The sequence below is a fragment of the Dyadobacter frigoris genome, assembly GCF_005280585.1.
GTDB classification, from domain to species: domain Bacteria; phylum Bacteroidota; class Bacteroidia; order Cytophagales; family Spirosomataceae; genus Dyadobacter; species Dyadobacter frigoris.
The window spans coordinates 1-57,671 of the sequence record NZ_SZVO01000027.1 but is presented as its reverse complement, the minus strand read 5'-3'; the positions used below and the strand labels follow the sequence as shown (position 1 = coordinate 57,671).

Below are 57,671 nucleotides of genomic sequence, written 5' to 3'. Positions count from 1 at the left end.
AAAAGATTATCCGGCAGTCATGACGAAATCGTCATGACTGCGCCTTTTTACTAACTGCATTCAATTAATGAAAACACATAAAAAAGCTTATCAAACCCTTCTTGCTGCAACTTTACTTTTCCTTAGCGGATGTAAAATGATGCAGCCTGTTCAACATGCTTCTTCGATACGAACGCCGGGAACTTTTGAAAATCAAACCGATTCAACCGGAATTGGTGCGATGCAATGGAAATCATTTTTTAAAGATCCAAATTTGACCGCTTTGATCGACACTGCTTTGCTCAACAATCCTGATTTAAAAATGGCAGTTCAACGGATTGAAATGGCTAAAACAAATATCTTACTAGCAAAAGGCGCTTTATTGCCGGCTGTAAACGCAGAAATTTCTGGTGGCGGCCGCAAATTTGGAGATTATACAATGGATGGTGTTGGAAATTATGAYACYAATTTTTCYGAAAATATCAACAGTGACAGAAGACTCCCCGCGCCTTTCATGCCCGATTATTTCGTGGGATTCAGAAGTACCTGGGAAGTGGATATCTGGGGAAAATTAAGAACGCAGCGAAAAGCTGCTTACACTCGTTTTCTGGCTACCCAAAAAGGAAGAAATTTAGTCGTAACAAGTCTGATCGCACAGGTCTCTCGACTTTATTACGAGCTTTTAGCAATGGATTCGGAGTTGAYGATTATTCAAAAGAATATCACTTTACAGCAATCCGCAGTTGAAAATATCAAAATCCAAAAAGAAGGAGGAAGGGCAAATGAATTGGGAGTAAGACAGTTTACGGCGCAATTACTAAATACGCAAAGCCTGGAAATTCAGATCAACCAACGCATGGTGGAAGCTGAAAACAGTCTGAATCTTTTATTGGGACGTTTTCCCAGGCGGAACTGGAATTATTGGCAAATCATGCAGATCTGCAAGCTGCGAGACTGGCATTTTTACCTTCTTTAAATATTACTGGATTATTAGGATTTAATGCTTTTAAAGGTTCTTTATTGTTCAATCCCGGCTCGATAGCGTATAACGCACTGGGAGGATTAGCAGCTCCTATTTTCAATCGCAAAGGACTTAAAGCAGGCCAAAAACGTTTTGAAGCGGCTAGCATTGAATCGTTATATGCTTATAACAAAGCAATTTTGACTGGTTTCCAGGAAGTGAGTACAAGTTTGAAAAAGATAGAAAACACGAAGAAAATCTCAGATTTCAAGAAGCAGGAAGTTGACGTTTTACAACTGGCAGTTATAACATCAAGAGATCTTTTCACGACTGGTTATGCTACCTACCTTGAAATTATTACTGCTCAGAAAAATGTTTTGGAAGCGGAACTGGCATTGACAGAAGTTCAAAAAGATCAGCATTTAGCTTTGATTGATTTGTACAGGTCGCTTGGTGGTGGTTGGGAATAATCATTAGAATTTAACCGAAATCAACGCATGTAAAAGGCCAAGGAATGAAAACTCATATCCGGGGCCTTTTACCTTACATCTTGCAGCTTTCTTAAAATCCCGATCAGCGCAAAAATTTAAGTGATGCTCCTTTTAACCAGAATGTTCCTGCAGGAGCCTTCTATAACAGTCCAAAACCGTCGATTTGGATACAAAGCCGGCAAATTCTCCTGTTTTTCTGATCACAGGTAAGTTCCACAGGCCAGTCTGATCAAACTTTTTCGCTACTGTAACGACTGAATCATTTTCGCCCACAACCGTCTTTGGTTCCTTCATCAATGATGCGATTAGTAGCGACTCATTTTTGTTCTCGTTGAACAATGTTGGCCTTATATCATTCAAATTTATAACCCCTTTTAAATTCCGGTTTTGATCCAGCACCGCAATCAGGTTTCTCTTTCCATTTCTTATCACTTCAGCCAACTCCTCACCCGACGCCTGATAATCAACAATTTGGGTCTCTTTATCCAGTAAATCCATGGTATGAAGCAGTGAAAGAAGGTTCCGATCATACTCTCTGGTAAAAATCTGTCCATTTTCGGCCAAAGCCTTTAAATCAGGAGAAATAGGTGAAAACCATTTTGCAATCAGAAAAGAAATTGTTGATACAATCATCAAAGGAATAAAAAGGTCATAACCCGAACTTGATTCTGCAATCAGAAAAATTGCCGTTAAGGGCGCATACATGACCCCGCTCATCACACCAGCCATCCCGACGATAATCATGTTGGTCATCGGTACGTCGGCAAGACCGATCTGTGTACAAAGCAGGGCGAGTACAAAACCTAAAGAGCCCCCTGCAAAAAGTGACGGCGCAAAATTGCCGCCGTTTCCGCCACTGTAGATTGTAATTGAAGTGGCAAAAACTTTCAGCATACAAATTACGCCAACAAAAACAATAATAACCCATTGCCTATATTCAAGATATCTAAAAAAGCTACGATCAATAACCTGGAAAATTTCCCCATTGGTAAAGGATTTGATTGTATCGTAACCCTCTCCGAATAGTGGCGGAAAAAGTACGCAAAGCAGCGATAAAACAGCACCGCCAATCATGGCCTTTTTAACCCTTGAGAAATTCAGACGGTGAAATAAAGCCTCCATACGCTGGCTTACGACCAAAAAATACCGGCCATATAAACCGCATAACAAGGCAAGGATTAAATAATACGGAAGATTGTGGTAATTAAATACGCCCCGTGCGTGGAACTGAAAAAGAACTTGTTCGTCCAAAAGGACCCTGGAAACCAAACTGCCGCATACTGCGGCGACAACCAGAGGTATGAAGTCGGTGAAAACCACACCGGTTAGCAGGATTTCAAAAGCAAACATTACACCGGCAATCGGTGCGTTAAATGCGGAAGCAATGCCGGCTGTGGCCCCTGCTGCCAAAAGTAAAGTGCGTTCGCGATAGTCGAGTTTATAGGTCTGAGCAAAATTCGAACCGATAGCCGCGCCGGTTACCGCGATCGGGCTTTCCAGACCAGCAGAGCCACCCAGCCCAACAGTAATGGCACTCTGCACAATCTGTGAATACATTTTGACGGGTAAGACATTACTTGCATTCTGGGCAATTTCGTAAAGTATAAGAGGTATCCCCTTTTTATCCAATCCATGAAAAAATATTTTCACCACGATTACAGTAAGGACAACACCTAAAAAAGGAAAAATCAAATAAAATAGAATCTGGCCTTCAAAATGCACTTTGTGCTGAATCACGTAGTGGATATAATGAACCAGCGATTTTAAGATTACACCGGCAAATCCGGCACTACATCCCACCATCATACCCGAAAGGATAAGAAACTGATTTCTGGTCAGAATACTTTTAAGCCAGAAAATAACAATTTCATAACTTTTGAATTTGTCAATGCTGTACCTTGTAAAATTCCTTCTGAATTTTAAAAAACTGTAATATTTCTTTACTGTACTATTTCTCACTGAATTCTCTTAAAAATCTAATTTAACACTTTTCTTGTCGCATTACGGGGTAAATTCCTATTATTTTGATTCTAAATAGCACTGTTTCCCCGGTAATGAATTGAGCCGAAACCCGGCTTACATTTAACTATCTTCGCCACTGTCAGCATCGTCGTTATTTCTCTCTTTGGCTTTTGAACCATTCAGCCGGTAAGAGAATGTGACAAGAAACTGACGTGCGCGCCACTGAAATTCAGACCTGGAATAATAACCGGCGGTCTGCGTGATGCTACGCCGTTTTCTGCTGTTAAATAAATCCCGGACGCTCGCTGTCACCGTTCCCCTTCCTTTCAGTATGTCCCTTGAAAGCCCAAGGTCAATAGAATACTGGGACAACTCTCTGCCCTGGGTTGTCTTTCTTGGCGCCCGGTAATTGAGCGATGATTGAAAATCGATATTTTTGAATAGTGTAATCCGGGAAGACGCCCTGCCGGTCCAGGTATAGGTATCGCTCCGGAGTTTTCTGTCCTGATAAAAACCTTCATTGGTTGCCCTGAAAAAATTAGCGCTGGCAGTCCACTTCCACCACTCAAACGGATCATAGGAAAGGTTAAATTCTAATCCATAGGAATTACCAGTCGACAAATTAATTGGGGTAATTGTTGTAAAACCCGCCGAATCCACGGCTGTAATATTTTCGACAACGCCTAACCGGTGCCGGTAATAAAGGCTCGAAAGCAATGAACCTTTCTCCATATTCAGCAGGTGACCCGCTTCAAAGGAATGCGTATATTCAGGATTCAACAGCGGATTGCCCGCTCTAAAAACCCTGGGATCGCTAAAATTGGAAAAGGGAAGCAAACTTCTGAAACCCGGGCGACTGAGCCGGTAACTATAACTAAGTTGAATCGTCTGCTTATCCTGCAATTTATAAGAGAGATGGACGCTCGGAAACAAATTAAAATACTTCCGGTGATTCGATACGTTTGTCTTTTTAAGCTCCGATAAGATATCGGAATACTCGCCCCGAAGTCCCGCCTGTACAAAAAATTTGCCAAACTGATCACTTGCCATCAGATAACCGGCACTGATCTTTTCATCGTAACCGAACCTGTTATCGAACTGCGGCAAAATAATCCAGTTTAATTCCTGGTTTTGCTGGTGCACCGAAAAATCGTTGTCCAGTAGTCTGAGCGAACTTTTCAGACCTACCTCAACTTTCCCGGTTTTACTATACGGATGAATATAATCAAGCTGAAAAAGAAAGTTCTTCTCATCCTCAGTATTAAATGAGCGCTGTTTAAGCTGCTGGGTTTCTCCATCCGTGGATTGGTTGAATAGCGAAGCCTCGGTTTCGGCGCTGACAATATACTTCCCGACAAAACTCAGGCTTTGTCCTTTCTTTTTAAAGGTCTTGTTATAATTTAAAGCGGCTTCCAGATTAGCCCGGGGCTCCTTTTCATTTTCGCTTCTCAGCACCGTTCTGCTCAGAGTGTTATTAAGATCAAAATCCCTGTATTCGAGCATCGTATTATTTTTATTTCTGGATTTACGGTAAGAGAGTGTCGCAGTCAGCGTATTGTACTGATTCAGAAAATAATCCATTCCCAGACCAAAGGTATTCGAATAACCACTGCGCGATCGGGTATTATTCTGTTCGTATACAAAACTTGTATCGGCACTGGTATATTGCTGGCGTGATGTACCTCGCCCAGGAGAATCCCTGTACAGATGCCCGTAATTTGCACTCAGGTTTACTTTTTTTGTTCTGTAATTCAAATTAAAAGATCCGGCAAAGTTAGACGGGTAACCTCCCGTGGCCGTGAAAGATCCGTTTACACCATAGCGAATATTTTTTTTCATGACAATATTCAGGATTCCCACCTCTCCTTCTGCATCATAGCGCGAAGACGGATTTGTAATAATTTCGATACTTTCAATCAAATCCCCGGGAATTTGTTTAAGTGCTTCTGCGGGATTCATCCCAACCATGCCCGACTGTTTCCCATCAATCAAAATCCTGACGTTCTGACTTCCACGAAGCGCCACATTTCCATCCACATCAACAGTCACCGAAGGCATATTATTGAGAATATCCGAAGCATTGCTGCCGATGTTGCTCATGTCCTTTCCGACATTAAATACGCGCTTATCCAACTGCAATTCCAACTGACTTTTCTGCCCCGTTACTACAACCTCACTTAAAACCCGCGCATCGGCTGCCATGGTAATCACGCCAAGATTTAAATCCTTGGTTGTAATTTTCACCCCGGAAACAATTTTATCGTCCAAGGCCAGGTAGGTGATTTTAAGAAAATAATTTCCAATTTCACTAGGCATTGAAAATTGACCATTTTCATCGGAGACAATCCCGCCAACTAAAGAAGAATCTTTAACAGAATATAGTGCAACGTTTGCAAATAAAACAGGATTTTTATCAGCATCTTCAAGCTTACCTGAAATACGATACTTTGGGGAAGATGTTTGCTGGGCGGGCGAATAACGAGGTAGCCCTATGCAGAAGCATAGTAAAATCAAAGAGATTTTCATAGCGGAAACAGATTTGTGCCAGTCGCTGCGTGAGATTTGCTACGGAGGCGTTTGCAATGGATAAGTTTGTTAGACTAAAAAGTAAACCTGGGGTTTAATATCTTTTCTGTCTTCACTCTATAAATAACATAAATAACTGTATCACAGCATGGTATAAACAAAAAAAATGCAGTCCCTAAGAGCTGCATTCTTTAAAAATCTGTATGATTTGTATTCAATTACGCATTAATTCCATTCCTCCGCATTTTTTACACCCATTTCCCGGGCACTGTAAACCGGGTCTTTACCCTGCTGCTTTTGGTGTTGATAATCTTTAAGTGCGTCAAGCGCAGGCTTTCTTAATAGCAAAATGGCAATGATATTCAGCCAGGCCATCAGGCCGACACCAATATCACCAACGGTCCAGGCCAATGCCGCAGTTTTTATCGAACCATAAAATGTAGCCGCCATAATCAGGGCGCGAAGTCCCCACAAAAACACTTTACTGTCGCTTTTCTTCATCAAATAACTCAAATTAGTTTCAGCAATGTAGTAATAGGCCATAATAGTTGTGAAAGCAAAGAAAAGAAGCGCGATCGAAACAAAACCACTACCCAGCGAAGGGAAATGGGAATTGATTGCCTGCTGGGTAAATTCAGAACCGATGGCCATTCCTTTAACATTTTCAACCAGAAAACCTCCTGCGGGGTTGACTACATTAAATTTCCCTGTGAAAAGAATCATCAGCGCCGTGGCTGTACAAACAAAAAGCGTATCAACATATACCGAAAAAGCCTGAACTAATCCCTGCTTGGCCGGATGACTCGCCTCAGCCGCCGCTGCCGCATGAGGAGCCGTTCCCTGCCCTGCTTCATTGGAATAAATACCTCTTTTAACACCCCATGATACGGCCATACCAAAAATACCGGCAAAAGCGGGTTCCATATCAAACGCTGAACGAATTATCAGACCAAAAACCGCTGGCACCTGTGTAATGTTTAAAACAATAATAATCAATGCCATCAGAATATAGGCACCCGCCATAAAGGGAACCACAAACTCGGCCACCTTACCAATCCTTTTAACACCGCCGAAAATTATAAGTCCCAACATCGCTGTTATCACCGCACCTGAGATCTCCACAGGAATATCAAACGCAATTTTAGCGCTGCTTGCAATACTGTTACTCTGCACCCCCGGCAAAAATACAGCCGTGCTTAAAATGGTAGCCACCGCGAAAAGAGTAGCATACCATTTAATGCCTAGTCCTTTTTCAATATAAAAAGCAGGGCCGCCCCGGTATTGACCATCTTTCACCTCTTTATAAATTTGACCTAATGTCGCCTCCACATAGGCGGATGCGGCGCCAAGAAATGCAATGGCCCACATCCAGAAAACAGCACCTGGTCCTCCCATGGCAATAGCCGTTGCAACGCCGGCAATATTGCCTGTACCGACCCTTCCTGATATGGCAATAGCAAATGCCTGAAAGGATGAAACTCCTTTTTCAGAAGATTTCCCGCCAAATAGCAGTCCGACCATGTCTTTGATGTAGCGGACCTGAAGAAATCTTGTTACGAAAGAAAAGTAGATTCCTGTGGCCAGACAAAGAATGATAAGCGCATTACTCCAGATAATGTCGTTTAGTAAATTAATGAGTGATTCCATCAGAGGTGGTAGATTCGGGATACTTTGTTAATCTTAAATATTTTGTATTCTTTAAATAAAGAAAGTGAAAATTTGCCAGACTACTCCCAGAACCTTTTAAAACAAATAAAATACCTTCGAAATATAATATTTTCACGAAAATGAAAAAAGGATAAAAACTTACGTTTTTATCCTTTTTGGTAACTCATCAAGTATGATTAATTCGGCTAAATAATCAGCCTGACCCCTCCTAGTTCTGAAACATGGTGTGAAAACCTATCGCTTGGAGAACTGATAAACATAAAATTGATAGGTATATTCCATTCCCTGCTTAGACGCTGAATAATTTGCGGACCAAAAATGCCGTGTATCTGAATATACTCAATTTTAATTTCGGGATAAGCCCTGTCGAGCACATCCAGGTCTCTTAAAAAATCTTCTGAAACCACTCCCCCGTCTTTTAAAACGGTAACAATTTTTAGTTTTTTAGTAATTTCATTTTCCTGAACATAAATCATCACTTTATTCAGAATTGAAATGTCATCGCCCTTGGTAAAGTAGACAAATTCCTGCTCGCTGAGTTTTTTAATTGCCCTAGTCAGATGAAATTTGCTGGCAGCGGCAACCTTTTTCACAGATGTAAAAAAACTATCAACCACCACAAGCATATACTGCATGATCTCGTTCCTGTTCAGCAAAAGCGTAATGATGATGATAGACGGGAGGAAGTATTGCAGAAAAACGATCAGATACTCTGCATGCATAATCACATTCCCGTAAAGTGCTGCCATCACCGCCATAACAGCAAGTGCTACTGAGAAAATAGATGCCCTCTCAGGCCTTGGGAGCCTGCTTCTTTTAATCTTTAAAAGAAAATTACCAAAGCCAAAATAGATCATTACCAAAAGGAATGAAATCGTATAAACACCTGCCAACGGACCAAGCTGACCCTGTGTAATCAGAAGTACCGACAGACAAAGAAGGTAAAACAGGATAAGAATTCTGGGAGAACTTCCGTTTTTGTTTTCCTTTAAAAGAAACTGTGGCAGGATACGGTCCAGGGTCATTCGTTTGATAAGACCATTTACGCCTACATAAGAAGTCAACAAGGCCCCGCTCAAAACCAGCACAGCATCCACCGAAATAAAGGTGGAAAGCCATGGACCGGCTGTGCTGTTACCAAGATGAGATAATAATGCTTCCTGATGCACGGCAACTTCTGTCAGAGGCAACACCATAACAGCAGCCAGGGCCATTAAAGGATTAATAACCGTAACGGCCACCCACATGTTCCGAAGTGTTTTTCGGAACACACCTCTTTTTTGCTCCTCAACAAAATTAGCCGAACTTTCAAAACCTGAGATGCCAAGCATCGCGGTGCTAAAACCTAAAAAAAGCGCTGTGGCAATCCCTCCGTGTGCAGGCGTTTTAAAATTATCGGAAGCTATATCAAAACCATGAATAGAGACAAACCATGCAGCACTTATAATCAAGGCAACCATGGCAAAAATGTGAAGAATAAAGATCACGATCGCGACAATGGATGATTCACTAATACCTGACATCACTAAAAATAAAAATGCTGTAATTAGTCCACCGGTTGCGAGCATAACCGGCAGCGAGGGTAAAATGCCATGCAGATAGTGCATCGCTTCACTGGCAGAAATAACAGCCGTAGTCATGTAAGACAAAATAGTAAGACATGCTGCAATGGAAGCATTACTTTTGCTGGTCGTATTCAAAAGTACGTTGTAAGCTCCGCCATTCAGGGGAAGCGCGCCAACCACTTCGCCATAAATTCTGCGAAAAAGGAAAAGGACTATGGCCACAAAAATCAACGCAAGCCACGCATACTGTCCTGCATAAATGATCGTAAGAGAGGAAACATATAAACAGGATGAAGTAATATCATTACCACAAATAGCTGTTGCGGCCAGTTCATTTAGTTTTTTTTGGTGTTGCATAAACTTAACAATGAAAAACTTTAAACACCAAAATCATGCCCGGTTTAACCCGGCAAGTGTTAGTATGATAAGTAAGGCCAGTTCGGACCAATAATACTGTCACTAACCAGCCGAAACCATAAAAGTCAGAAAATGGTATACTTCATCCTGATTTCTGATGTGATTTCGGGCAGAAGATAAATCATCTCCAATTTTAATGGTATAAGCTGTTTCGGGTAACGCCTCAAACATATCTTCATCCGTCGTATCGTCTCCAATGGCTAAAATAAAATCATACACCCCTCCTTCGACAAAACTTCTTGCCGCTGTACCCTTGTTGTAAGCAGTCTTTTTGACCTCGACAACTTTGTTTCCCTCTATAATTTGCAAGTTCAGTTCCGGCTGAATAAAATTCTTGAGCTGCCAGGCCAGCTCCTGGGCTCTTCGGTCAGCATATTCGGCATCATCAGCAACACGGAAATGCCAGGCCAAGGAGGTTTCCTTTTCTTCAACGAATGCTCCGGGACACCTTTTAGCATACAGATCAAGTATAGGCCTGATACTATCTATCCAGTTTTCCTCATAATTTTCATTTAAAACCCACTCCTCCTGACCTTTGGTTTTGATCAATGCGCCATGCTCGGCAATGATATGAACCGGCAGTCCCTTAAAGCGCTCATCCAGAAAAAGACGGTCTCTTCCGCTGATAATGACGACAGTATTGCGCTCTGCAAGTTCCATAATCAGATTTTTCACCTCGTCGGAAACATTCGCCTGAGAGGGATCCGGAACCAATGGCGAAAGCGTGCCATCATAGTCAAAGAACAAAATTCTGTTTTTGCTGGCCCTGTAAGCTTCACGCATTTGGGCAATGCCCTTATTTGTTAACAAAACTTGTTTTAGTCGTTCGTATTCTTGTTCAAGCATCATCATTTGGGTAAAAAAGTCATTGGTCCATGCAAATACATCATAGTCTCTGATCCGCTCACGCATAGCATCCATTCTCTTGGTCTGCTCCTGAGCCGGCATCTCAAATGCTTCCTGAATGGCCTGGGCAATCCCATTAATATCAAAGGGATTAATAATCAGCGCCTCGCCAAGCTCCTGTGCAGCACCTGCCATTTCGCTCAGAATCAGCACACCCTGAGAATCTTTCCGGCTGGCTACAAATTCTTTGCACACGAGGTTCATTCCGTCGCGAAGGGGCGTAATCAGGGCCACATCACTGGCAGTGTACATCCCCACCAGCTCAGGATAGCTCATCGAGCGGTACTGGTAAATAATAGGTTGCCAGTAAATATCGCCATATGCTGCATTGATCCTGCCAACGGTTTGATCGATCTCCATCTTCATAAACTGATATTGTTCGATCGTATCACGGGAGGGAACCACAACCATCACGAAAGAAACCTTTCCGTGCCACTGTGGATAGTCTTGCAGAAATTTTGTGAAGCCATGCAAACGATGTCTGATCCCTTTCGAATAATCCAGCCGGTCCACCGAAAAAATTATTTTCTCCATCAGTGAGGCTCTGCTTTGATCACGGACTTCGGCGACCTCAGGATCATCATAGGAACCATTGAATTTTTCATAATCAATGCTGATCGGAAAAGAATCTATTTTAACGATCCTGTTTCCCATATGTACATAATGCAACTTATTACCGTAACCCGATACCAGACGGGCAGCTTTTAGAAAGTTCTCAACGTAGTCATTGGTATGAAATCCTACTACATCCGCACCGAGAATTCCGTCAACGATCGCTTTCCGCCATATCACAGGCAGCATCCGGAACAGTTCATAGGAAGGAAAAGGAATGTGAAAGAAGAATCCGATTTTATTGTCAGGATATTTCTGCCGGATCATTTCCGGCAATAGCATCAGCTGATAATCCTGCACCCATATGGTGTCTCCTGGCTGAATCACCTGATCAACTTTGTCAAAGAAAAGCTTATTTGCTGTTTTGTAAGCCTCAAAATAATGATCTTCAAACCGGGCCAGGTAGGGAAAATAATGGCATAACGGCCATATTAAATTATTGCAGAATCCTTCATAATAATCTTCATTAACTTGTTCGGGGATAAAAACGGGATGCACCTGAAAAGAATCATTTTCGATTGATAGCCCTCCCAGCTCCTCCTCTGTCTGCTCGCTATACCCAATCCATTGAATTTTTTCCTGCTTACTAAAAAAAGAATCCTTTCTCTCAGCTGTCAGCGACAGTACTGCTGAGACGAGTCCGCCAGAGTTTGCCTGAGTTCTATATGCTCATCGTGATGAATAATTTTAAAAGGTACCCTGTAAGCAACTACAATTAATCTGCCTGAACTTTGTATTTCTTTTTGATCTGTCATACGTGTTAAACGATCCCATTTCAGAGTTCATTTTCTTAAAAATAGGCAAATAATCGTGTAAAGACAAAATTTCAATGAGTTAATTACAATCAAAGAGTAGATTTTATTTGGTTTTTAGCAGCGACAGAAATAAAATTCCAAATTTTTATTTCATGTATTTCCCCAAATCTTTCCAATTTATTAAATTGTTATAAGACACTATCGTTCAAATAATTAATCAGTTCAAATTGAAAGAGTGAATAAAATCAATCGGACTCCATATGATCGATTACTTCTCCGTATTTTGAATAGTATAAAGTGTTTAGTAATATATTTGCAAACTCACCTTCCAAATCCCGAACGACCTTCAAGATGGCAAAATCCCCGATTGATCAGATATTAAGCCCGGTAAGCAAATTTATACATCAGGAGTTTACAGGCGGCATCATTCTTTTTATCAATGTGATTGTGGCCATTGTTTGGGTAAATTCTCCCTGGGGAGAATCCTATCATCATTTGTGGGATACTAAACTTTCGATCGGCTTTCACGACTTTGTCTTCAGCAGGCCTTTGCATGTCTGGATCAATGACGGCCTTATGGCGCTATTCTTTTTTGTGATTGGATTGGAACTGAAAAGAGAGTTTATTGCCGGCGAATTATCAACGCTAAAAAAAGCATCGCTTCCTATGATGGCTGCCTTGGGCGGGATGCTGGTACCTGCGGGCATATATTTTCTACTGAATAAAAATCTTGAATCTGAACATGGCTGGGGAATCCCGATGGCGACCGATATCGCTTTTGCGCTTTCGCTGTTGTCGATGGCCGGCAGGCACATTCCAGGTTCGGTAAAGGTATTTCTTTCAGCCCTTGCCGTAGCCGATGATTTAGGCGCCGTACTTGTGATCGCTTTTTTTTACACCGCACATATTGCCTTTACACCTTTAATCTTCGCAGGTGTCCTGCTGGCAATTTTAACGATTGGAAATTTACTGGGCGTTCGCAGTACACTTTTTTATCTGATCATCGGCATCGCTGTCTGGGGCGGATTTATTTTTTCAGGCGTTCATGCTACAATCGCAGGCGTACTGGTTGCCTTCACAATCCCTGCCCGGACTAAAATTGATGAAAATGAATATGTCAGTAAAATCAGAACGTATATCACCAATTTCGAAAATGAAATCCCGCAAAACGGATCACTAACGACCGCTGAGCAGCATCAGACCATCGAAAAAATAAAAAAACTAAGTACCGATGCGGAAACACCGCTGCAAAAAATAGAATATTCACTGCATCCCTGGGTAGCCTTCGTGATCATGCCGTTATTTGCTTTGGCTAATGCAGGCATGGTGATCGGAAGTGACTTCTTTTCTTCTTTGCTTAACCCTGTTAGCATTGGCGTTTCAGCCGGACTGTTAGCCGGAAAATTTATAGGCGTGTTACTTTTCACTTATTTGATGGTACGGTTTAAATTCTCAGAATTACCTTACCAGACAACCTGGAACCATATCATCGGAGTTGCGATGCTCGCAGGAGTCGGTTTTACTATGTCACTTTTTATCACAGGACTGGCTTTCAGCCACGCAGAAATGGTCGACCAGGCAAAATATGGTATTTTACTTGCTTCTGTCATCGCAGGCGTGTCTGGAATTGTTTTTTTGAAGAGTATCAAACAGGAAAGCTAAAACAATATCAGGTTACCTTCAAGGGTACTGCCAATATTTTAAACTGACCTATTTTCAGCGGAAACTACATGGGAATAAATGATTTGCTTAAAAGGTTTGACATTTCATCCGAAAGGGAAGAATATTCCACAATTCATGACAGTGTGGAAAACGGTATTGAATTCAAAGGCACGAACCTGTGGATTCTGATCTTTGCCATATTTATTGCATCGGTCGGGCTTAACGTCAATTCGACTGCCGTTATCATTGGGGCCATGCTCGTCTCTCCTTTGATGGGACCCATTCTGGGCATGGGATATAGCATTGCCACATATGACTTTTCTTTATTTAAAAAAGCGTTTGTCAACTACCTTTTTGCCATCATCGCCGGCCTTTTGACCTCAGCGCTCTATTTTTTTGTTACCCCTATCTATCAGGCGCATTCGGAACTTCTTGCCCGGACTCAGCCCAGTATTTACGATGTAATCATTGCGTTGGTAGGTGGACTTGCGGGTATTGTCGCCATTTCAAGCAAACACAAGGGAAATGTTGTTCCGGGCGTAGCCATTTCTACGGCGCTGATGCCTCCGCTCTGTACTGCTGGTTATGGCCTCTCATCTGGGAACTGGCCGTTTTTTTTCGGCGCTCTCTACCTTCTGACGATTAATACCGTTTTTATCGGTAGTGCCACATTGATTACCGTCCGGCTGCTAAGATATCCGATCCGTAATTATGCGGATGAAAATCAAAAAAGAATGGCCAACCGGTGGGTCTCCTTTATTGTGGTGATCACCACGATTCCAAGCATTTACTATGGCTATCTGCTAGTACAAAAAGAGAATTTTATCCAGAATGCCAACAATTTCATCACAAACGAAAGTTACATTGAGGGTGATTTTCTGCTAAAAAATGAACTGGACCCGGCAAAAAGGCAGATCAAGCTGATTTACGGAGGAAAGATGATTGATAATCCAGACAAACAGCGCCTGGCCAAAAGAAAAAACATATATGGCCTTCATGATGCGACACTGATCATCCAGCAGGGATTTTCTATCAACGACGTATCCAAAGATCTTACCCAGGACGAGCGCTACCAATCAGAAATAAACCGTCTAAAAACGACACTCGGCCTTGCAATTCAAAAACAGGACAGTATTACCAGGACAAAAAAAATGGGAAATCCTCTTTACCAGGAAATGAAACCTCTTTTTCCGGAGATCCGGTACTGTTCTGCGGATAAACAAACGTTTTATACAGATGCAAACCTGGTAAAACATTTTAACGTAGTGGTTTTAGGTACGACCAACCCCAAAAAGACTAACCGGGACTTAACAAGAATCAGCAAATGGCTGAAAGTCAGACTAAAAAGTGATTCATTAAAACTGTATATCGAAAAATCTACTTTTTAACTTTATCTTCTACTCTCCTGGATTTCGGGCTCGATACTTTCATTAAAGGTTGATTCACAGTATTATTTTTCGTAGATTGGGATCTGTTAATAAATTTGCTGCTGTGTAGCTTTCATTATTGTAGCTGCCATGTTACCGATTTTTTTGATCTGCCGGGGCCTTTTTGCTCTACTACCTATTTTTTAAATCAGCACCCGTTTCGCTGATTTAAAAAATTCAGAAAGGGACTAAATTCAACAGTTTTTAAGTTTGTTTCTGTTTGTCTCCAAGGATTTTACTCTGAGTTTTTCATTTGCCCGGCTGCAATTTTCTATTTCAATTATCGGTGATTAGGGCTCTATTTAATCCCAATCATTATGAATGACTTTTTCAACCAACCTCTCTTAGCCAACCCACTTTCTTCCTGGCTGTTTGCCGCAGCCATTATCACTGCTATATTTATCGGCATCCGGCTTACACGGCACTACGTTTTAAGGCGTTTAAAATCCTGGTCTTTAACCACCACAACAACCTGGGACAATTTTTTGGTGGAAATGACTGAAAATTCAGTGGTACCGTTTCTTTACATCGCAAGCGTCTATTTTGCCATTTCCGCTTTACAATTACCCGCTAAAATTGAAAGAGTTGCCGACATTATATTTCTTGTCTCAACTACCTTTTTTTCGCTTCGGATTCTTAGTGCTGCATTCAAAAAATTTGTTTTCTCCTTTATCCATACACAGGAAAACAGCGAGGCAAAAGAAAAACAAGCCAGTGGACTGATATTGATTATCAATGTGGTCATTTGGATATTTGGTATCATCTTTATGATCGACAATCTTGGCTACGATGTCACCTCGCTCATCGCCGGACTTGGAATAGGAGGTATAGCGATTGCATTAGCTGCTCAAACGATCCTAGGTGATCTTTTCAGTTATTTTGTTATCTTTTTTGACAAACCGTTTGAGATCGGTGATTTTATTGTAATCGATGATAAATCAGGAATTATAGAACACATCGGCATTAAAACAACCCGGATACGTACACTTGGAGGTGAACAGCTGGTTTGCTCGAACACAGACCTGACCAATTCAAGGCTTCATAATTACAAACGGCTTAAGCAAAGACGGATTTTGTTTACGCTTGGTGTCACCTACCAGACCCCTCATCAACAGCTTTCGGAAATCCCCGCGCTTTTAAAACAGATTATTGAGTCAAAACCATACGTCAAATTTGATCGTGCTCATTTTTCTGGGTATGGCGATTTCAGTCTTAATTTTGAAATCGTGTATTATATTCTGGATTCAGATTACAGCTTGTACATGGACAAGCAGCAGGCCATTTACCTGGATATTTACAAGGCCTTTGAAGCGAGAGGTATAGAATTTGCATATCCAACTCAGACGCTTATGGTTCAGGCACAGAATAATTCGCTGAAAAGTGTGTCTTCAATTTAAATATTTAACCGGCAGCACCATCTAACTATGCTGTCGGCAACAATAAAAGCTTGAGCGGAATCTCGACAGGATTCGTTAATGATAATGCGTTATTTGTGGTGAAGTAGTGTTTATCAAACAACCTTAAAAAATAAACCCCTATGACAAAACATGAAGCTGAACAATGGATACGGCAGGCCCAGAAATATATAGGAGCTAAAAAGCCAGTTGTTACAAAGAGTCAGTTAGGATTCCCTTCAACGATCGAGCCTTGCAGACTTGACAGTGTAATGCTAAAAGAAGACAATGGAGACTTTTTCCCAATCGCGCGCCTTAGGTCGGTGAATACGGGAATTTTATGTGGACAGGAAGATTTAGAACAAACCCTTGAGTATTTACACCGGGTGGGTAACTAGCTTTGCCGCAGGTCTAATTGTTTAATAGAAACCTGACAGTAATCACATAAATACTTGCTCGATTTCCCCAAAACTTCAGCTGGGACGTAAGGTCCTTCACTAGTAAATAAAAACGAATCCCGTTTATGGAATTATTTGTACTATTCTCCATTCTGATTACTCTTGCTGCACTTTTCTCCTATATCAATGTAACCTTGTTGAAACTTCCCTCCGGCATAAGTCTTATGCTCATGGGTTCTGTGGCCGCTTTGGGTGTTATTGCCTTAGGTCATATTTCGCAAAGCTTTACAGAAATCGTTCAGCAGAAGCTTGAACTGATCGATTTTTCAGAATTTCTCTTAGGTATCCTGTTAAGCTTTTTACTTTTTGCCGGATCCCTTCATGTCAATCTAGATGACCTGAAACAATCGGCAAAAAGCATTACCAGTTTTGCTGTGCTAGGCACGATCCTGTCCACTTTCATAGTAGGTTACTCATTCCATTATCTAATGGATTTATTTGGGCATCCCTTACCCTTGCTTCTTTGCCTGTTGCTTGGAGCGCTAATCTCCCCTACTGACCCGATCGCTGTGATGGGCATTTTAAAAAAGGCCAACCTATCAAAAAAAATAGAAACCAATATTGTAGGAGAATCGCTTTTTAACGATGGGATTGGCGTGGTAATTTTTGCAACGCTGCTTAAAATCGAATCAGTAGGCGTAGCGAATTTCGGGGTATGGGAGATCAGCTTATTGTTTGTGCAGGAAGCAATTGGCGGTATCACGCTAGGCGTCGGGATAGGATTTCTGGGGTATAAGCTAATGAAATCGATCGACCATTTTCAAACCGAAATCTTAATTTCGCTGGCCATGGTGATGGGTGGCTATTCGCTTTGTCATTATCTTCATGTTTCTGGGCCATTAGCTATGGTCGTAGCAGGAATCATGACCGGAAACAGAGGCACTGCACTTGCGATGAGTGATGAAACCCGTGATTATTTGGGTAAATTCTGGGAAGTGACCGATGAGATCCTTAATGCCATTCTTTTTATGCTAATCGGTCTTGAAATTGTCGTAGTTGATTTTGAAACCAGTTATATTATCACTGGCCTTATTACCGCCGTTATTGTCATTACAGCGCGATTGATTGCGCTGTATTGCACGGCTTTTACTTTCGGTTTTGCCCGGAAAATGGGAAACGGAACGCTGAAAATCATGACATGGGGCGGACTCCGAGGAGGAATTTCCATCGCGTTGGCACTTTCATTACCACCAAGCTCTCACAAAAATATAATTGTTTCAGTGACCTTCGTTGTTGTTTTATTTTCGATTCTAGTCCAGGGATTTACAATTGCACCCCTTATCAAGAAATTGAACAGCAAAGGAATCTCTGAGCAATGAAAAAGCTATTTTCCTCCCTTTCCAAAATAGCCTTCATTTGTGCAATTTCCTCTCTCTGTGATTTTATAATACCCTCAGCAAGTTTTTTGACCTCCGGATAATTAAGATTGGCTACCTGACTGGTCATAATGGCCGAGGAATGGTGTGGGATCATCGCTCTCATGTACTCTCTGTCACTGATAAAATTTGGTCTCTTAGACCGGCGAAACTCAAAACAAAAACCAGAATACTTACTGCATAGATCAACGTATTCCATTTTTTACTGTTATACATGCCCGGCATAAAAATCAGCATGATCAGTGCCATGGCTGATATCATTAAAAGGGTCATGTAAACCGGGTTACGCTTAAGTAAATGTGATCCATTTGATCCACATTCAAAAACATCACACTATACATAATAACAAACGACACAAACAGCATCCCAAAGAATATTGATTACTTTCCATGATTTCACAATTTAGTTAATGAAAGTACTCCCTATAAAAAACAATACGAAAAAAAAAATCAATCGCAATCCTTTTCATTTAAATCCTTTGGTTCGTTTCTCGCTGAATATCAGCACCTGGTTTCTGGAAAACAAAGACTGTTTGTTGAAAAGGAATTCCATCAACGATTAACCCCGCGATAATAATTTTGATTGCTCCAGTGACAGCTGTCCCGGATAACAAATGAAAAAGAATAACCGAAACCTACCAAAAGATAAGCAGTTTGACAGTACCGGATCAGCGTTGATATTAAATTAACATCTTCGAGAAGAAGAAGAAGCTTTTACAGTCGCTGTAAAAATGATTAACAGTTAGCATTCCAATTGCACCCTGGACTGATTATTTTACTGCATCAAGTTGAGACAGTTCGTTTCGACAACATAAATTAAAAACAGACTTATAAAATCATTTCCCCAGTCTATTTTGAACGTATGCCTTATCACAAAAAATGTTAGAAAATTGATCGAATAAAAAAAATGTTGACTAACAACTATGAGTATATCGCCGGAACCTATGACTGGATCAGCCGGTTGATTTTTCAAAAATCTATTATTAATTCTCAAAAATCACTCGCAGCTTTCATGATTTCCCCTTCGGATATTCTTATCGTGGGTGGTGGAACTGGTGGAATTCTGGAAGAAATCACCAGGCTACACCCCGATGGGCTCCGCATTACTTACTTGGATATTTCCTCGAAGATGATTGCTCTTGCTAAAAAAAGAGATATTAAAAAAAATGAAATTAATTTTCTCCAGATGCCGGTAGAAAGTTATTTCACCGACCAAAGATTTGACTTCATTATTACCTGCTTTGTTTTTGACAATTTTTCAAATCAGAAATCCAAATCCATTTTCAATCTTCTCGACAATCTGCTTCGAGTTAAGGGATCCTGGTTATTCGCTGACTTTCAGGTACAAAAGGATTGGAATAGATTATGGCAAAACGCTCTACTAAAATGTATGTATTGTTTTTTTTGGATTGTCTGTAGTATCGAAGCAGTCAACCTTCCTGACATGGATGAAAACTTTAGGCAGGCAAATTATACTATCTTTTATCACCGACAACATTTTTTTAGGTTTATCCAGTCAGTGGTTTACCGCAGAGACGAAGCAGCACAATGACCGTAGTGGCAGCACTCAATATTGTCTGGCCCCTTGTAAATGTTATTATCAAACACCCAAAAACCAAAAAAAATAAATACATCGCTAAACATCAGATTTAAATCGAGCTAATTAATCGCTAAGGCCTTGGAAGATTAAGGTCAGCTTTTAACTCCTTGATTTGCTGTGTAGGCTGGTTACAATGGGCGGATATCAGCAGGATGAATTGATAAGCATTGTATACAACAATGGGTAATACAGGGACATGATTCCATAAATCTTCCTTAGTACTTTTAACAAAGGCTATCAATTTTTACGCTTTTCTTTAAAAGATCTAAGTGCTTCATGCGAATTTGCCGGTTCCAGGGCTTAAAATGTTTTCGATTTATGCGAACGGTCTTCTACAGCTTTGATCAATTGGTGATCAGTAAATTTGATTTCTTTACTTTTTTCAGGATTTGCAGGCTTTTTAGTGGCTCTTCTACCATCATCCGGAGGTTATTTCCCGCAACTGCAATATGTTTAACACATTCTTTAATACACCATTTGTCGGCAGCAGGTTTGAACGCTAATTGTGAAACGTTCAAATGTTTTACTACGCCAATTACTGCTAGTTCCGTTTGTGTTCAAAAGTTCATGGCATTGTCACTTTCCTACGCCGTATGCATTATAGATTCAGCTTCTAAGTGAGTGTTTGCCTTCGTTACCAATTGTTGCTGATCTGTGTTTTTTCTCTGTACCTCGCTTATATTAACGCCCAAAGCTCAGGAGTACATAAAAGTAAACAGACCTCCTTCCGGAATGTATTTATTAAATTTGGAGATGATGGAATAGAAAAATTCATCAATAATTAAAATGTGTTGGATTGTTCAAACAAGGCAAGCTATTAGAAGCATATTACGCATAGTTTTAAAGTTTTTATAAAAATGACAAAGATAAAAATACTTATAAATGACTTATTGTCAAATACTTATAAGTCATTAATTTTGAGAGGTTTTAAAGATCAAAAGCAAAAAGAAATCCTGTTAAAATTGAATTTTAACAGGATTTCTTAAGCCTTGCAAAAAAATGTATGGTCTGGACGGGACTTTTAAAAATTATCACCGTTACGAAACGAAGCCTAGTCTCCCGGTATTTCTACAAGTCATTGACTAAAACTCACTTTCCTTTTGCAAGTTTTTCTTTCAATATCAGCATATCGCTGCTCACTTTCATGTTTAGAATTCTAGCATAAATCTGGGTTGTACGAATGTTCGTATGTCCCAGCATTCGAGATACTGTCTCTATCGGTACTCCATTCTGTAACGTAATCGTGGTTGCAAATGTGTAACGAGCGACATGGCAGGTCAACGATTTGCTGATACCACACAGTACTGCAATTTCTTTTAAAAAATCATTCATTTTCTGGTTGCTTGCAACAGGTAAGAGATTCCCCCTTAAGACCCGAACAGGATTTTCCAAGTATTTGTCGACAATCGCTTTGGCCTCAGGCAGCAGCGGAATGTTACATTCCTAATTTGTTTTAACCCCGCCGTATGAATATCCATTGCTGCCCGTCAAATCCTTCAACAATGTCGGAGGGCTTTAGATTGTGGACGTCGCTGTAAGAAAGACCTGTATAACAGCAAAATAGAAATGAATCCCTGACTTGTGTAAGCCTTTCTGAAACAAATTTTTTATCAGCAATCAAATTAATCTCTGTTTGTGTAAGTATGGCTTTATCTGCTTTCTTGTATTTCCCCTTGAAGTTCGAATATGGGTCGACTTGAATCCAGCTATTATTTAAACAAATGTTAATTATCTTTCGAAGCATTTTCATGTGTCTGACTACCGAATTATTACTCATTTTACGAACGGAACGTAGATAAAATTCATAGTCACTGACAAAAGCGAAATCGACTTTTTTGATATCCAAATCTGATGCCCCAAATTTCGCCTTTAAAAAAGCCCTGGTATGGCTTTCGAGCACTCTATATCGATTAAGTGTCCCTGGTGCATACTCTGTTCCTACAAGCGCTTCCATTCGCTGGTTATGCTCTTTGATTACTCCCAACAGAAGTTTGGGATTTTCAACCCGGCCATTGAATTTATCTTTAACTGATTCGGCTGTAATTAGCTCACCGCATCTTACAAGTTCACTATGGGCACCAAATACTTTCTCCTGTAAAGTATTTAGGTATGCATTTGTGGCCCGAACGTCTTCTTTACTGCCAGATAACCTACCGGCTTTACTGTGTTCCATCTTTTTGGATCACATTGCCTTCCCGTGGCAATTTCAATCCGTTTGCCGTTGACGGTCAATCTTAAATAAATCGGCGCTTCACCACCGTCATAATTCTTTTGCTTTCTCACATAGAAAAGCAGACTCAAATTTGCCGTCATAACTTTTAAGTTAAAAGGTTAAACAAAATTAGTCTTGCAAATCCGGTAGCACAAGATGTTCTTCGGCATAACATGCTGCAATACAATTGGTTACGCGTATTCTGGTGAGTTGGAGAATTCAGAGATCTAACTCACCGAATTACTCACCTTTTTTTTGAGAATTATTGAATATTTCGGGGTATTCCGCAAAAAATAAAACTCCTGCAAATACTTGATTTGCAGGAGTTTAGCGAGTTTTGATACTCTTTTCTGTGATCCCGTTGTGATTCGAACACAAGACCTACTACTTAGAAGGCAGTTGCTCTATCCAGCTGAGCTACGGGACCGTTTAAAATAAAAACAGTTGGTGATATGCAGCGAGCAATTTTAAATTACTCAATGATAATTGCCAACTGATCAATGGTTATAATTGTCGGGGAGACAGGATTCGAACCTGCGACCCTCTGGTCCCAAACCAGATGCGCTACCGGGCTGCGCCACTCCCCGAAACCTTAAAACCTTTTTTCGATGGTTGTCAAATTACTTTTCAAACCATCAACTAATTTGCGGCGACCCGCATTAATGAAACAGTGTAGAGGAAGCGGGATTCGAACCCGCGGTACCCTTGCGAGTACGGCAGTTTAGCAAACTACTGGTTTCAGCCACTCACCCATCCCTCCGTCTTTCCGTTCTGGGTTGCAAATATAGCGGGTTGTAAATCAGAAAAACAAATGTTTTCGAAAAAAAAAGTTTGTCACAAGCTTCTATTGTCTATTTTTGGAAAACTTTTAATTAGTCAAATCGTTCATTATGAACTGGAATTACCCCTTTGAAAGTACTGAATATTTTTTTATATTTTTCTTTATTCTTGCCTACATTACCTTCTTTTACCGTACCATTCGTGTGGCGCGGCAGCTTAATACCACGGCCAGAACTTTAATTTTAAAACTATTTTTACGTACCATTTATTTCGCTTTACTGATCGTCAGTTTGCTCGGCCCGTCTTTTGGTGAAGCGGATCAGGCTATCCAATCGAAAGGAAAGGACATTTATATTCTGATTGACCTGTCCAAATCCATGGATGCGACAGACGTCACGCCTACACGCCTGGAAAAAGTAAAATTTGAAATTAACCATTTCGTCCAAAACCAGCATTCAAACCGCATCGGACTGATCGTTTTTTCAAACGAAGCTTTCGTTCAGGTCCCGCTTACTTATGATGCCGCCGCTCTTGAACTTTTCATTCAAAGCTTGCAAACAGAACTTTTACCAACCAGCGGAACAAATATCTGTGGCGCTACGGAACTGGCATATAAAAAACTGGTCGACGGAAACGACCGTCCAGGCCGTTCAAAAATGATTGTCATTTTTACGGATGGTGAAAATAAAAGTGACTGTTACAGGTCACTATACAACAACATCAGGCGATTTGGCGTCGGTGTATACGTCGCTGCCGTGGGTACCAAAAATGGCAGCAGTATCCCGTCAGAGGGCAAACCTTTAAAAGACGAAAAAGACAATCTGGTGATCAGTAAACTTGACGATGACTTTTTACAAACCATGGCAATCAGTACAAAAGGATCTTATTACGAATTGAATAATGAGAAAAACGAAATAAACAGGATGATCAGCGAGATCAATAATGCGGACGGAACACTTGTAGACACAAGAACTGTCACCGTTGTCAGTAATAAATATTACTATTTTCTTGGCGCTGCGCTCTTTTTATTAATTCTTGACATTTTAATTACCATCGGAACTTTCCGACTCTGAGTATCTATTCTTATTTTTGCCTTCAAACCGGAATATTATGAACGCCTTACTATTGTACTTACTGCTTTTGCTATGGGACAACCGGACGTTCGATGCTATTACAAAAACGAATGAACGTAAGATTGGCGCGGAAATGGCTTTTAAGAAAAAGCAGTTTGTGAATGCGTCCAAATTATATCATCAGATTACCTACGGCTCTGTTTTTTCTGATCCGGCGGCAAGGCTTAACATGGCACACTCCTATTATCAGGCCGGACAGCTGAAAGATGCTTTATATCAATATAAATTGCTTGATCATGTAAAAGACAAAACCATTGCCTCGGTTGCAAATTGTCAGGTTGCGCTGATACTGGTTTCTAAAAAAGATACGGCAGCGGCTTTGGAAAAATTAAAAACGGCACTTCGTCTTGAACCCAGAAACACAGTCGCGCGGTCAAACTATATTATTTTAAAAACACATTTTTCAGGAATAGAACAACCTTCGCAGTCGAGCCAGGACAATAGAATGGCGAAAAATGAAGCAAGTAAAAACAAGCCAACTCCATCAAAACCAGAGCCAAAACCGGAAGGGCTTGAACAGGAAGAAGCAGCAAAACGTGAGCAATTATTACGCAGTCTGAAATCCATGAATATGTCAGAAGAACAGGCCCGTCTTATTTTGGATGCCATGAAATCAAACGAATCCCAATATATTTACCAACTCAGACGAAAACAGTACGCAAAAAAGTCTGAGCGAAATGAAACAATAGAATGGTAATTTTTACTATAAAACTCCATGAACAGCATACCAGAAACTAATTTTCAATTCCCAAACCAAACCGGTTTTTACAAAGGAAAAGTACGTGATGTATACTCTTTTGAAGATAAACTGGTAATGGTTGCCACCGACAGAATTTCTGCTTTTGACGTTATTTTGCCAAAAGCAATTCCTTATAAAGGCCAGGTTTTAAATCAGATTGCAGCACACTTTTTGTCGGCAACTTCGGATATTGTGCCAAACTGGTTGCAGGAAGTTCCGGACCCTAATGTAAGTATGGGTATTAAATGCAATGCTTTTCCTGTGGAAATGGTGGTTCGTGGATATCTGGCAGGCCATGCATGGCGGGAATATTCGGCGGGAAAAAGAGAAGTTTGCGGAGTTTCTTTGCCTGACGGACTGAAAGAAAATGACAAATTACCGACACCTATCATCACGCCTACAACAAAAGCACACGAAGGGCACGACGAAGATATTTCAAAAGAAGAAATATTAAGTCACGGACTTGTGTCCGAAGATAATTACGAACATTTGGAACGCTACACTTTAGCGCTTTTCAATCGTGGCACAGAAATGGCTGCCGACCAGGGACTTATTCTTGTTGATACAAAATATGAGTTTGGAGAATTGAATGGCACGATTTATTTAATAGACGAAATCCATACGCCGGATTCCTCACGTTATTTTTATAAAGATACGTATGAAGAAAATCAGAGACTAAACCAGCCTCAGAAACAATTGTCGAAAGAATTTGTAAGAGAATGGCTAATTCAAAATGGTTTCCAGGGAAAAGAAGGACAAACTGTACCAGCGATGGAAGAGGCTTGGATCCAACAGATTTCGGAACGTTATATTGAGCTTTTTGAAAAAGTGTCTGGCAGGAAATTCCAGAAAAACAATTTAGATAATCCATTGCAACGCATAGAAAAAGCCATCCTGCGGGCACTAGCCTAGTTTGGTAAAACTAATTAACCTAACAAATCATCTGGTTTTAACAAAAACTCGTATGAATCACAGCCTACAAAAAAAAGAACAATACGCCTACATCGACCTTGAAGAGACGGCGTTCGCTGATGAAATCCCAGCAGCTTTCGAGGAAAAATCCCGTGAGCTTTTTCGTGAAGGATTCAACAACCTGATCGTCAATATGCAGGTGACAAAATCCATCGATACCAATGGAACATCTGTACTCAAAAAAGTAAACAGGTTATGTATTAACGACTTGGGTATGTTGGTAATCGTTACCAGAGATGATGATTTTATTGACTTGCTTGAATCTTTAAAAATTCCTGATTTAAACATACTTCCAACGCAGGAAGAGGCCATTGATGCAGTTTTCATGAACAATCTTGAAAATGAATTCGGTGCGGGAGATGACGATTATGATGCAGACGATTATGACAATGTAAGTGAATCAAGCGAACCCTGATTACTTAGAATCGTTCTTTTTAAGCTCAAAACCATCATCCCAAGGGTGATGGTTTTTTTATTTTACCCTAAAATTTCGTAGTTTAACAATGCGGAAAAGCTGATATTAATGAAAAGTGTAAAACAAAAATCACAGCATTTTCTTTTGAAAAATTCATAACAATAGTATCACTTCATTGTCAAATTATCAGTATTTTCAGATTTATTGTAATAAAACAACCAATTTCATATAGGTTGGATAAAATTTCGTGGTTTTGATATTACACCAAATATTTTTTATCATTATCTTGCGTGGCTTTACTCTATTCTTAATGCGATAGCGGCAAAGCGTTTAATTTAATTTGCTTATTTATATAAATTCTACACACGAATTTGTAAAAAATCTACACTCTTCGATATATGTCGCAAATGTCAGAACCAATGGTAGAACAACAGGGGCTTTATCGCCCGGAATTTGAACATGATGCATGTGGGATAGGTTTCCGTGCCAACATTAAGGGTCGCAAGTCACATCAGATCGTGGCGGACGCTATTCACATGCTGGAAAGAATGGAGCATCGGGGTGCTACCGGTTTTGATCCAAACACCGGTGATGGCGCCGGTATCCTGATACAGATTCCCCACGAGTATTTTGTAGAAGAATGCTCAAAAATCGGTTTCCAATTACCTCCTGCGGGTGAGTATGGTGTAGGTATGATCTTCTTTCCAAATGACGAAACCGTCAGGGAAGAATGCAGGGATATTGTAAACCGAAAGTTAAAAAGACTGGGCTTAACCCTGATGGGTTACAGAAAAGTGCCGACACTGAACAATACGCTTGGTGAAGGATCTTTGTCTGTGGAGCCTTATGTAGAACAGCTTTTCATCAAACGTCCGGACGATGTTACTGAAGACATCGCTTTCGAACGTAAACTTTATATACTCCGCCAGGTTTCTGCGCGTCTGATCCATGATACTGTAAAAGGTGCAAAAGGTACTTTTTATTATTCATCCTTATCATGCCGCACAATTTCCTACAAAGGACAACTGACGACTGCTCAGTTGAAATATTATTTCCCGGATCTTGAAAATGAGTCCGTGGTTTCGGCGCTTGCTGTTGTTCACTCTCGTTTTGCCACCAATACTTTTCCGAAATGGGAACTTGCGCAGCCTTTCCGTTACATTGCTCACAATGGCGAAATTAATACCGTCAAAGGAAATGTGAACTGGATCCGCGCCGGCGAAAAAGCTTTCCAGTCGGAATATTTCAGCAAAGAGGAAATGGATATGATCCTTCCGATTTGTGACCGGGGACAATCGGATTCAGCGAATCTTGATAATGCTATTGAATTGCTTCACCTTTCCGGCCGCTCGCTTCCTCATGTAATGATGATGCTTGTGCCTGAGGCCTGGGATGGCAATGAGCAGATGGATGCTGAACGTAAAGCGTTTTACGAGTATCACGCCGCGATCATGGAACCCTGGGACGGACCTGCTTCAATTTCGTTTACAGACGGAAAAATGGTAGGTGCAACGCTTGACCGTAATGGTTTGCGCCCGTCACGTTACTGGGTTTTGGATGATGACACCATCATTATGGCTTCTGAAGCCGGAGTTTTGGATGTTGATCAGGCGAAAGTAGTAACCAAAGGCCGTTTACAGCCAGGACGTATGTTCATCGTTGATATGGAACAAGGCCGTATCATTCCTGATGAAGAAATTAAAGCACAGATATGTTCAGCGCAGCCTTATCAGCAGTGGCTGAATGAAAATAAATTGCGCGTTGAAGATCTTGATCAGCCAATTCGTACTTACAGACAATACGAAGATTCTTCGTTGTTGAAACGTCAGATGGCTTTTGGGTTTACTTCGGAAGATTTGCGGATGATCCTTGCTCCTATGGCGCAAAGTGGTATGGAGGCCATCGGATCGATGGGTACAGACGTTCCTTTGGCTGTTCTTTCGGAACAAAGCCAGCATATGTCGAGTTACTTCAAGCAGCTTTTTGCTCAGGTAACAAACCCTCCTATTGACTCGATTCGTGAAAGAGCAATTATGTCGCTGATCTCTTTCGTAGGAAGTACAGAAAATATCCTGACAGAAACGCCTCAGCATTGCCGTCAGATCGAATTGCCGCATCCTGTTTTAACCGTTTCGGAATTTGATAAATTAAGATTTATTGACAAAAATCACTTCCAGGCAAAAACGATCAACATCTATTTCCGCGCAGATGAAGGTGGAAAAGCGCTGGAACGTGCTTTGGCGAGAATTTGCCGGTATGCGGTTGAAGCAATTGAAGATGGTTTTGAGATCATCATTCTTTCTGACCGTGCAATCGATTCGGATCATGCGCCAATTCCTACTTTGCTTGCAACAGCTGCCATACATCACCACTTGATCCGTGAAGGTTTGAGAGGAAGAGTTGGTTTGCTTGTGGAGGCTGGTGATGTTTGGGAAACGCATCATTTTGCTACGCTGATTGGTTATGGTGCAGCCGGTGTTTGTCCTTATATGGCTTTCGAAACGCTTTCTTTCATGAACCGCAAGAACATGATCGATGGTGAGTTTACCGACGATAAATTATATTACAACTACATCAAAGCTGTTAACAAAGAGCTTTTGAAGATTTTCTCTAAAATGGGAATTTCTACACTTCAGTCTTACCAGGGCGCTCAGATTTTCGAATGCGTTGGTATGAATAAAGATGTGGTTGACCGTTTCTTCACAGGTACTATTTCCCGCATCAGCGGGATGGGGATTTCTGAAATTGCGCGTGAAGTTTTGGTTCGCCATAAAGTTGCTTACCACGAAAGTCCAAACATGACTCCGCGTCTGGAGGTTGGTGGATTTTATCAGTGGAAACAACGTGGTGAAGCGCATATTTTCAATCCGCAGACTGTTCACTTGCTGCAACATTCAACAAAAAATAACAGTTACGCTGAGTTTAAGAAATATTCAAAACTCATTGACGACCAAACACATAAAGCATTAACACTTCGTGGATTGTTGCGTTTCAAAAAAGGAACACCAATTCCAATCGAAGAAGTTGAACCGGTTGAAAACATTTTCAAACGTTTCGCAACAGGTGCTATGTCATTTGGTTCGATCTCATGGGAAGCGCATACAACGCTGGCCATTGCCATGAACCGTATTGGTGGAAAATCCAATTCAGGTGAAGGTGGAGAAGATGAACTTCGCTACAAAAAACTGGCTAACGGCGACAGCATGAATTCTCAAATCAAGCAGGTTGCTTCCGGACGTTTCGGGGTTACCAGCCATTATTTGAGTAATGCAGGTGAATTACAGATTAAAACAGCACAAGGTGCAAAACCGGGTGAAGGTGGTCAGCTTCCAGGTCATAAAGTAGATGACTGGATCGGACGTACTCGTCATTCGACTCCGGGTGTAGGACTTATTTCTCCCCCGCCCCATCACGATATTTATTCGATTGAAGATTTGGCACAGCTGATTTTCGATTTGAAAAATGCAAACCGTGCGGCTCGTATCAGCGTAAAACTGGTTTCGGAAGCAGGAGTGGGAACTGTTGCTGCGGGTGTAGCAAAAGCACATGCGGATCACATTCTGATCTCAGGCTATGATGGAGGAACAGGTGCATCGCCTTTGAGTTCGATTCGTCATGCAGGTCTTCCCTGGGAGCTTGGTTTGGCTGAAACGCATCAGACACTTGTAAAAAATAAATTGCGCGGACGGGTTACGGTTCAGGCGGATGGTCAGCTTCGTACAGGTAAAGATCTTGCGATTGCGGCAATGCTTGGAGCGGAAGAATGGGGTGTTGCAACGGCAGCGCTTGTTGCGGCAGGTTGTATCATGATGCGTAAATGTCACTTGAATACTTGTCCGGTTGGCGTTGCAACGCAGAATAAAGAGCTTCGTGCGTTATTCTCAGGAAAACCTGAACATGTGGTGAACATGTTTACGTTCATGGCGCAGGAGCTTCGTGAGATTATGGCTCAGCTTGGCTTCCGCACTGTAAACGAAATGGTTGGACAAGTTCAATACCTTGAACCACGCAATGATTTAAAACACTGGAAATATAAAAACCTTAATTTCGACGCGATCCTGTTTAAGGATGCAGATCTTTCGGTTGCACAATACAAACAGGAAGATCAGGATCACGGAATTAGTGATATTATCGATCTGAAACTGATTGAAGCGGCGAAAGGGGCTCTTGAAAATTCAGAAGAGGTTTACGGAGAATTCCCGATCAATAACCTGAACCGTGCCGTTGGTACCATGTTATCAAATGAAATTTCCAAAGTTCACGGCGGTATCGGACTTCCAAAAGGTAGCATACATTTCCGATTCCGTGGAACAGCGGGACAAAGTTTCGGTGCGTTTAACACAACCGGAATTCGCCTGGAACTTGAAGGTGACGCGAATGATTATTTTGGAAAAGGACTTTGTGGTGCTGAACTGATCGTTTACCCCGATCGTGATTCTAAATTCAAACCAGAAGAAAATATTATCATCGGTAACGTGGCGTTTTACGGAGCAACTTCCGGTGAGGCCTATATTCGTGGTACTGCCGGAGAACGTTTCTGTGTAAGAAATTCCGGTGCGAAGGTTGTTGTGGAAGGACTTGGAGATCACGGACTTGAATACATGACTGGTGGTTTGGCAGTTATTCTGGGTGCAACAGGCAGAAACTTTGCAGCAGGTATGTCTGGCGGTGTTGCTTATGTTCTTGACAAAGCAGGAGATTTCCGTGAGAAAGTTAATTTCGAAATGGTGACTGTTGATGGTATCAACGAAGAAGATCAGCTTATTCTGCGTGATTCTCTGGAAAAACATTTCCAGTATACAACCAGTAACGTTGCATTCCAATTGTTGCAAAACTGGGAAGAGTCAATTGGCCAGTTTGTAAGAGTTCTGCCAAGTGACTTCAAGAAAGCACTTGACGGACGCGGCATTACACTTGCTCAGCAAATTGCAGACAAAAACGTTGTATATCAGGACATTGTTGTTGATGTAGATCACCTGTAAACTTTTAGCCGTTAGCTTTTGGCTGTTAGCTCCGGTCGCCATTGAAAACAGACAGCCCTATTTGAATCACGATTAACAAGGAAATAATAAGAATGGGAAAGCCAACCGGATTTATTGAGTTTGAAAGGGAATTACCAAAGAAAAGAGCCGTTGAAGAACGTCTTCATGATTATAAAGAAATTGAAACAGCACCCATAGAGTCAAAATCCAAGGAGCAGGCAGCCCGTTGTATGGACTGCGGAATTCCTTTTTGCCATAACGGTTGTCCGCTGGGAAATATCATCCCGGAATTCAACGACGCCGTTTATGACGGAAACTGGGGACTGGCTTATGAAATATTAGCATCGACAAATAACTTCCCGGAATTTACGGGAAGAATTTGCCCTGCACCTTGTGAAGCATCCTGTGTTTTGGGTATAAACAAACCTCCGGTTGCTATCGAGTTTATTGAGAAATCAATCGTAGAAAAGGCGTTTGAATTGGGTCTTGTTAAACCAAGATTTCCACAGAAACGTACTGGTAAAAAGGTTGCCGTTGTAGGTTCTGGCCCTGCCGGAATGGCTGCTGCAAATCAGTTAAATCAGGCTGGACACACAGTTTCTTTGCTTGAAAGAGCTGATAAAATTGGTGGACTTCTACGCTACGGGATTCCTGATTTCAAACTTGAAAAACAAGTTATCGACCGTCGCCTTGCTGTGATGCAGGAAGAAGGAATTGAGTTTATCACCAATGTAAATGTTGGTGTGGATATCAAAGCTGACGAACTTTTGAATGAATATGACGCCGTGGTTTTGACAATGGGATCAACGGTTCCAAGAGATTTGAATATTGAAGGCCGTCAGTTGAAAGGCGTTCATTATGCGATGGAATTTTTGAGCCAGCAAAACAAACGTAATGCTGATATTTTCCCGGAAGTAGATCATCAGGGAGCAAAATACAAACACGGCCAACTTTTGGCCACTGGTAAAAATGTAGTTGTAATCGGTGGTGGTGATACAGGATCTGACTGTGTGGGAACTTCAAACCGTCATGGTGCGAAATCTGTAACGCAGATCGAGCTGATGCCTGTTCCTCCAAAAGATCGTGATATCAGCACGCCTTGGCCAAACTGGCCGATGATGCTCCGTACTTCAACTTCACACGAAGAAGGTTGCGAGAGACATTGGTCTATCAATACAAAATCTTTCGTTGGAGACGAAAACGGTAATCTAGCCGGTTTGAAAATTGTTGAACTTGACTGGCAGAAAGATCCTGAAACGGGTCGTATGCAAATGAAAGAAGTGGCAGGAAGCGAACAGGTATTACCTTGTGAACTTGCACTTTTGGCAGCAGGATTTTTACATCCGCAGCAGGAAGGACTTTTGAAAGATCTTGATCTGGAATTTGATGAGCGTGGCAATATCAAAGCGAATGGCTATCAGTCCACAACAAATGAAAAAGTTTTCGCAGCAGGTGACTGCCGTCGTGGACAATCTCTTGTTGTTTGGGCGATCAGCGAAGGCCGTGAAGCAGCCCGCGCTGTGGACGAATTCCTGATGGGCGAATCATTCCTGGAAGCAAAAGCAGTTTCTATGCTGAATCCGATTTTTGCACATGCCTGATTTCAGACTATAATTACAAAATAAGATTTAACAAAATAAGCCATTCATTATGAGTGGCTTATTTTGTTAATCAGCTTTCTCCTATCGGGATAATCAATTTTTACCGGCGATGATCCGTATATTTGGATTACAAATCTGGTTACTGAATTTCTTGTAAACACACATACTAATGTTTTTACACTATTCTCCATTCTGGTTAAAAGCCTTGTATCCGCGTTATACCTGGCACATTCCAACAACAGAAAAAGAGATTTTTCTGACTTTTGATGATGGGCCAATTCCGGATATTACGGAATTTGTGCTGGACACTTTGAAACAATTTGAAGCCAAAGCGACTTTCTTTTGTATTGGTGATAATGTCAAAAAGCATCCGTTGGTTTTCTCAAAAATACTTGATCATGACCATTCGATTGGAAATCATACGTTTAACCATATGAACGGCTGGAAAAGTGACGATGATGAATATCTGGCCAATATCGCTTTGTGTGAAAAACAACTTGATCTGGAAACGAATTTATTTCGTCCGCCTTATGGAAGAATGAAAAAAAGCCAGTGGAGGCAACTTCCCGGAACGAAGGAAATTATTATGTGGGATGTTCTGAGCGGAGATTTTTCTGCGGCAGTAAAACCTGAAATTTGTCTTGCAAAAACAATAAAGTACGCCCGTCCCGGCTCTATTATTTTGTTTCATGACAGTCTCAAAGCTGCAAAAAACATGCAATATACCTTGCCCCGCTTTTTGGAACATTTTTCAGGAAAAGATTATCATTTTAAAGCGCTACCAATGCGCTGAATGCATTCTTAGTAAAAAAGCAGCGCTTGATCATCCTTTAAAAAATTCCGGAACCGGACTTCATGTCTAATTTATTACAACCAGTTAAAGTAAGCATTTCCTGCCATTGGAATTATCTCAATCCGGGATCCAGCCCGAAGCATAAGAATGATATCTCAAATTATATTTTGATTACCGGAATCAGCCTTATATCAATTATGTTTCTCAAACAAAAGGACCTTTAGAAGTCTGTATTTTTGTTTTGGGTCTTATGCCCGGTATTACGATTTTAATGCCAATCGTCTATTTCCTGCCAGAAAAAACACTTTGGAAAGACAGAACCTATTAATAAAATATAAGTAAAACAAGACCATGATAGAAACACATGCCCACATATATGATGAAAAGTATGATGAAGACCGTACTGAAATGTTACAACGCGCCTGGGATTTAGGAATTGAACAAATCTGGATGCCCAATTGTGATCATACCACAATTCCGGGAATGATGCAGCTTGCAAAAACTTTTCCTGATAAGTGTTTGCCCATGATCGGTTTGCACCCTACTTATGTAAAAGAAGGTTTTGAAAAGGAATTGGAAATTGTTGAAGAATGGCTGAATAAATACAAATTTATTGCCATTGGAGAAATCGGGATGGATTTGTTTTGGGATAAAACATTTCGTGCTCAGCAGGAAGAGGCCTTTTTGTTTCAATGCAAACTTGCAAGAAAACATAACCTATGGATTGACATTCATTGTCGTGAAGCATTTTGGGAAACTGTTGCATTAATAGAGAAATTTGCAGATTCTTCTCTAACAGGAATTTTCCACTGCTTTATCGGAACATTGGAAGAAGCTCAAAAAGTGATTGATTTAGGATTTAAACTGGGGATTGGAGGCGTTTCCACGTTCAAAAACGGCGGCTTGGATAAAGTACTGCCATTTGTAGATTTGGAAAATCTGGTCCTGGAAACCGATAGTCCCTATCTGGCACCAACGCCATATAGAGGCAAAAGAAATGAGGTTTCTTATATTGATCTCGTGGCACAGCGTGTTGCGGATTTAAAACAAATTACAAAACAGGAAGTCATAGCCAGAACTACAAAAACTGCTAAATCTCTTTTAACTTTGGCAAGCTGAATCGAACAGAATCATTACTGCAAATAAAAATGCCTTATAATACAATCCACATCAACCCGATTTCCCCTGAGCCTGCACGTGCTTCCGTCCTTGTCATTTATACTGGTGGAACTTTGGGAATGGTTTATGAAACAAAAGGAAAACAATTAGTACCGTTTAATTTTGAGCAGGTAATTGAGAAAGTCCCGGAAATACGAAGACTTGATTTCGAGATTACTTTCCTGACGTTAAATGAGCCGATAGATTCATCTAACATGAATCCGGAAATATGGATTGAACTTGCCAAAATCATATCTGACCATTACGAAAAGTATGACAGTTTTGTAATACTGCACGGAACAGATACAATGGCTTATACCGCTTCCGGATTAAGTTTTTTATTGGACGATTTAAATAAACCAGTTATTCTCACCGGTGCTCAATTACCAATTGGTGTAGCAAGATCAGATGCTCGTGAGAATTTTATAACTGCACTTGAACTTGCGGCTGCTACAAATGAAGATGGTACGCCTATCCTATCTGAAGTTTGTATTTATTTCAACTCGCATCTGCTTCGCGGCAACCGCAGCAAAAAACAGGAAAGCTCGGATTTTAACGCTTTTCATTCCGAAAATTACCCATTGTTGGCCAATGCAGGTGTAAGAATTGACTGGAATTTGCCTTTTATCAAACCATTTGAGAAGAATAAAAAGGTAAAAACTCAATCAAAACTTGATACCAATGTGGCTTTTTTAAAACTGTTTCCCGGAATCAATAAACAGGTTGTAAAATCAATTTTGGGAATTGAAGGAATAAAAGGAATTGTAATGGAAACATATGGAGCTGGAAACGCAACAACCGAGCCTTGGTTTTTGGAAGAAATACAAAAAACAATTGAGCGTGGCGTGATCATTTTCAACGTTTCTCAATGTGACGGCGGACGTGTGGCGCAAGGACATTACCAAACCAGTAAATTCCTGAAACAAGTGGGCGTTGTGAGCGGTTCAGACATTACTGCCGAAGCCGCTATTACCAAAATGATGTATGTTTTTGGTAAGGAAACTGACCATTCAAAATGTGTTGAAATGTTGAAAAATCCGATGCGTGGGGAAATGACTATTTGAAAATTCAAAAAATCCTGAACAATCTATCTTCATACCAAGAAAATAAAATCGTTCAGGATAATACAAATTTTATTAAACAATCCCACCCATCAGCGGATCCGTTTTCGTAATTTGCCCGGTTTCAACATGACCGGCAAAACGTTCCTGATAAGTATCAAAACCTTTAACTTTTACACTGAAATCATACCAATTATAATTTTTGGAAAGATTCAAAACGATCGAAGTCTGTGCACCCGCCGACACTGCTTTGTTCTGATTTTCAGATTTATAACTGTTATCCGATATCGTTAAAACATGCGGTTTTGTATCACTGTTGGTAACGGTAATCAGCACATTTCCGGTTAATCTTGAAGGATTAAGTCTACTGGCCTCAAACGTGCAGGTAAGTCTAAGCAACGGATTATTTTTGTTACCCAGAAATTCCCTGTAAAATCCATTCGGACCGTAAACCCTGAAATGATATTGTCCATTTTCGAAATCAGCCAAACTGAATTCATCTTTTATAATATCCCCCGCAGCCACGCTGTAATCCCATGATCGCAACGAATCATTTTGGTAACTATTCATAGCATAAACCCGGAAAGGAGAACCAGTCGCTTTATTGCCAAAAACCTTATTTCCTGCTTTAAATGAAAGCTCAACACTGTTTTTGTTTTTATCATAAACCGTATGTACATAGTTTTCATAAGGCAAAGCACAAGCCGATCTTACACCTTTTTCCTGTTTTGGAAAATATGGAGATTCATGGTGATTTGTATTGATCTGCTCAATTTCTGATTTTGTTAATTGCTTATAATTATCGGGAGCATTCTTAAATTGAGCCTGATGAATTCCTTCGATGAACGGTTTTCTTATTAGAAATTCAGGTTTGGTAATAACCTCTCCGTTATAGGGCCTGAATACAGAAGTTAAGTCACCGCAAATTGTCCGGCGCCATGCTGTGATATTTTCCTCTTTTACCTTTTTACTAAATTTCTTTTCAAGGAAATTTTCTAAAAATTGCAAAGATGAGGTATGATCAAAAACTTCGGAATTCACAAAACCTCCACGCGACCAGGGCGACGCAATGATCATCGGCACACGATATCCCAATCCGATGGATCCTTCCCGAAGATTATTATCCTGCATCGATGGATTTGTCTGTTGGCTTTTGGTTGCGAAATCCATTTTCGGATCAATTCCTTTGGATACCTTTCCTGTATTTTCCTTGTACGGATTTGGAACGACGTAAGGGGGCATATGGTCAAAATATCCGTCATTTTCGTCATAGGTAACGATGAAAATTGTTTTTTTCCAAACCTCCGGATTTTCCAGCAAAATTTCCATCGCTTCACTCACATACCAGGGGCCAAACCACGGCTGCCCCGGATGATCTGAAAAATGTGCGGGCGGCATCAGCCAGGAAACTGTTGGTAAAGTACCGTTTTTCACGTCATTTCTAAACTGATGAAAAACATCACCTTTGGGTACTTTCAATTCCCTTTCCGTCCCTTTATCATCGTATTTCAGTTCTTCAAGTTCGTGGTAATACACGTCGTTGATGTTGGTTATGAACGCCTTATTATGCAGTTCTTTTGCCTGCTCCGAAAGATTATTATATGTTTCGGTGGTAAATCTGGACTGGGCTGTTTCAATCAAAACCAGAAGTTTTTTTGAAGCTGCAAGTCGCTGAGCCACTTTTTCATCAGAAGGCTGCTTTTCCATTTCTCCAATCTGCTGCAAAAGATTCTCCTTTTTTGTCTGCAAATTGGCAATTCCGCCTTCGTGAAGTCTCACATTATATTGTTTGTAATATTCCAGCACGTTTGTCCCGAAGTTACTAAGCCAGGCACTTTCCTCACCCTTCAAACCATAACCCATCGTAAGCTCATTCTGGTAAACTTTCCATGAAACGCCGTTTTCCTGCAAGCGTTCCGGATAAGTTTTCCAGCTTAACTCCGGATATTCATAATTGCTGTTATTCCACAAATGCGCAACCGCCTCAACTTCATTTTTTTCACGAACTGTACCCGTCATAAAATAATGACGGTTTGGATGCGTACCTGTTATACTTGAACAAAAGTTGTGATCACAAACTGTAAAAGCATCGGCCAGAGAATAGTAAAAAGGAAAGTCAGCACGGTCACAGTAACCCATCGTTAATGGAATTTTCGCATAATCCTTGTTTCTGGCTTTTTTTACATCCAGCCATTTGTCGTATTTTCCATCATTCATAGCGTCCGTCTGATCCGTCCAGTTATGTGGAACGGAACCCATCCAGGCTACTTTTGTATCTTTTACATTAAGTTGAAAAGGTCCGTATGTTTCACCCTCTTTATTGGTTTGAAGCCATACTTTATTTTTATCCGGCAATTGAATAGCACGAGGATCATTAAAACCACGAACGCCCTGCAAGGTGCCAAGCTGGTGATCAAATGAACGGTTTTCCTGCATCAGAAATACAATATGTTCCGCATCATAAAACGTACTTCCCAGCTCCGGATTTATAGCCATCGCTCTTTCAATAACTGCCGGAAGCATATTGGCCATCGCACCCGTACCCGACAAAAGCGCGGCTTTCTTTAAGAAATCTCTTCTTGAATTCATTTCGAATAAAATACTAAATACTTTTAATCAAATGCTTTTAAACATCATTTAAGCATCAAATTTATCTCGGGAAATCTAAGTGTGTGTTAAGTGCAGATTAACTTTTGCCCATCTGACTTATACTAAATGAAAAAAGGTAAATTTTTACAATTTAGGAGCTTCGGGTTTATTAGGTTTATCCCAGTTATTTGCTCCTTTCGTGTTCAGTTTGCGTTTGTATACTTTATCATTTGCTGTCACATACAGAATATCAAAATCCTTCCCTCCAAAAGCCACATTGGAAGCATTTCCATTAGGCGTTGGAAGAATCGCATTAACTCTGCCTGTTTGATCCAGAATCTGGATTCCTGCTCTTGTTGTTACATAAATTCTTCCGTCCCGGTCGCAGGTAAGCCCATCTCCCCAGGCATTTTCATCAGCGTCCCGTACATGGAGCCAACCAAATTTTTGTTTGCTCCCCAAAGTACCGTCTTTGAAAACCTGATAAGCATAAACCCAATGCGACGCTGATTCAGTAACATATAGTAAAGTCTGATCCGGAGAAAGTGCCAGTCCATTGGCAAAAAGTAAACCCTTATCCACTTCAACTTTTTCGCCATTCGGGCGAATGAGAAATATTGAAGACGGCTTTTCTTTCCCATCAGGAACGGTTACGTATATATTCCCATTAACAGCTACTGTTAAATCATTGCCGGCAATATTAGTTGTGACATCCAGCTTTTTTCCATCCGGAGTATATTTAATAATTGATAAAGTTTTTTGAGCAACTTCATAACGGTTTCCATCCTTATCGAATTCCGTTCCGCTGGCATTATGCGAAACTTCATTTATAGTTACCGGTTTGTTATTAGTATCAACTTTATACGTTTTTCCATTTGGAATATCCTGGAAAAATAAATCGCCCGCTCGATTGACTGTCGGGCCTTCCGTAAATCGATACCCCTCTCCTACAAGCTCCCAGTTCTGTTCTGGCAGCAATAATGATGAAAGAAACTGATTTTGGCTTTTTCCAGTCTTGACTGTTTCAGGCCAGTTTTTCCATAAATAACGCATGGCGTCCGGAAAAACCGCGGTCCCCTGTTTACCATTATGTCCGCCTTCACCCCATTGATGATTCACTTCATAACCAGAAAATGTCAAAGCCCGCAGCATCGTCTGATTCGCCATCCACCAGTCGCCAGCATAAATATTGAGGTCATTACTCCCGTCCTGTAAATAAATCCTTAGTGGTTTCGGCTCGTATTTTCGGATCAAAGTGGGATAACGATCGGCACCACGCAGACCTATATAGGTTCCGATCGCGCTGAAAACCCGGGTGAACGCATCCGGCCTTTCCCAGGCTGCGGTGAAAGCACAAACGGCTCCGCTACTCGATCCCCCAATTGCACGATCATTTCCGTTTTTGGATAATTTTATAGCCCGGCCGTCACTTGTTTTTTGCTTTTCTACTTCTGGTAAAATCTCATCCAGAATAAATTTCGCGTAAGCATCGCCCAATCCGTCAAATTCGAAACTCCTGTTAAAACGGTCAAGTGCTTCATTTGAATTTTCTGCTTTCACTTTCCCATGCATTACAAAAATGCCTATTGTAACCGGCATTTCACCTTTAAAAATCAGATTATCAAAAACCGTTGGCGCCTTCCACTGAATTCCATCCTGATTGACGTAAACACAAGCGGGCTTATCTGCTTTATACTGAGCTGGAACATAAACCCAATATTCTCTCCAGGTACCCGGAAATATTTTTGATTTCTCAAAAGTAAATTTCAGAACCTCACCTTTTGGAACATTCGGCTGCTCTTCCGAGGCGGGATCGACAACGTAGTTTTCAGCGGAATTTTGTGCTTGTAAAAAATGAACAAAAAGTAAAAGCAGAATTAATGGAATTCGTTTCATCAATCTAAGGATTAGGGATTTACTATTATAAATAATGATCATAGCAAATCTACTGTATTTGATATTTCTCAAATTTCAGTATTCCCTAACAAAGAACTCAATAGCGCATGAAGCAAAAAAATCTGGTACCTGCTTAACAGATACCAGATTTATATAAAAGTGAGATTTTTGACTAAGCCAGTTCGCAACTGTTTTCGCTAAAAAATTTCACTTCCCCGGTGGTCACATTTCTGCATTTTACCTTACCCGTAAATTTTGTCGTTGCTCCTTTTTTGATATTCTCATGTTCCAGAATCATCCAGGTATCCGGATGATTCTTCACTTTAACTTTTACCCGGTCATTATATTTTTGTACTGCCATTTCAAATCTTAATTTTTCAGAACGGTAAAGATAGCTAATGTTTTACCGATTGTCTTTATTTCTAACCCTCCACAAGACAGCCGGGGAAAATTCCTCCGACGCGTACAAAGTCACCATCCGGATTCTAAATTAATAATGTCATCATTTCCCAGTATTGGTAATTTATTTTGTGAAGTTTACCAAGTATTTGTTCGGATAAGAAAACGGATTCTGGCCATAACAAATAACTTCTTAACACTATTACTATAAACAGTATCCCTGAAAAGGGCAGGAATTCGGAATTGCGGAGGAATAGCTCGTTAGGGCTTCCTGTTTATAGATAATAAATTCAAAATCATGTTTCGTGGCTCCTTCGGAGCTTCCTGAGACTAGCAGGAAACTCCGATGGAGTTAGGAAATATATAATTCCATCGCTTTGCTATAAACAGGATGCCCTGTGAAAAGGGCAGGAATTCGGAATTGCCGAGGAATAGCTCGTTAGAGCTTCCTGTTTATAGATAATAAATTCAAAATCATGTTTCGTGGTTCCTTCGGAGACTAGCAGGAAACTCCGATGGAGTTAGGAAATAATAATTCCATCGCTTTGCTATAAACAGGATGCCCTGAAAAGGGCAGGAATTCGGAATTGCCGAGGAATAGCTCGTTAGAGCTTCCTGTTTATAGATAATAAATTCAAAATCATGTTTCGTGGCTCCTTCGGAGCTTCCTGTTTTAATGCAAACACTTATTGATTAATATTATTTTTTGAAACCAACTATTCCTTACCCCTTAAAAAGTTTTTAGTCAACCTCAAAAATTATCACCATGTTTTCAAATTATTTTCAAATTATTTGGACTAGATATAAATAAGAATATATATTTGCAAACAGATTGTCTTGTAAGACATCCGATTTCTTATGCATATCGATCAGCCAGAAAAAATCTCATTCAGAATTGACGAAGATTCCTTTAAGGAAATCTACAATTTATATTGGGAGAAAGTCTTTTCAGTTTGTTATGCCAATCTGGGAGAAACAGAGCCCGCCAAAGGAATGGTCCAGGAAATATTCAAGTCGCTTTGGGAAAGAAAAGATGAACTTGAAATTAATCAATCCGTAGAGAGATATCTTGTTCGTTCGGCCAAATTCAAGGTCTTCGAATATATCAGAAACAAAAAAATTCGTGAACAGCATCACGAAAATATTGTTAAAAGCCAGGTTGCTTCACTAAATTATACAGAAAATGAAGTTATGGTAAGCAGCCTAAAAGAAAGGATCACTTCGTTAATAGAAACTTTACCATCTCAATGCCGTAAAGTTTTCAAAATGAGCAGGGAACAAGGACTTTCCAATAAAGAAATCGCTGTGGATCTTTTAATTTCGGAAAGAGCTGTGGAGTATCATATTTCCAAAGCAATAACTTCTCTCAAATCCCATCTTTCAGAATATTCCTGCTGATTTTATTAATTGACGGCTTCGTAAAACCGTCAGATATGCTACTTTTACTAAAAAGTACTTCTGTATTCTAAAAAGAGGCTTTCATGAAGGTTAGTAAAGAGCTTATCGAAAAATACCATAAGGGAGAATGTACTCCCGAAGAATCTGCTATGGTGGAAAATTGGTTGCTCGACGACGATACTGAGATAGAAATTATTCTACCAGAAAACCTTCACAAAGAAAATGTAAAAGCCGAAATGTGGCAAAACATTTCTTCTTCATTACCCACTTCAAAAGAAGAAAAGAAATTTAAATTCATTAGCCTTTCAGGATTTAATAGTATTGGTTTAGTGGCTGCCGCCAGTGTTTTGCTTTTAATTGCTCTTTCATTTTTAATACTGAGAATACCCAAAAAGGAATCCATAACCACCTCTGTGAATACTTCCTTATCAGAAAATCAGGAGATTGATTCCAAAGATTACACCATCTCTTTGGGACCCGAAAGTAACGCGCGTATTGATGCAAACACCGGTTTAATTGATTTCTGCGGGACTATATTAATCAGCCCTAAAAAAGACATCGACCTCTCTTTCAAAGATATATGTACAAATACCAAGAGAAATACCGGTAAAATGAATTTTAAAAAAGGAGAAACTTACATCGCACTTAATTACAGAAACAAGAAAGATAACGAGTTGATTGTAATGGATGAAAAACTGCTGATGGGTTTGCCGCCAATTGTAAAAAGGCAGATTATGGATCAGTTTAATATTTGAAATCTTTCCCGGTAATGATGCGTGCCCAAGTCAACCTGACTACTTTAAAAATTCTCTTTGTTATTGGTATTGGCTTTATAACCGGCTGTTCAGAAAAACAGAGTCTGGAACGTAAAAAGTATAGTATTTATACGATGGCCAAAGATTATAAGGAATACATCATCCAGGCGGACGACTTGTCTTCCGGAGAAATCGATCCAATAAAAAATGGCGCCAGAACGTACCCAAAGCAAATCTGGTTTGATCTTATTGTCAGGGACGGATTTTATTACCGGATTGAAAGAAAAACGCATTATTTCTTAAAGTATACGATTGAAAATAATCGGTACGTTCCAGTTGATTCTGTCGAAATTTCACCGTTGATTTATCTGGATAATTATAACTGGGTTCATCCGGATACTGTATTGTTAATATCCTACGACCGGAAAATTTCAAAGCTAAGTTATGCCAGAGTGAATGTCAAAACCATGAAAGCTAACATTGGAGTTATGCCGGTTGCGCTGCCAAAAGCTCCATTTAATTCTATGTCTGTCGGTTTTTCTGAACTCACAAATAAACAATTGCTGATTGGATATAGCTATCATGAAATAACCTCTCAGAATTTCACAACAACAGATACTGCCTATGTTGACATATTAAGTTATCCGGAACTTAAATGGCAAAAAACTTTAAAAGATACCAGATCCACCTATCCGGGAGGGGCCAATACTGCTCAGCCTAATACATTTAAAGATGAAGGTGGAGACTTTTATTTCCTGACCTGCCCGGGAATTGCCTTTGGAAATCATCCTGATAAGCCAACAGCATTGTACAGGATCAGGAAGGATCAGGATTCCATAGATAGCACTTTCTTCTGGAACATTTCTGAATCCATTAAAAATCATGCTTATGGCCTATGGAATATTGGTGACGGAAAAGCCATTCTGCGTAGCGAAAGAAGAGATCTTTTCACAGGAGTTGAAGATCATTATAAAGTCCCGCACATAGAATTTTATGTACTTGATCTGAAACAAAAAACGGCTAAAAAACTTGATCTTCCTCTTGATAAAGGCACTTCACGTCAATGCGTTCTTGTCGAGAATGGTATCGTTTATCTTTCCATCAACTCCGATACGGGAGGAAATTACATCTGGATATATAATCCCAAAACCGAAAGCCTGACAAAAGGTTTAAAACTGAATGGAGCAATCGATTATATACTTCGCATTGAAAAACTTTTTGAAGATTAGCGGCCAAACGTATTAGAAAACTGCACTTCGAAAAAAAAACTTATCTTTTTTTAATTTCCAACTTCGGTAAACATCCGATTATGCTACTACTGCTTGAAAAGGTCAAACTATGAATTAGTCTGATTCTTAATAACCAGTATTTATAGCTAATCCGATGCAGCCAGGTAAGTTTCTACTCTCCATTTTTCTTATTAGTTTACTCTTTTTGGGCGTTGCAGCTCATGCGCAAACGCCGATAATAATTTCCGGTACCGTTCAGGATGAAGACGGTTCGACACTTCCCGGTGTGAGTGTTACTTTGAAGGGAACTTCGACAGGCACGCAAACAGATTCGGAAGGATTTTACAAATTAAATATCTCCAAACCAGGAAATTACACACTGACTATTTCGTCTGTCGGCCATGTTACCCAGTCAAAAGCAGTGACGCTAAAAAGCGGTCAGCACCTTAAATCGGGTTTTACATTAAAAAGTGACACAAAAAATATTGACGAAGTAACCGTTCATGGAAAAACGGAAACCCAGGAAGTCCGGGAACAGGCTTTTACTGTTAACGCCATCGAAACCAAAAGATTTGCCAATACTACTTCCGATTTAAATCAGGTATTAAACAAAACTGCCGGAATTCGTGTCCGTGAAGAGGGCGGAGTTGGTTCGGATTTTAATTTCTCAATTAACGGGCTTTCCGGAAAGGCGGTGAAATTTTTTCTTGACGGCGTTCCGCTGGAATTGATGGGAAGCACCATGTCGCTAAACAACATTCCTGTTAACCTTGCCGAAAGAATGGAAGTTTATAAAGGTGTTGTCCCGGTAAGCCTTGGTTCTGATGCTTTGGGTGGTGCTGTGAATATTATTACCAACCAAAATATTAATAATTATCTGGATGCAAGTTACAGTATTGGCTCATTCAACACCCACCGATTGGCTTTGAACGGACAATATAGTACTGCAAAAGGTCTGATTGTTAAAGCAAGCGCATTCGCGAATTATTCGGATAACAACTATATCATGCGTGGTATGGAAATCTGGGATGAAGCGCAGTATAAATATGTAAACAAAGATTTCAGAAGATTCCATGACCAATATAAATCGGCTATGGGCCAGCTTGAACTGGGAGTAATTAATAAAAAATGGGCTGATGTCTTTTTTCTTGGATTCTCTTATTCCGGCACAGATCAGGATATTCAAACAGGTACACGCCAGGATGTGGTTTATGGTGCTGTTACAAAAAACGGACACGCCTATAATGGATCTCTTCGCTATAAAAAAGACAATCTTTTTATTAAAGGACTTAACGCCAATGTCTTCGCTTCAAGATCCGTTGACAATTATGTCGTAACAGATACTTCGAGTTATAAATATTATTGGGACGGTTCACGAGTAAAAACGAGTCTTGCAGAGATTAGCGGAACGAAAACAATCACTAATATTAACCGTCCAAGAACGTTTGCGCGGGCAAATGTTGGCTATCAATTATCACCGGTACATTCTTTCAATATAAATTATACCTACGATCATCTTAAGAATGAAACTTATGATGAGCTTCTGAGCGATCGTGCGGATATACCGGGAATTTTGTCCAAAAATATCATTGGCGCAGCTTATCAGCAGAATTTGTTGAAGGACCGTTTAACAAATACACTTTTTGGTAAATTTTATGGATTGAGCGTTCAACAGTCAAGATACGTTTCGGCATCGGGCGAATATGCAAAAGCCAACGATTCACAAACGTATCAGGGTTATGGAATTGCTTCGCGGTTCAAAATCCTTCCTGATCTTGGTGTAAAAGCTTCTTTTGAAAAAGCATACCGTTTACAGGAAGTTGGCGAAATGTTCGGCAATGGTTATACGGTTATCGCCAATCTTGACCTTAAACCAGAATCCAGCAAAAACGTAAATATTGGTGCTTTTTATGGCTTTACGATGAACAAGCACAAATTGTTCATTGAAGGTTCCTGGTTTTACCGTAATGCAAACGACTTTATCTATGCAGTCGTTTACAAATCAAATTCCAGCGTAAGCCGATACGAAAATACTTCAAAAGTAAAAGTAAACGGGCTGGAAGGTGATATCAAATACAACTATGGTGACCTTTTGTATTTCAATACAAACATCAGCTACCAGAATGCAATCAACAATACCAAATACTCCGTTGGAACAACCAGCGGCATTCCGGAAGCTACTTATTTGAATAAAATTCCAAATCAGCCATGGCTTTTTGGCAACGCAGATTTGAGCATCGGTAGAAATAATATCCTTGGAAAAGCTTCGAGAATGCAGTTCAATCTGAGCACGCAGTATGTGCACTGGTTTTATCTTACCTGGGAAGCTTACGGCAGCAAAGCCAGCAAAAGTACAATTCCGGACCAATACGTACACAATGCCTCAATCTCAAATTCATGGAACAACGGTCGTTACAATCTCTCTCTGGAATGCCGCAATTTCACCAACAATCTGGCTTTTGACAATTTCCGTTTACAGAAACCAGGTCGCGCATTCTCTGTGAAGATGCGTTATTTCCTAAGATAATCTCATTGCATTTTCACTTTAATATCCAATAACTATCTATTAATATCACTAACCATCATGTTTAAAAAATTTAAGCTTTATCCGTTTTTAATAGCACTCGCGCTGATTCCATTTCTGAACTCGTGCAGCAGCGACGATGATGACGATACACCAACGGCAGTTGAAACCCAGGAAAAATATACTGTGTGGCTGCAAATCGGTAGCTGGCCAAATACAACGCAGTATGTTTTGGCAACAAATTCATTGACAGAAGGGTCAATTGACCTTACCGGCCATGGTGCAGAAGTAACGGGAAAATCTGCTTACGGAATTATTACAAAGGGTGGATTTTACTATTATTACAACACAACCACCGGCCGTTTTTCGAAATTTAAATACGAAAAAGAACTTTACAGTACTGTTTTGGAAGTTCCTTATACGCATTTGGCTGACGTTTCAGGATTTACCTGGATCAACGAAACAACATTATTTGTTGTAGGAACAAACGGTGACCAGAACAAAATGCAGTATTCGGTGATTGATACCGAAACGTTGAAAATGACAAACGGAGTACTGGATGCTCCTGCAATTCCTACCGGATTTAGTTACTACAACCTTGGAAATATTGAATATACAAACGGAAAAGTTTTTGTTCAGTTTGGATATAGCAGCGACTGGCCTAATCCATGGCAAAACAAAGCATACATCGGGGTTGTAGATTACACCACTTTGAAATATGACAAAACGTTATCAAGCACAACATCAGCAGGACCGGGTACAAACAAACTTTGGTTGTCTTCTTCATTTGTTGATGAAAGCGGTAATACCTATTTCGCTACGAATGTTGAAAACAGCAATTTGTCGGTTAAGCAATCTGCTATTTATCGTATCAAAAAAGGAACCACGGAACTGGATGCCAGCTATAACGTAAATCAGGCAACATTAGGATATCAGGGCGTTGGTTTATGGTATATCGGAGACACAAAAGCAATTTATAAATACATTGATCCTGCCATTACAGGTTCAACGCATATTTATGCTTTTGCAGTAATGGATCTTGAAACTGGAAAAATCATCAGAAAACTTTCTGAAATCCCTAATGACGGAGATGCTTACATTCAAAATATCATCGTGGAAGACGGTAAAGTTTACATGATCACAAACGCAGAAACAGGTAAAGACTATGTCTACATCTATGACATCGCCGCTCAAACCGTAAAAACCGGCATGGAAATGATCGGCGGTTACGACTGGGTTCTTCGTCTTGACAAAATGAAATAAGCTTTAAAAAACTGAATTTAAACTGTCCGGAAATTCCGGACAGTTTACAATATCCTGCTCAAATGATAAGATTTAAAAAGATAAACGCCTGGCTTCATTTATGGCTTGGCCTGATTTCCGGAATTATTGTTTTTATCGTCGCACTGACCGGTTGTATACTGGTTTTTGAGCAGGAATTTAAATCTTTGACCCAGGATTGGCTTCAAGTAGAAAGACCGAAAAACGCTGAATACTTGCTTCCATCCGTTATTAAAAGTAAAGTTTCTACCCACTTTCCGGGCAAGGAAATCAGTGGAATCTGGTATTATGGTCATAAAAGAACGGCCAGCATCAGCATGAATTCTGATTCAACTGTTTATGTCAATCCTTACACCGCCGATGTCGTAGCGATTGTGAACGAAGAAGATTTTTTCCACTTCATTCTTGAAGGACATACATCACTTTGGATCGAAGCAAAAATTGGCAAAACCAAAATTGGCCAAATTATCGTTTCTTACGCCACATTGATATTTTTCGTTTTACTTATTTCCGGTTTGATTTTATGGTGGCCAAAAAAATGGAATAAATCAACCCGCGACAAAAGTTTTAAAATTAAATGGAGAGCCAAGTTCAAGCGCGTTAATTATGACCTTCATAATGTGCTTGGATTTTATTCACTACTTGTTGCTTTAATAATCACCATGACAGGATTGGTGATGAGTTTCGCATGGTTTTCCCAAGGCGTATACTGGCTAAGTTCAGGCGGAAAATCTCCGGCCCCTTATGTCAATTCTCTTTCCGACACAACCAAAATAGCGGGTGACGTCATGTTGAAAAATGTAGATCTTGCTTTCAAAAAAGGAATCACAGAAATTGGCACTTACAATAAAGACGCGATAATCGTTTCCTTCCCGGACGAACCTTCCGAACCGATTGAGCTTTGCACGGACATGTACAACGGCTCATGGAGATACGTTTATCTCGACCAATACACATTCAAACAACTACCTTCTACACAGGTCCATATCGATAATCTGAAGCTGGCAGACTGGCTTAGAAGAACGAATTACGCAATACATGTAGGCGCGATAGGAAATAATTCCGACCAAAATTTTGTACTTCCTGGTAAGTCTCATTTGTGCCACGCTCCCCTTAACAGGAGCTTACGTATGGTGGGGAAAAAGCAGGTTTGCCAAACCAAAAAAGGTGAAGAAAATAAAATCTTCTTCACTCCAAACAGAAGTTTGATTTCTACCTAAACTTTAAAATGAATGCTTAATGCCCTCTTCGATCATTTTGACCGGGATGGTATTTCATTGCCTTTCTCAAAAAACAATTTATAAATCTTACCTATTCTTCATTAACAGCCAAGCCTTTTTATGAGCATTGAAGAACAAATCTTACTCTATTTTGATGAAAATAACTTACGGAGGTCCAGCAAGAAAATTCTGGTAGCGAAATATCTGACGGCCTATCAAACCGAAGTTGCCGCCGAAACGCTTTGGATCATGATACGGCAGAAACGAATGAATATCAGCATTGCTTCCGTATACCAGGCGCTCAAGTGGCTGGTTGACCTCGGATATGCCACCAAAATTTTGAAAGGAAGGAAAACTTTGTATCAAATAAAGGAAACAACTCCCCTGTCAAATTAAAAATCGATACATTAACCACTCACCTTCAATCATGCATTTCATCAACAAACCCCTCACCACCCTGATTTTAAGTTGTTGCCTAGTATTATCTTTTTCAAGTTTTTCACAACAAATTTTAATCGGAACTGTAAAAGGAAAATTGCTTGAAACGAGTCAAAAACCAATAGAATTCGCGACCGTAGCTTTGTATAAAGCTGCTGATTCAACAATAGTAAAAGGGACAATTACGGATTCATCAGGTTTATATTTATTTGAAAAAACGGCCGAAGGAAATTATTATATCCAGGCAAGTTTCCTTGGCTATAAAACTTTTACCAGCAAATACTTTTCAATAAACAGATCAAAACATGAAATCAATCTGGAAAATGCCATTCTGGAAGCCGATGACAAAACCTTAAAAGCCGTTATCATTACAGCGAAAAAACCACTTGTTGAACAGCAGATAGACCGCACCGTTCTCAACATAGAAAACAGCATACTTTCCGAGGGTAACACCGCACTCGAATTGCTTGAAAAAGCGCCGGGAATTACCGTAGATGATGATGGAAATATTTCCATGAAAGGAAAACCAGGCGTAAGCGTCATGTTAAATGGCAAACTGACATATCTTTCCCAGAAGGAATTGACGACTTTATTGCGCGGAACTTCTTCCGGCTCGGTTTCAAAAATTGAACTGATTACCAATCCTTCGGCTAAATATGATGCGGCGGGAAATTCGGGAATTATTAATATTGTTTTGAAAAAAAATGAGAAAGTCGGTATTAACGGAAATGTTTATGTGAACGGGGCAAGAAGTCGTGCAAACCGTTATGGCGGAGGCGCCAGCTTAAATTATCGTAGTGGTAAATTCAATATTTACGGAAGTTATGACCATGCTTATCGTGGCGAAATTGAATATCTGAGTTTCACCCGACGGTTTTATGACGGAAATGTTGGTGGAAAACCCGACAGAATTTCTTACCAGAACTCCGAAACCAACGAACCTTTACATACCAATAACTACAAAATCGGAGTAGATATTTTTCCGGATGCCAAAAATACTTTCGGTGTGCTGGTCAATGGTAATTTCGGGAAATATGCCAATGATAATAATACGACCAACCTGTTGGTTTCTTCCACAGGTGAAACATTAAGCAATCCGCTGACCCATAACGACAATCTGGATCGCTGGAAAAGTAACGCCTACAATTTCAACTATACATACAAACTCAATCAAAGCGGCCGCGAGCTTTCTGTGGATCTGGATTATTCGCAAAACGATAATCGATCTAACCAAAATATGGATACCAGGTATCTGAGCGCGGAAAATTCGACTGTCGAAGCGCGGTCTGTACGCCGCGGTTATGTTCCCTCCCTGACCAATGTTTATGTTGGTAAAATTGACTATACGCATCCGTTTGGTGAAAAAGCAAAATTGGAAACAGGGTGGAAAAGCAGTAATGTTTCGGTCGATAACAACCTGAAATATGACACGCTGCGTAATGAGCAATGGATTCCGGATCCTTCCTGGAGCAATCATTTTACTTACAAGGAGACGATCCATGCGGGTTATATCAATTTCAGTAAACAATTTGGCTCTGTTAGCGTTCAGGCCGGTTTAAGAGGTGAAAACACGCAGACAGCCGGTCACCAGGTTACGACTGACTCGTTGGTAAAAAGACAATATTTCCAGCTTTTTCCAAGTCTGTTTGTTTCTAAAACTTTCGGGCCAAATCATAGGGGACAGTTCTCATACAGCCGCAGAATTCAGCGGCCGGATTATGATGACATGAATCCCTTCCGCTTCTTCCGTGACCCGTTTTTATATTATGAAGGTAATCCGTTTTTAAAGCCAGAACTTACGCATTCTGTTGAATTGAGCCACACTTTCAAAGGGAAATTTATTACAGCCATTAATTACAGTTATACTTCCGATGTAATGAACTGGATGATGGGACAGGTCGATTCTTTAAACACGACCTACCAAAGCCCCCAAAATCTGAAAAGTTTTATCAATTATGGTATCAGTTTTACAGCTTCACTGCAACCTGCAAGCTGGTGGATAAGCAACAGTTTTGCTAATTTTTTAAGAAATGACTACAAAGGTGATCAGAAAGGCGGGAAGCTTGATAACGGAATATGGAGCTTCTCCATCAACAGCCAAAATACATTTCAACTTGGAAAAGGCTTTTCAGCCGAGTTGAGTGGATTTTATAATTCAAGATCTGTCTATGGAGTTTTTGTTTCAAAAGGTTTTTATGTCATTTCCGCAGGCGCCCAAAAACAAGTTCTGGATAAAAAGGGAACGATAAAATTGATGGTGAACGACATTTTCCAAACACGGCAGCGACGAAATACGGCAAAATATGAAAATCTGGATATGGATGGACACATTCGTTTTGACAGCCGTATGGCCACTGTTTCATTCTCCTATCGTTTTGGAAAAGATATCACGCCCATTCGTAAACGAAGTCCAGGAAGTGAAGATATCCAAAACCGTGTAAAAGGCGGGAATTAAATCAGGATTCATTTCATAAAATGAAATTTTGATTAAAATCGAATATGCTTGATTAAAAATTCCAGTTGCTTATTAAGATTAAAGTGCTCTATTTCAAGGCAAAATTGTAGCTTTGTAAAAATAACGGACCCTTTAAAAAATTAGCAAATGACAAAAGCAGAAACCGTTTCCAAACTTGTGGAAATGACCGGAATACAAAAAGAGGAAACTGAACAAATCCTGGAAGCTTTTTTCTCAACGGTTAAAGACTCGATGAGTGAAGGCGAAAATATTTATATCCGCGGTTTCGGTAGTTTTATTGTCAAAAAAAGAGCTGCAAAAATCGCCAGAAACATTTCTTTAAAATCCTCAGTGATGGTACCGGCAAGCTTTATTCCTTTTTTCAAGCCTTCTCCGGATTTTACAAATCAGGTAAAAGAAGGACAGCCAAAATAAGTTTGCAGTCACAATGAACATTCAAAATGCCAAAGCCCCGCTAACCGTTGCGGGGCTTTCTTTGTGCCTAAAATTCATTTTCCAAATCGGACTTCATTCGGGTGGAAAATAATATCCTAAACCAAAATACCGTAGGCATGATCTACATTGTAGCCCCAGGTTTCAACCTGGGGGAATCGGGGATATGGAATCGAAATTTTTTCATCCATCACATTTCAAAAATACCTCCGGCACGATAGTTTAAGCATTTAAACGTATTGTGAAACAATTTTCGCAACGCATTTAAAAATATGACAAACTAACCATGCTTATTAAAAAATTAAGTTTTCAGATATTCCATGTCGCGATGCTTTTCAATATTGCATCCTTTACACCTGCTATTGCACAGGATAAAGAAGAAGATAAAATTAAAGCGGCAACATCCGTATTAAATGATTTCAGTCAGATGAAAGAAAACATACCGGCACAGTTGCTGTCTATTTCTCAGGGAATCATCATTGTACCAAAAATGATTAATGCCGGACTAATGGTCGGTGCGAAACATGGCAAAGGCATTGCGATGGTGAAGGGAACAAACGGTCAATGGAGCGATCCTATTTTCATAACCATTACAGGAGGAAGCGTTGGCGCACAAATTGGCGTGCAGGCGACCGATTTAATTCTGGTTTTTAAAAACAGCAAAACACTGACAGAAATTGGAAAAGGCAGTTTCACACTTGGAGGTGATTTATCAGTAGCTGCCGGACCCGTTGGCAGAAGTTCATCGGCGCAAACAGATTACAAACTGGAAGCCGAAGTGTATTCTTATTCCCGTAGTAAAGGTCTCTTTGCGGGAATCACACTTAATGGAGCCGCTTTATCTGTGGATAGCAAAGCGAATAACGAGTTTTACGATGATTCATCGGACGCGAATACCATTTTAACTTCGTCGCATACAAGCTCAAACCTGGTCGCGGATTTGAAAAATAAGCTTGAAAATTTCAAATAAAATCGTTTGTCAAAATGCCATCATCCGTTGTAGCCAAGATGATTTATGATGATGAAACGGAAACATTAAGAATCATTTATGTTTCCGGGATGGTTTACGACTATAAAAAAGTCCCTTTGGAAGTCTATGGAGCTATGAAAGCTTCGGATTCCAAAGGGACTTTTTTGAATCAGCATGTTAAAACAAAATATGAATTTGAGAAAGTTGAGTTAAAGTAGAAATCTTATTTCACCCACAAATTCTTACTTACAATCTGTTTCAAGACCTGCTCCCGATGATTTCTGCTCACAGGAATTCGGTGTGACTGGATAAAAATCTCGTTTCCTTCAATACCTTCTACCCTGTTAACAGAAACGATGTAAGATTTATGAACACGGATAAAAAACCTGCTATCCAGGTTCTGTTCAAGGTTTTTCATGTAGAGTAAAGTAACATACTTTCCTTTGTCAGTATAAATTGTGACATAATTCTGCATTCCTTCAATGAATAAAATGTCAGTGAGGACAATCTTTTCATATTTATTTCCGCATTTGATAAAGAAATAATCAGCGGCTGTTTCAGTAAGATTTTCGTTAATAGTATCTCTGTTAATAAGCTGATGATAATCTTTCGCTTTCGATGCTGCTTTAAAAAAACGCTCAAAAGTGATTGGTTTCAGTAAATAATCGAGAACATCCAACTGAAAACTTTCCAGTGCGAAACTTGGAAAAGCCGTTGTAATCACGACAAGCGGAGGATTTTTCACAATTTTCAAAAAATCAATTCCACTCATTTTCGGCATTTGGATATCCAGAAAAATCAGGTCTACCGAATTTTCATCCAGCATTTTAATAAGTTCAACCGGATTTTCACATGTGCCTGTCAAGTGCAGGAAATCAACTTCCCGTACATAATTGGCAATTCCTTCACGCGCCAGCGGCTCATCATCAATAATTACACAATTCAACATAATAAAGCGGTTTGAGGGTCAGGCAGCAATTTCTTCAAATTTAGGGATCGCAAGTTCAGAAAGTTTTAAAGAAAGTTTTACTTCAAAATCTGAATCGGTGTTTTGGATTTCAAGTTCGTATTGTCCCGGATATATCAGATCTAGTCTACGTTTTACATTTTTCAGCCCAATTCCTCCGTAATGAATTAAATCGTTGGTTAATTGAGGCGACGTACTGTTAAAAACCGAAAAATTCAGCTGCGTGTTATGCAGCTCCAAATTTATTCTGATCCAGTTTGTTTTACCACTATTCTTGGAAACATGTTTAAAAGCATTTTCAACAAAGATCATAAGCACAAAAGGCGCAATCCCAATATGTCCGGTATCGGCCGCATTCATCTGTAAATCAATTTGCACATTATCATTCTGCCGTAACTTTTCAAGTTCAATAAAATTTTTCATGTAATCTATTTCCTTCGTTAACGGAATCTGGATATCGTTGCATTCGTAAAGCTGGTATCTTAAAAGTTCCGAAAATTTGGCCAGAGCGTCAGAAGCCATATCCGGATTTTTATGAATAAGAAAAAAGATGGAATTGATCGTATTAAACAGAAAGTGAGGATTAAACTGATTTTTCAAAAATTTCAATTCCGTTTCCAGTTTTTCCTTTTCCAGTTCACGTTGGCGCCTTTCGGTTTGAATCCAGTTTTTCGTCAGCTTGATACTCATCGCCAGCGTCATGCTTGCCAATGTTGAAGGAAAAGAAGTTGTAGACAAAAAATACAGACAGCCACCGTCGGGACCATACATTTCAGTAAGCGTTTTTCCGGCAAAAAAAGCAGCCAGATAGTAACCCGGAACGATGAGCAACGAGGCGGTCAGAATTGTCAAAAGCAGATAGGTCACATATTCCTTAAATCTGCTTTTTTCCAGAAATTTCGGGATCAGATAATATAAATTAAAACAAATCGCGAGTACCTGGAAAACAACATAAAACAGAAATTTCACAGACATCGCCGTAAAAAGTATGCTTCCGGCAGCTTTAACAGGATTCCCAATGGCAATTACCCACCACAGATACTGATATGCACACCAGAATGGGATGTGGTAAAGTTTATATTTAAAAAACCAGTTCTGACTTGGTGTGCTTTCTATTATCATTTTGTCTGTCGGATTTCGATCGGCGGTTTTTAATATAGAATTCATATAACTTATTCAATATCAATCACAAATTCCAATTTCGAAAGTAATAATTTTCAGTCTCTTTTCTTTATTGATGCCATGAAATGCGGCTACTTATTGACAAAATGCATCGTTGGAAATGTAAACGGTTTTTATACCCGACTTTGTGAAAATTAAAAAAGGAATCATCCCAATATAGTATTTGATCAAAGAGTTACTGACAGTTGTCAATCCAATTTCTTATTCAATTGTGCTCCTGATTCATTTGTGATCGTCATAAAACGATTAACGCCATGAAATCACTGCTTTTATTTCTTATTTTCTTCGGATTGATACAAAATTCATTTGGTCAGGTAACCGGGAAATTTGTAACTGAAAAGGATCAGCCAATTCCTTTTGCGACTGTTCTACTTTTAAATCCCGTTGATTCTTCCTTGGTCAAGGGATCATTAACAAGTGAAACGGGTGAGTTTAAAATTGAAAATATTCCTGCCCGCAGCTACTTACTTCGCTTCACCGGCGTAGGATTTAAAACGTGGACTTCTCAGATTTTCGAAATTTCCAATACCGAAATGACCCTAAATTTTGCAACACTGATGATTCTGGAAGATACCAGACAATTGGGAGAAGTTGTGATTAAGGCTGAAAAACCTTTGTTCGAACAAAAAATTGAAGGCATGGTGGTTAACGTTGAAAATAGTATCCTTACTAAAGGAAGTTCTGCACTTAGTGTTTTAGAGCGTTCCCCCGGCGTAATAATTGATCACCGGAACAACAGCATTTCTTTGAATGGAAAAGATGGTGTCATGGTGATGATCAATGGAAAATTGATGCGCATGGCTTTATCGCAGGTTGTGACTTTGCTGAATGGGACGAGTGCCAATGATATTGAAAAAATAGAATTGCTGACTTCTCCGCCGTCCCGGTATGATGCCGACGGGAATGCCGGGCTGATCAATATTATTATGAAGAAAAATAAAGATCAGGGTATGAGCGGATCTGTTTCTCTGACGGGCGGATATGGCTACCGTGAGAAAGGAGTGGCTGGTTTTAATCTGAGTAAAAACACCGGAAAAATCAGCACCTATGGCTCCTACTCTTTTTCACACGACCGAACTTACAGTTATATGTTTATCCGAAGCACCCAGAATATGCCGGTTCTTGGCGGACAGCTTGATGTAATTGATTATGATACAACGAGATCCACTCATAATAATCATAACGCGACGGCCGGGCTGGACTATAAAATAAATTCCAAAGTTACTTTGGGTGGAAATATTATTTACAATGCGAGCGGCTCATCTTCCATATCGGGAACACATGCAACCTATAACGTTTTACCCGATTCACTGCTGACTTTTAATGGCCAAATAACCGGAACCAATCATTGGAAGAATTTCACCTCTTCACTTTATCTTGAAAAGGAAATGAAAGCAGGTGAAAAAGTTAATTTTGATCTTGATTATCTGCATTTCAAAAATAATAATCCTTCGCAGGTTAACAGTTCCTTCCTAAATGCAAACGGTACGAAGGCCGGTACAAATGACAGTCTATTTTCTCCCAACCAACAGGGGTTTGCAGCAACTGCCATACAGGTTGGTGTTTTGAAATCAGATTATTCTAAACAGATTTCAAAAAAAATCAAGATTGAAACCGGGCTAAAACAAACCTATTCCGAAGGGAAAAGTTTATCCGGAATTGAAAGTCTTATTGATGGAAAATGGGTTAACAGGTCTGAAACCTCGAATCAGATCAATATGAAAGAAAGCATCAGTGCAGGTTATATTTCTTTCAGCGCATTGCCCGAGCCCAGTATAAATCTAAATTTCGGAGCTCGTTTTGAATATTCACACACGCACATGGCCGATCCGAAAAAAGGTGAAAATTCGATTGACCGAAGGCTTGGAAAACTATTTCCCAGCGTTTCATTTTCCAAAAAATTCAATGTAAATAACGAATTACAGCTGTCCTATTCCAAAAGAATCAGTCGTCCTTCTTACACTGATCTGGCCTCGTATGTTTCATATAGCGACCCAACGGCAGTTTATACCGGAATACAGATATGGCGGGCCATGTTTCCACAGTAATAACCAGTTCTACTATTCAGAGGAAAATACTGGACAGTAGATTGTTAGCACGGAAGACTATTATGTCTAAGCTTTGCAGCAAAGGCCAAGTGAAATAGTGAATTTCAATTCATGCCGGAATATGGTTTTGTTGTCCCTTTAAGTTACCGACTGGGAGTTTAGAGCCCGTATAGAAAACTAGACTGTAATGGACAACGAGCAAAGTGTTTGTAACTCTAAATATTATTTCTATGAAAAAGGAATCCCGTAAAAAAGTGAAGGAC

At 40.1% G+C, this 57,671-nt stretch carries 44 protein-coding genes and 3 tRNA genes; 29 read left to right on the top strand and 18 right to left on the bottom strand.

Annotated features, from left to right (window positions below):
* Positions 1–67: 67 nt before the first annotated feature.
* Positions 68–955, top strand: coding sequence for a TolC family protein (locus FDK13_RS33265; protein ID WP_229216328.1), 888 nt, complete (start codon positions 68–70; stop codon positions 953–955).
* The gene (locus tag FDK13_RS36330; protein WP_229216327.1) at positions 901–1,410 is read left to right on the top strand and encodes a TolC family protein; all 510 of its coding nucleotides are present in this window, start codon (positions 901–903) and stop codon (positions 1,408–1,410) included. Before FDK13_RS33265 ends, FDK13_RS36330 begins: the two co-directional genes overlap by 55 nt.
* A gap of 132 nt (positions 1,411–1,542) precedes the next feature.
* Here the strand turns inward: FDK13_RS36330 and FDK13_RS33260 are convergent, their stop codons facing one another.
* The 5 genes from FDK13_RS33260 to FDK13_RS33240 form a co-directional block, all read right to left on the bottom strand.
* A complete protein-coding gene (locus FDK13_RS33260; protein ID WP_137344337.1) occupies positions 1,543–3,390 on the bottom strand; it encodes a chloride channel protein in 1,848 nt (615 codons plus the stop codon).
* A gap of 123 nt (positions 3,391–3,513) precedes the next feature.
* Positions 3,514–5,919, bottom strand: a complete 2,406-nt coding sequence (locus tag FDK13_RS33255) for a TonB-dependent receptor (RefSeq protein ID WP_137344336.1) — start codon at positions 5,917–5,919, stop codon at positions 3,514–3,516.
* A 225-nt stretch (positions 5,920–6,144) separates the two neighbouring features.
* Positions 6,145–7,566: an alanine/glycine:cation symporter family protein gene (locus FDK13_RS33250; RefSeq protein WP_137344335.1), complete on the bottom strand. Its 1,422-nt coding sequence runs from the start codon at positions 7,564–7,566 to the stop codon at positions 6,145–6,147.
* A gap of 206 nt (positions 7,567–7,772) precedes the next feature.
* Positions 7,773–9,509, bottom strand: coding sequence for an APC family permease (locus FDK13_RS33245; protein ID WP_137344334.1), 1,737 nt, complete (start codon positions 9,507–9,509; stop codon positions 7,773–7,775).
* A 102-nt stretch (positions 9,510–9,611) separates the two neighbouring features.
* Positions 9,612–11,705 (bottom strand): bifunctional alpha,alpha-trehalose-phosphate synthase (UDP-forming)/trehalose-phosphatase, encoded by a 2,094-nt coding sequence (locus tag FDK13_RS33240; protein ID WP_229216329.1) that lies wholly within the window; start codon positions 11,703–11,705, stop codon positions 9,612–9,614.
* A 488-nt stretch (positions 11,706–12,193) separates the two neighbouring features.
* Between FDK13_RS33240 and nhaA the strand changes: the two genes are divergently transcribed.
* The 5 genes from nhaA (at position 12,194) to FDK13_RS33215 (ending at position 18,102) form a co-directional block, all read left to right on the top strand.
* A complete protein-coding gene (nhaA, locus tag FDK13_RS33235) occupies positions 12,194–13,504 on the top strand; it encodes a Na+/H+ antiporter NhaA (protein ID WP_137344332.1) in 1,311 nt (436 codons plus the stop codon).
* Positions 13,505–13,572: 68 nt separating this feature from the next.
* Positions 13,573–14,892: a DUF389 domain-containing protein gene (locus tag FDK13_RS33230; protein WP_137344331.1), complete on the top strand. Its 1,320-nt coding sequence runs from the start codon at positions 13,573–13,575 to the stop codon at positions 14,890–14,892.
* A gap of 356 nt (positions 14,893–15,248) precedes the next feature.
* Positions 15,249–16,328, top strand: coding sequence for a mechanosensitive ion channel family protein (locus FDK13_RS33225; RefSeq protein ID WP_137344330.1), 1,080 nt, complete (start codon positions 15,249–15,251; stop codon positions 16,326–16,328).
* 140 nt (positions 16,329–16,468) lie between these two features.
* Complete coding sequence (locus FDK13_RS33220; RefSeq protein WP_137344329.1) at positions 16,469–16,723, top strand: hypothetical protein; 255 nt, start codon at positions 16,469–16,471, stop codon at positions 16,721–16,723.
* A 125-nt stretch (positions 16,724–16,848) separates the two neighbouring features.
* Positions 16,849–18,102: a cation:proton antiporter gene (locus FDK13_RS33215; protein ID WP_137344328.1), complete on the top strand. Its 1,254-nt coding sequence runs from the start codon at positions 16,849–16,851 to the stop codon at positions 18,100–18,102.
* Here FDK13_RS33215 and FDK13_RS36530 read toward each other — a convergent pair.
* Complete coding sequence (locus tag FDK13_RS36530; protein ID WP_310588183.1) at positions 18,065–18,229, bottom strand: DUF305 domain-containing protein; 165 nt, start codon at positions 18,227–18,229, stop codon at positions 18,065–18,067. The two genes, FDK13_RS33215 and FDK13_RS36530, sit on opposite strands and share 38 nt — an antisense overlap.
* A gap of 32 nt (positions 18,230–18,261) precedes the next feature.
* The gene (locus FDK13_RS36525; RefSeq protein ID WP_310589954.1) at positions 18,262–18,408 is read right to left on the bottom strand and encodes a hypothetical protein; all 147 of its coding nucleotides are present in this window, start codon (positions 18,406–18,408) and stop codon (positions 18,262–18,264) included.
* Between the two features lie 657 nt (positions 18,409–19,065).
* Here FDK13_RS36525 and FDK13_RS33205 point away from each other — a divergent pair.
* Positions 19,066–19,710 (top strand): class I SAM-dependent methyltransferase, encoded by a 645-nt coding sequence (locus FDK13_RS33205; protein ID WP_137344327.1) that lies wholly within the window; start codon positions 19,066–19,068, stop codon positions 19,708–19,710.
* Between the two features lie 1,137 nt (positions 19,711–20,847).
* Here the strand turns inward: FDK13_RS33205 and FDK13_RS36325 are convergent.
* The 6 genes from FDK13_RS36325 to FDK13_RS33185 all read right to left on the bottom strand — a co-directional run bounded on the left by FDK13_RS36325 (position 20,848) and on the right by FDK13_RS33185 (position 22,730).
* Entirely contained in the window at positions 20,848–21,150 is a 303-nt protein-coding gene (locus FDK13_RS36325; RefSeq protein WP_229216326.1) for a tyrosine-type recombinase/integrase, read from the bottom strand.
* A gap of 61 nt (positions 21,151–21,211) precedes the next feature.
* Positions 21,212–21,931 carry a tyrosine-type recombinase/integrase gene (locus FDK13_RS36320; protein WP_229216325.1) on the bottom strand — a complete coding sequence of 240 codons (720 nt, stop codon included), beginning with the start codon at positions 21,929–21,931 and terminating at the stop codon, positions 21,212–21,214.
* A complete protein-coding gene (locus tag FDK13_RS36315) occupies positions 21,862–22,071 on the bottom strand; it encodes an Arm DNA-binding domain-containing protein (protein WP_229216324.1) in 210 nt (69 codons plus the stop codon). Before FDK13_RS36315 ends, FDK13_RS36320 begins: the two co-directional genes overlap by 70 nt.
* A 252-nt stretch (positions 22,072–22,323) precedes the next feature.
* A tRNA-Arg gene (locus tag FDK13_RS33195) sits at positions 22,324–22,397 on the bottom strand.
* An 86-nt stretch (positions 22,398–22,483) separates the two neighbouring features.
* Positions 22,484–22,557: transfer RNA gene (locus tag FDK13_RS33190), tRNA-Pro, on the bottom strand.
* An 86-nt stretch (positions 22,558–22,643) separates the two neighbouring features.
* A tRNA-Ser gene (locus FDK13_RS33185) sits at positions 22,644–22,730 on the bottom strand.
* A 130-nt stretch (positions 22,731–22,860) separates the two neighbouring features.
* Here FDK13_RS33185 and FDK13_RS33180 point away from each other — a divergent pair.
* The 9 genes from FDK13_RS33180 (at position 22,861) to FDK13_RS33140 (ending at position 35,607) form a co-directional block, all read left to right on the top strand.
* Positions 22,861–23,823 carry a vWA domain-containing protein gene (locus FDK13_RS33180; protein WP_137344326.1) on the top strand — a complete coding sequence of 321 codons (963 nt, stop codon included), beginning with the start codon at positions 22,861–22,863 and terminating at the stop codon, positions 23,821–23,823.
* Between the two features lie 37 nt (positions 23,824–23,860).
* Positions 23,861–24,580, top strand: coding sequence for a tetratricopeptide repeat protein (locus tag FDK13_RS33175; protein ID WP_137344325.1), 720 nt, complete (start codon positions 23,861–23,863; stop codon positions 24,578–24,580).
* Between the two features lie 18 nt (positions 24,581–24,598).
* Positions 24,599–25,534, top strand: a complete 936-nt coding sequence (locus FDK13_RS33170) for a phosphoribosylaminoimidazolesuccinocarboxamide synthase (RefSeq protein WP_137344324.1) — start codon at positions 24,599–24,601, stop codon at positions 25,532–25,534.
* 52 nt (positions 25,535–25,586) lie between these two features.
* Positions 25,587–26,009, top strand: coding sequence for an anti-anti-sigma factor (locus tag FDK13_RS33165; protein WP_137344323.1), 423 nt, complete (start codon positions 25,587–25,589; stop codon positions 26,007–26,009).
* 398 nt (positions 26,010–26,407) lie between these two features.
* Entirely contained in the window at positions 26,408–30,991 is a 4,584-nt protein-coding gene (gene gltB / locus FDK13_RS33160; RefSeq protein WP_137344322.1) for a glutamate synthase large subunit, read from the top strand.
* Positions 30,992–31,083: 92 nt separating this feature from the next.
* Positions 31,084–32,592 carry a glutamate synthase subunit beta gene (locus FDK13_RS33155; protein ID WP_137344321.1) on the top strand — a complete coding sequence of 503 codons (1,509 nt, stop codon included), beginning with the start codon at positions 31,084–31,086 and terminating at the stop codon, positions 32,590–32,592.
* Positions 32,593–32,761: 169 nt separating this feature from the next.
* The gene (locus tag FDK13_RS33150) at positions 32,762–33,385 is read left to right on the top strand and encodes a polysaccharide deacetylase family protein (protein ID WP_137344320.1); all 624 of its coding nucleotides are present in this window, start codon (positions 32,762–32,764) and stop codon (positions 33,383–33,385) included.
* Between the two features lie 351 nt (positions 33,386–33,736).
* Positions 33,737–34,504, top strand: a complete 768-nt coding sequence (locus tag FDK13_RS33145) for a TatD family hydrolase (RefSeq protein ID WP_137344319.1) — start codon at positions 33,737–33,739, stop codon at positions 34,502–34,504.
* Between the two features lie 29 nt (positions 34,505–34,533).
* Positions 34,534–35,607: an asparaginase gene (locus FDK13_RS33140; RefSeq protein ID WP_137344318.1), complete on the top strand. Its 1,074-nt coding sequence runs from the start codon at positions 34,534–34,536 to the stop codon at positions 35,605–35,607.
* Between the two features lie 72 nt (positions 35,608–35,679).
* Here the strand turns inward: FDK13_RS33140 and FDK13_RS33135 are convergent, their stop codons facing one another.
* From FDK13_RS33135 to FDK13_RS33125, 3 genes are all read right to left on the bottom strand, one after another.
* A complete protein-coding gene (locus tag FDK13_RS33135) occupies positions 35,680–38,193 on the bottom strand; it encodes a phosphocholine-specific phospholipase C (protein WP_137344317.1) in 2,514 nt (837 codons plus the stop codon).
* Between the two features lie 144 nt (positions 38,194–38,337).
* Positions 38,338–40,089 (bottom strand): SMP-30/gluconolactonase/LRE family protein, encoded by a 1,752-nt coding sequence (locus FDK13_RS33130; protein ID WP_137344316.1) that lies wholly within the window; start codon positions 40,087–40,089, stop codon positions 38,338–38,340.
* A gap of 172 nt (positions 40,090–40,261) precedes the next feature.
* A complete protein-coding gene (locus FDK13_RS33125; protein WP_137344315.1) occupies positions 40,262–40,450 on the bottom strand; it encodes a hypothetical protein in 189 nt (62 codons plus the stop codon).
* Between the two features lie 896 nt (positions 40,451–41,346).
* Between FDK13_RS33125 and FDK13_RS33120 the strand changes: the two genes are divergently transcribed.
* From FDK13_RS33120 to FDK13_RS33070, 11 genes are all read left to right on the top strand, one after another.
* A complete protein-coding gene (locus FDK13_RS33120; RefSeq protein WP_137344314.1) occupies positions 41,347–41,886 on the top strand; it encodes an RNA polymerase sigma-70 factor in 540 nt (179 codons plus the stop codon).
* 83 nt (positions 41,887–41,969) lie between these two features.
* Positions 41,970–42,641 carry a hypothetical protein gene (locus tag FDK13_RS33115; RefSeq protein ID WP_137344313.1) on the top strand — a complete coding sequence of 224 codons (672 nt, stop codon included), beginning with the start codon at positions 41,970–41,972 and terminating at the stop codon, positions 42,639–42,641.
* A gap of 14 nt (positions 42,642–42,655) precedes the next feature.
* Positions 42,656–43,870 (top strand): DUF4374 domain-containing protein, encoded by a 1,215-nt coding sequence (locus tag FDK13_RS33110; protein WP_137344312.1) that lies wholly within the window; start codon positions 42,656–42,658, stop codon positions 43,868–43,870.
* 154 nt (positions 43,871–44,024) lie between these two features.
* Positions 44,025–46,397 carry a TonB-dependent receptor gene (locus FDK13_RS33105; RefSeq protein ID WP_137344311.1) on the top strand — a complete coding sequence of 791 codons (2,373 nt, stop codon included), beginning with the start codon at positions 44,025–44,027 and terminating at the stop codon, positions 46,395–46,397.
* 57 nt (positions 46,398–46,454) lie between these two features.
* On the top strand, positions 46,455–47,657 hold the full coding sequence (locus tag FDK13_RS33100; RefSeq protein ID WP_137344310.1) for a DUF4374 domain-containing protein: 1,203 nt from the start codon (positions 46,455–46,457) through the stop codon (positions 47,655–47,657).
* 62 nt (positions 47,658–47,719) lie between these two features.
* Positions 47,720–48,895 (top strand): PepSY-associated TM helix domain-containing protein, encoded by a 1,176-nt coding sequence (locus FDK13_RS33095; RefSeq protein WP_220417496.1) that lies wholly within the window; start codon positions 47,720–47,722, stop codon positions 48,893–48,895.
* Positions 48,896–49,015: 120 nt separating this feature from the next.
* Complete coding sequence (locus FDK13_RS33090; protein WP_137344309.1) at positions 49,016–49,291, top strand: transcriptional repressor; 276 nt, start codon at positions 49,016–49,018, stop codon at positions 49,289–49,291.
* 31 nt (positions 49,292–49,322) lie between these two features.
* A complete protein-coding gene (locus FDK13_RS33085) occupies positions 49,323–51,788 on the top strand; it encodes an outer membrane beta-barrel family protein (protein ID WP_137344308.1) in 2,466 nt (821 codons plus the stop codon).
* A 147-nt stretch (positions 51,789–51,935) separates the two neighbouring features.
* On the top strand, positions 51,936–52,223 hold the full coding sequence (locus FDK13_RS33080) for an HU family DNA-binding protein (RefSeq protein WP_137344307.1): 288 nt from the start codon (positions 51,936–51,938) through the stop codon (positions 52,221–52,223).
* Positions 52,224–52,527: 304 nt separating this feature from the next.
* A complete protein-coding gene (locus tag FDK13_RS33075) occupies positions 52,528–53,211 on the top strand; it encodes a lipid-binding SYLF domain-containing protein (RefSeq protein ID WP_137344306.1) in 684 nt (227 codons plus the stop codon).
* Positions 53,212–53,225: 14 nt separating this feature from the next.
* Positions 53,226–53,429, top strand: a complete 204-nt coding sequence (locus FDK13_RS33070) for a KTSC domain-containing protein (protein ID WP_137344305.1) — start codon at positions 53,226–53,228, stop codon at positions 53,427–53,429.
* A 5-nt stretch (positions 53,430–53,434) separates the two neighbouring features.
* On the opposite strand, the gene FDK13_RS33065 is transcribed toward FDK13_RS33070, so the two are convergent.
* Positions 53,435–54,160 carry a LytR/AlgR family response regulator transcription factor gene (locus FDK13_RS33065; RefSeq protein ID WP_137344304.1) on the bottom strand — a complete coding sequence of 242 codons (726 nt, stop codon included), beginning with the start codon at positions 54,158–54,160 and terminating at the stop codon, positions 53,435–53,437.
* A gap of 18 nt (positions 54,161–54,178) precedes the next feature.
* Entirely contained in the window at positions 54,179–55,345 is a 1,167-nt protein-coding gene (locus FDK13_RS33060; RefSeq protein WP_229216323.1) for a sensor histidine kinase, read from the bottom strand.
* A gap of 269 nt (positions 55,346–55,614) precedes the next feature.
* Between FDK13_RS33060 and FDK13_RS33055 the strand changes: the two genes are divergently transcribed.
* Positions 55,615–57,408, top strand: a complete 1,794-nt coding sequence (locus tag FDK13_RS33055; protein ID WP_137344303.1) for an outer membrane beta-barrel protein — start codon at positions 55,615–55,617, stop codon at positions 57,406–57,408.
* The last annotated feature ends 263 nt before the right edge of the window (positions 57,409–57,671 follow it).

Bases quoted from the DNA above. Each gene is read 5' to 3' on its own strand.
- FDK13_RS33255 (WP_137344336.1), bottom strand. From the start codon at position 5,919: ATGAAAATCTCTTTGATTTTACTATGCTTCTGCATAGGGCTACCTCGT.
- FDK13_RS33250 (WP_137344335.1), bottom strand. From the start codon at position 7,566: ATGGAATCACTCATTAATTTACTAAACGACATTATCTGGAGTAATGCG.
- FDK13_RS33245 (WP_137344334.1), bottom strand. From the start codon at position 9,509: ATGCAACACCAAAAAAAACTAAATGAACTGGCCGCAACAGCTATTTGT.
- nhaA (WP_137344332.1), top strand. From the start codon at position 12,194: ATGGCAAAATCCCCGATTGATCAGATATTAAGCCCGGTAAGCAAATTT.
- FDK13_RS33230 (WP_137344331.1), top strand. From the start codon at position 13,573: ATGGGAATAAATGATTTGCTTAAAAGGTTTGACATTTCATCCGAAAGG.
- FDK13_RS33225 (WP_137344330.1), top strand. From the start codon at position 15,249: ATGAATGACTTTTTCAACCAACCTCTCTTAGCCAACCCACTTTCTTCC.
- FDK13_RS33220 (WP_137344329.1), top strand. From the start codon at position 16,469: ATGACAAAACATGAAGCTGAACAATGGATACGGCAGGCCCAGAAATAT.
- FDK13_RS33215 (WP_137344328.1), top strand. From the start codon at position 16,849: ATGGAATTATTTGTACTATTCTCCATTCTGATTACTCTTGCTGCACTT.
- FDK13_RS36530 (WP_310588183.1), bottom strand. From the start codon at position 18,229: ATGACCAGTCAGGTAGCCAATCTTAATTATCCGGAGGTCAAAAAACTT.
- FDK13_RS36525 (WP_310589954.1), bottom strand. From the start codon at position 18,408: ATGGCACTGATCATGCTGATTTTTATGCCGGGCATGTATAACAGTAAA.
- FDK13_RS33205 (WP_137344327.1), top strand. From the start codon at position 19,066: ATGTTGACTAACAACTATGAGTATATCGCCGGAACCTATGACTGGATC.
- FDK13_RS36320 (WP_229216325.1), bottom strand. From the start codon at position 21,931: ATGGAACACAGTAAAGCCGGTAGGTTATCTGGCAGTAAAGAAGACGTT.
- FDK13_RS36315 (WP_229216324.1), bottom strand. From the start codon at position 22,071: ATGACGGCAAATTTGAGTCTGCTTTTCTATGTGAGAAAGCAAAAGAAT.
- FDK13_RS33180 (WP_137344326.1), top strand. From the start codon at position 22,861: ATGAACTGGAATTACCCCTTTGAAAGTACTGAATATTTTTTTATATTT.
- FDK13_RS33175 (WP_137344325.1), top strand. From the start codon at position 23,861: ATGAACGCCTTACTATTGTACTTACTGCTTTTGCTATGGGACAACCGG.
- FDK13_RS33170 (WP_137344324.1), top strand. From the start codon at position 24,599: ATGAACAGCATACCAGAAACTAATTTTCAATTCCCAAACCAAACCGGT.
- FDK13_RS33165 (WP_137344323.1), top strand. From the start codon at position 25,587: ATGAATCACAGCCTACAAAAAAAAGAACAATACGCCTACATCGACCTT.
- gltB (WP_137344322.1), top strand. From the start codon at position 26,408: ATGTCGCAAATGTCAGAACCAATGGTAGAACAACAGGGGCTTTATCGC.
- FDK13_RS33155 (WP_137344321.1), top strand. From the start codon at position 31,084: ATGGGAAAGCCAACCGGATTTATTGAGTTTGAAAGGGAATTACCAAAG.
- FDK13_RS33150 (WP_137344320.1), top strand. From the start codon at position 32,762: ATGTTTTTACACTATTCTCCATTCTGGTTAAAAGCCTTGTATCCGCGT.
- FDK13_RS33145 (WP_137344319.1), top strand. From the start codon at position 33,737: ATGATAGAAACACATGCCCACATATATGATGAAAAGTATGATGAAGAC.
- FDK13_RS33140 (WP_137344318.1), top strand. From the start codon at position 34,534: ATGCCTTATAATACAATCCACATCAACCCGATTTCCCCTGAGCCTGCA.
- FDK13_RS33135 (WP_137344317.1), bottom strand. From the start codon at position 38,193: ATGAATTCAAGAAGAGATTTCTTAAAGAAAGCCGCGCTTTTGTCGGGT.
- FDK13_RS33130 (WP_137344316.1), bottom strand. From the start codon at position 40,089: ATGAAACGAATTCCATTAATTCTGCTTTTACTTTTTGTTCATTTTTTA.
- FDK13_RS33125 (WP_137344315.1), bottom strand. From the start codon at position 40,450: ATGGCAGTACAAAAATATAATGACCGGGTAAAAGTTAAAGTGAAGAAT.
- FDK13_RS33120 (WP_137344314.1), top strand. From the start codon at position 41,347: ATGCATATCGATCAGCCAGAAAAAATCTCATTCAGAATTGACGAAGAT.
- FDK13_RS33115 (WP_137344313.1), top strand. From the start codon at position 41,970: ATGAAGGTTAGTAAAGAGCTTATCGAAAAATACCATAAGGGAGAATGT.
- FDK13_RS33110 (WP_137344312.1), top strand. From the start codon at position 42,656: ATGATGCGTGCCCAAGTCAACCTGACTACTTTAAAAATTCTCTTTGTT.
- FDK13_RS33105 (WP_137344311.1), top strand. From the start codon at position 44,025: ATGCAGCCAGGTAAGTTTCTACTCTCCATTTTTCTTATTAGTTTACTC.
- FDK13_RS33100 (WP_137344310.1), top strand. From the start codon at position 46,455: ATGTTTAAAAAATTTAAGCTTTATCCGTTTTTAATAGCACTCGCGCTG.
- FDK13_RS33095 (WP_220417496.1), top strand. From the start codon at position 47,720: ATGATAAGATTTAAAAAGATAAACGCCTGGCTTCATTTATGGCTTGGC.
- FDK13_RS33090 (WP_137344309.1), top strand. From the start codon at position 49,016: ATGAGCATTGAAGAACAAATCTTACTCTATTTTGATGAAAATAACTTA.
- FDK13_RS33085 (WP_137344308.1), top strand. From the start codon at position 49,323: ATGCATTTCATCAACAAACCCCTCACCACCCTGATTTTAAGTTGTTGC.
- FDK13_RS33080 (WP_137344307.1), top strand. From the start codon at position 51,936: ATGACAAAAGCAGAAACCGTTTCCAAACTTGTGGAAATGACCGGAATA.
- FDK13_RS33075 (WP_137344306.1), top strand. From the start codon at position 52,528: ATGCTTATTAAAAAATTAAGTTTTCAGATATTCCATGTCGCGATGCTT.
- FDK13_RS33070 (WP_137344305.1), top strand. From the start codon at position 53,226: ATGCCATCATCCGTTGTAGCCAAGATGATTTATGATGATGAAACGGAA.
- FDK13_RS33065 (WP_137344304.1), bottom strand. From the start codon at position 54,160: ATGTTGAATTGTGTAATTATTGATGATGAGCCGCTGGCGCGTGAAGGA.
- FDK13_RS33060 (WP_229216323.1), bottom strand. From the start codon at position 55,345: ATGAATTCTATATTAAAAACCGCCGATCGAAATCCGACAGACAAAATG.
- FDK13_RS33055 (WP_137344303.1), top strand. From the start codon at position 55,615: ATGAAATCACTGCTTTTATTTCTTATTTTCTTCGGATTGATACAAAAT.